This window comes from Flavitalea antarctica, assembly GCF_054461535.1.
On the sequence record NZ_JBTLQG010000023.1, the window covers coordinates 57,672 to 99,757 of the forward strand.

38 protein-coding genes and 2 pseudogenes (1 of these 40 only partly in view) are annotated in these 42,086 nt (G+C 44.1%); 13 read left to right on the forward strand and 27 right to left on the reverse strand.

The window, feature by feature from the left end:
• From ACX0G7_RS18415 to ACX0G7_RS18425, 3 genes are all read right to left on the reverse strand, one after another.
• Nucleotides 1-1,220 carry the 5' portion of a S9 family peptidase gene (locus tag ACX0G7_RS18415; RefSeq protein ID WP_458924988.1) on the reverse strand. It extends 1,030 nt beyond the left edge of the window, so only the first 1,220 of its 2,250 coding nucleotides appear in the window; the start codon lies at nucleotides 1,218-1,220; its stop codon lies off the left edge, out of view.
• Nucleotides 1,221-1,287: 67 nt separating this feature from the next.
• On the reverse strand, nucleotides 1,288-3,087 hold the full coding sequence (locus tag ACX0G7_RS18420; RefSeq protein ID WP_458924989.1) for a DUF885 family protein: 1,800 nt from the start codon (nucleotides 3,085-3,087) through the stop codon (nucleotides 1,288-1,290).
• Nucleotides 3,088-3,188: 101 nt separating this feature from the next.
• Nucleotides 3,189-5,081: a CocE/NonD family hydrolase gene (locus tag ACX0G7_RS18425; RefSeq protein ID WP_458924990.1), complete on the reverse strand. Its 1,893-nt coding sequence runs from the start codon at nucleotides 5,079-5,081 to the stop codon at nucleotides 3,189-3,191.
• 192 nt (nucleotides 5,082-5,273) lie between these two features.
• Here ACX0G7_RS18425 and ACX0G7_RS18430 point away from each other — a divergent pair, with 192 nt between their 5' ends.
• From ACX0G7_RS18430 to ACX0G7_RS18440, 3 genes are all read left to right on the forward strand, one after another.
• Nucleotides 5,274-6,314, forward strand: a complete 1,041-nt coding sequence (locus ACX0G7_RS18430; RefSeq protein WP_458924991.1) for a zinc-dependent alcohol dehydrogenase — start codon at nucleotides 5,274-5,276, stop codon at nucleotides 6,312-6,314.
• The gene (gene yiaK / locus ACX0G7_RS18435) at nucleotides 6,311-7,327 is read left to right on the forward strand and encodes a 3-dehydro-L-gulonate 2-dehydrogenase (RefSeq protein ID WP_458924992.1); all 1,017 of its coding nucleotides are present in this window, start codon (nucleotides 6,311-6,313) and stop codon (nucleotides 7,325-7,327) included. The genes ACX0G7_RS18430 and yiaK overlap by 4 nt, the downstream gene beginning before the upstream one ends.
• Before the next feature lie 68 nt (nucleotides 7,328-7,395).
• Entirely contained in the window at nucleotides 7,396-7,701 is a 306-nt protein-coding gene (locus ACX0G7_RS18440) for a phosphoribosylpyrophosphate synthetase (protein ID WP_458924993.1), read from the forward strand.
• Nucleotides 7,702-7,793: 92 nt separating this feature from the next.
• Here the strand turns inward: ACX0G7_RS18440 and ACX0G7_RS18445 are convergent, their stop codons facing one another.
• The 6 genes from ACX0G7_RS18445 to ACX0G7_RS18470 all read right to left on the reverse strand — a co-directional run bounded on the left by ACX0G7_RS18445 (nucleotide 7,794) and on the right by ACX0G7_RS18470 (nucleotide 12,100).
• Nucleotides 7,794-8,729: a GlxA family transcriptional regulator gene (locus ACX0G7_RS18445; protein ID WP_458924994.1), complete on the reverse strand. Its 936-nt coding sequence runs from the start codon at nucleotides 8,727-8,729 to the stop codon at nucleotides 7,794-7,796.
• 45 nt (nucleotides 8,730-8,774) lie between these two features.
• Complete coding sequence (locus ACX0G7_RS18450) at nucleotides 8,775-9,599, reverse strand: hypothetical protein (protein WP_458924995.1); 825 nt, start codon at nucleotides 9,597-9,599, stop codon at nucleotides 8,775-8,777.
• A gap of 24 nt (nucleotides 9,600-9,623) precedes the next feature.
• Nucleotides 9,624-10,106, reverse strand: a complete 483-nt coding sequence (locus ACX0G7_RS18455) for a heavy-metal-associated domain-containing protein (RefSeq protein ID WP_458924996.1) — start codon at nucleotides 10,104-10,106, stop codon at nucleotides 9,624-9,626.
• Between the two features lie 342 nt (nucleotides 10,107-10,448).
• Entirely contained in the window at nucleotides 10,449-11,024 is a 576-nt protein-coding gene (locus ACX0G7_RS18460) for a helix-turn-helix domain-containing protein (RefSeq protein ID WP_458924997.1), read from the reverse strand.
• The gene (locus ACX0G7_RS18465) at nucleotides 10,999-11,700 is read right to left on the reverse strand and encodes an adenylate/guanylate cyclase domain-containing protein (RefSeq protein WP_458924998.1); all 702 of its coding nucleotides are present in this window, start codon (nucleotides 11,698-11,700) and stop codon (nucleotides 10,999-11,001) included. Before ACX0G7_RS18465 ends, ACX0G7_RS18460 begins: the two co-directional genes overlap by 26 nt.
• Nucleotides 11,701-11,704: 4 nt before the next feature.
• Nucleotides 11,705-12,100: a DUF6010 family protein gene (locus ACX0G7_RS18470; RefSeq protein WP_458924999.1), complete on the reverse strand. Its 396-nt coding sequence runs from the start codon at nucleotides 12,098-12,100 to the stop codon at nucleotides 11,705-11,707.
• Nucleotides 12,101-12,191: 91 nt separating this feature from the next.
• On the opposite strand from ACX0G7_RS18470, the gene ACX0G7_RS18475 reads away from it, so the two are divergent.
• Nucleotides 12,192-12,341 carry a hypothetical protein gene (locus ACX0G7_RS18475; protein WP_458925000.1) on the forward strand — a complete coding sequence of 50 codons (150 nt, stop codon included), beginning with the start codon at nucleotides 12,192-12,194 and terminating at the stop codon, nucleotides 12,339-12,341.
• Between the two features lie 17 nt (nucleotides 12,342-12,358).
• Here the strand turns inward: ACX0G7_RS18475 and ACX0G7_RS18480 are convergent, their stop codons facing one another.
• Nucleotides 12,359-12,916 (reverse strand): nuclear transport factor 2 family protein, encoded by a 558-nt coding sequence (locus ACX0G7_RS18480; RefSeq protein WP_458925001.1) that lies wholly within the window; start codon nucleotides 12,914-12,916, stop codon nucleotides 12,359-12,361.
• A 255-nt stretch (nucleotides 12,917-13,171) separates the two neighbouring features.
• On the opposite strand from ACX0G7_RS18480, the gene ACX0G7_RS18485 reads away from it, so the two are divergent.
• Nucleotides 13,172-13,621 (forward strand): DUF1569 domain-containing protein, encoded by a 450-nt coding sequence (locus ACX0G7_RS18485; protein WP_458925002.1) that lies wholly within the window; start codon nucleotides 13,172-13,174, stop codon nucleotides 13,619-13,621.
• 49 nt (nucleotides 13,622-13,670) lie between these two features.
• Here ACX0G7_RS18485 and ACX0G7_RS18490 read toward each other — a convergent pair whose 3' ends face one another.
• Entirely contained in the window at nucleotides 13,671-14,306 is a 636-nt protein-coding gene (locus tag ACX0G7_RS18490) for a class I SAM-dependent DNA methyltransferase (RefSeq protein WP_458925003.1), read from the reverse strand.
• On the reverse strand, nucleotides 14,307-15,314 hold the full coding sequence (locus ACX0G7_RS18495) for an alcohol dehydrogenase catalytic domain-containing protein (RefSeq protein WP_458925004.1): 1,008 nt from the start codon (nucleotides 15,312-15,314) through the stop codon (nucleotides 14,307-14,309).
• Nucleotides 15,315-15,772: 458 nt separating this feature from the next.
• Here ACX0G7_RS18495 and ACX0G7_RS18500 point away from each other — a divergent pair, with 458 nt between their 5' ends.
• Nucleotides 15,773-16,165 carry a VOC family protein gene (locus tag ACX0G7_RS18500; protein ID WP_458925005.1) on the forward strand — a complete coding sequence of 131 codons (393 nt, stop codon included), beginning with the start codon at nucleotides 15,773-15,775 and terminating at the stop codon, nucleotides 16,163-16,165.
• A 111-nt stretch (nucleotides 16,166-16,276) separates the two neighbouring features.
• On the opposite strand, the gene ACX0G7_RS18505 is transcribed toward ACX0G7_RS18500, so the two are convergent.
• The 6 genes and pseudogenes from ACX0G7_RS18505 to ACX0G7_RS18530 form a co-directional block, all read right to left on the reverse strand.
• Entirely contained in the window at nucleotides 16,277-16,987 is a 711-nt protein-coding gene (locus ACX0G7_RS18505; protein WP_458925006.1) for a hypothetical protein, read from the reverse strand.
• Nucleotides 16,988-17,066: 79 nt separating this feature from the next.
• Nucleotides 17,067-17,342, reverse strand: coding sequence for a hypothetical protein (locus ACX0G7_RS18510; protein ID WP_458925007.1), 276 nt, complete (start codon nucleotides 17,340-17,342; stop codon nucleotides 17,067-17,069).
• Nucleotides 17,343-17,470: 128 nt separating this feature from the next.
• A complete protein-coding gene (locus ACX0G7_RS18515; protein WP_458925008.1) occupies nucleotides 17,471-18,013 on the reverse strand; it encodes a dihydrofolate reductase family protein in 543 nt (180 codons plus the stop codon).
• 65 nt (nucleotides 18,014-18,078) lie between these two features.
• Nucleotides 18,079-18,567 (reverse strand): helix-turn-helix domain-containing protein, encoded by a 489-nt coding sequence (locus ACX0G7_RS18520; protein WP_458925009.1) that lies wholly within the window; start codon nucleotides 18,565-18,567, stop codon nucleotides 18,079-18,081.
• Nucleotides 18,568-18,647: 80 nt separating this feature from the next.
• A pseudogene (locus ACX0G7_RS18525) lies at nucleotides 18,648-18,860 on the reverse strand (AraC family transcriptional regulator); the annotation flags it as partial.
• A gap of 115 nt (nucleotides 18,861-18,975) precedes the next feature.
• Nucleotides 18,976-20,994, reverse strand: coding sequence for a M13 family metallopeptidase (locus ACX0G7_RS18530; protein ID WP_458925010.1), 2,019 nt, complete (start codon nucleotides 20,992-20,994; stop codon nucleotides 18,976-18,978).
• 152 nt (nucleotides 20,995-21,146) lie between these two features.
• Between ACX0G7_RS18530 and ACX0G7_RS18535 the strand changes: the two genes are divergently transcribed.
• Nucleotides 21,147-21,632 (forward strand): MarR family winged helix-turn-helix transcriptional regulator, encoded by a 486-nt coding sequence (locus ACX0G7_RS18535; protein WP_458925011.1) that lies wholly within the window; start codon nucleotides 21,147-21,149, stop codon nucleotides 21,630-21,632.
• A complete protein-coding gene (ppsA, locus tag ACX0G7_RS18540; protein WP_458925012.1) occupies nucleotides 21,610-24,297 on the forward strand; it encodes a phosphoenolpyruvate synthase in 2,688 nt (895 codons plus the stop codon). The genes ACX0G7_RS18535 and ppsA overlap by 23 nt, the downstream gene beginning before the upstream one ends.
• A 27-nt stretch (nucleotides 24,298-24,324) precedes the next feature.
• Here the strand turns inward: ppsA and ACX0G7_RS18545 are convergent, their stop codons facing one another.
• The 3 genes from ACX0G7_RS18545 to ACX0G7_RS18555 form a co-directional block, all read right to left on the reverse strand.
• Nucleotides 24,325-25,245 carry a helix-turn-helix domain-containing protein gene (locus tag ACX0G7_RS18545; protein ID WP_458925013.1) on the reverse strand — a complete coding sequence of 307 codons (921 nt, stop codon included), beginning with the start codon at nucleotides 25,243-25,245 and terminating at the stop codon, nucleotides 24,325-24,327.
• 174 nt (nucleotides 25,246-25,419) lie between these two features.
• Nucleotides 25,420-26,280: an SDR family NAD(P)-dependent oxidoreductase gene (locus ACX0G7_RS18550; RefSeq protein WP_458925014.1), complete on the reverse strand. Its 861-nt coding sequence runs from the start codon at nucleotides 26,278-26,280 to the stop codon at nucleotides 25,420-25,422.
• A 97-nt stretch (nucleotides 26,281-26,377) separates the two neighbouring features.
• Nucleotides 26,378-26,749, reverse strand: coding sequence for a VOC family protein (locus tag ACX0G7_RS18555; RefSeq protein WP_458925015.1), 372 nt, complete (start codon nucleotides 26,747-26,749; stop codon nucleotides 26,378-26,380).
• 289 nt (nucleotides 26,750-27,038) lie between these two features.
• Here ACX0G7_RS18555 and ACX0G7_RS18560 point away from each other — a divergent pair, with 289 nt between their 5' ends.
• From ACX0G7_RS18560 to ACX0G7_RS18580, 5 genes are all read left to right on the forward strand, one after another.
• Nucleotides 27,039-28,961 carry a cellulase family glycosylhydrolase gene (locus ACX0G7_RS18560; protein WP_458925016.1) on the forward strand — a complete coding sequence of 641 codons (1,923 nt, stop codon included), beginning with the start codon at nucleotides 27,039-27,041 and terminating at the stop codon, nucleotides 28,959-28,961.
• Nucleotides 28,962-29,321: 360 nt separating this feature from the next.
• Nucleotides 29,322-30,542 (forward strand): phosphatase PAP2 family protein, encoded by a 1,221-nt coding sequence (locus ACX0G7_RS18565; RefSeq protein ID WP_458925017.1) that lies wholly within the window; start codon nucleotides 29,322-29,324, stop codon nucleotides 30,540-30,542.
• A 168-nt stretch (nucleotides 30,543-30,710) separates the two neighbouring features.
• A complete protein-coding gene (locus ACX0G7_RS18570; RefSeq protein WP_458925018.1) occupies nucleotides 30,711-31,031 on the forward strand; it encodes an ArsR/SmtB family transcription factor in 321 nt (106 codons plus the stop codon).
• Complete coding sequence (locus tag ACX0G7_RS18575; protein WP_458925019.1) at nucleotides 31,028-31,540, forward strand: SRPBCC family protein; 513 nt, start codon at nucleotides 31,028-31,030, stop codon at nucleotides 31,538-31,540. Before ACX0G7_RS18570 ends, ACX0G7_RS18575 begins: the two co-directional genes overlap by 4 nt.
• 137 nt (nucleotides 31,541-31,677) lie before the next feature.
• Nucleotides 31,678-32,781: a glycoside hydrolase family 43 protein gene (locus tag ACX0G7_RS18580; RefSeq protein WP_458925020.1), complete on the forward strand. Its 1,104-nt coding sequence runs from the start codon at nucleotides 31,678-31,680 to the stop codon at nucleotides 32,779-32,781.
• Nucleotides 32,782-32,872: 91 nt separating this feature from the next.
• On the opposite strand, the gene ACX0G7_RS18585 is transcribed toward ACX0G7_RS18580, so the two are convergent.
• From ACX0G7_RS18585 to ACX0G7_RS18610, 6 genes and pseudogenes are all read right to left on the reverse strand, one after another.
• On the reverse strand, nucleotides 32,873-33,715 hold the full coding sequence (locus tag ACX0G7_RS18585; protein ID WP_458925021.1) for a rhamnogalacturonan acetylesterase: 843 nt from the start codon (nucleotides 33,713-33,715) through the stop codon (nucleotides 32,873-32,875).
• A gap of 105 nt (nucleotides 33,716-33,820) precedes the next feature.
• Nucleotides 33,821-35,680, reverse strand: a complete 1,860-nt coding sequence (locus tag ACX0G7_RS18590) for a rhamnogalacturonan lyase (protein WP_458925022.1) — start codon at nucleotides 35,678-35,680, stop codon at nucleotides 33,821-33,823.
• 63 nt (nucleotides 35,681-35,743) lie between these two features.
• Nucleotides 35,744-37,258, reverse strand: coding sequence for a glycoside hydrolase family 28 protein (locus tag ACX0G7_RS18595; protein WP_458925023.1), 1,515 nt, complete (start codon nucleotides 37,256-37,258; stop codon nucleotides 35,744-35,746).
• A gap of 75 nt (nucleotides 37,259-37,333) precedes the next feature.
• On the reverse strand, nucleotides 37,334-40,141 hold the full coding sequence (locus ACX0G7_RS18600) for a glycosyl hydrolase (protein WP_458925024.1): 2,808 nt from the start codon (nucleotides 40,139-40,141) through the stop codon (nucleotides 37,334-37,336).
• Nucleotides 40,142-40,189: 48 nt separating this feature from the next.
• Complete coding sequence (locus ACX0G7_RS18605; protein ID WP_458925025.1) at nucleotides 40,190-41,788, reverse strand: rhamnogalacturonidase; 1,599 nt, start codon at nucleotides 41,786-41,788, stop codon at nucleotides 40,190-40,192.
• A gap of 15 nt (nucleotides 41,789-41,803) precedes the next feature.
• A pseudogene (locus ACX0G7_RS18610) lies at nucleotides 41,804-42,086 on the reverse strand (rhamnogalacturonan acetylesterase); the annotation flags it as partial.

Sequence of the window (42,086 nt, forward strand, 5' to 3'; positions counted from 1 at the left end):
CGTCCCGATTCCTTTCCGGAAGCCGTAAAAAGAATGGGCTGATTGTTTTTACCTGGATGCAGGATATCGTTCACATAAAACGCACCGTTGGTCAGCGGCCTGAGTGTTTTATCTTTAACGCGAAGGGTATACAATTGTTTCCAGCCATCTTTTTCTGATGTGATAATAAGTTCGCCACGATCCTCTACCATCAGCGAATTATAGTTGTCAATGTTGGTCGGGCTTTTTTCCGTATAGATCTTCTCGTGTTTTTTTGCGTTAAGATCATAACGATAAAGGTCGGTTTGCTGGTAACCACGGACCCTGTTTTCCATATACAATATTCCAGGTTCCCTGGCCCATTCAAAACTCGCGGCATTTACGTTCCTTAACTCATCGAGACGGATTTCTTCGCCAGTCTCCACATTAAAGATCACCGGTATCATGTATACCATATCAGTGTCGCCCGGTGAACCACGATAATATGATAAGAGCCTGGCACGGTACAAACTATCAACACTCCAGTCGAGCAAATACATTTTCCGGCCTTTGCTCAGATCACAGATATAAGTCTGGATCCATTTGGAGTCAGGTGACCAGTAAACACCGAAATGCGGCGGGCGCTCACCATTTTCGCCTTCGATCAATTCCCCCCATTCATAATAGCTGGCATATTCATAGTTCTTTTTACCGTCTTTGCTGAGTTGTTTCTCCTGGTTGGTTGATTGCGATCTGACATAAAGATTGTGGTCTTTGGTGAATGCGGTCCATTTGTTATCCGGGGATCCCGCCTCCATCGCGTTGTTGGTCCGCGGCTTTTTGATTTCAAGTTTCCATGACTTTAGGTCCAGCCGGTATCCTTTACCCCCGATATTGAAATCAACGGTCGACTTATTTACATAATTGACAGCATTAAAGGGAAGGGAATCACCTTTAAAACTGGTCTTTAATGAGTCGTTAAGTAAGCGTGCAAGCCGATCTTGATCAAACAGCCTTGTAGTTTTCATTTCCTTAAAATCGAACTTGTTGAAGACCTTTTCTTTACTGGTGTAGGTGACATAAGACAACCCGGTACTATCGGGAAACCAGTTAACCTGTATGGAAAGATTGAATACTTTATTGTTCGTCAGATTCGGCCACAGGAACGACACAGCGCGGGCATAGTCTTTCTTTGAAAGTTCCTGCCCAAATGTCGGAAAGAGAAAAAGCAATAACAAAACGCTGGTTAAATATCTCTTCATTGTGTTAGTTTGGTCAATTAAATTAACCAAACATTGTCAATCAACGGTGGAATTTTCTTATGCTGATCTATTTGTTATAAAAGCGCCAACTGGTCTTATAACTCCGGGTTAAAGGCTGATCGGTAAGAATTGCCCTCAACATCTCTATGGGTAAACTGTTTTCGTGGAGGATGGCATCATGAAACTGCTTATAGGTCATCTTGCGCGTGTCCACCAATTCCTTCTTCAATGCCATGAACTGCAGACCACCGATCATATAAGCAATCTGGTACAGTGGCCCGTAGCCACCCGTGAATGAGCGTCTGACTTCGCCTTCTGCATTCGCCCTTTCGTGCCCAACCCGGTCCACCAGGAAATCTATACATTGTTGTGGCGTCCACTTTCCGAGGTGATAGTTAAGTGAGAAGATAATTCTCGCGCAACGGTGCATCCGCCAGAATAACATACCGATCTTATCCTCCGGCTTGCGGGGAAATCCCAAATCCCATAACAAAAGTTCCCAGTACAACGCATTTCCTTCCACCCAAAAAGGCGTATCGAATTCCCTGTAGGTTTTATGTCTTGCATTCATGTATCCCTGCAGATGGTGTCCTGCAATCAATTCATGATGAACAGTTGCACGGGAAAAATAAGGGTTGTTTCCCCTCATACTCATCATCTTTTCTTCGTAAGTCATTGTATTGGTCGGATAGGATATGATCAGCGATTCGCCGCCAAGGAAAAAGGGATTTACCCGTTGCCTGTCCGGAGACATCATGTACATGCCCCACGCCTCTTCAGCCAGTGGAGGTATGGTAAGCAGATCATTTTTTTTAAGAAAGTCGAGGGATTGTTTGTACAGATCGTACATCGCTTCCGGTTGTTTACCGGGTTGCACATACATGTTCTTCACCTTTTCCTGTGCCGCCTTCCAATCATCTCCAAAACCCATTTCGCGTGAAGCTTTCAGCAGTTCGGCATCACACCAGGCAAATTCCTTGTTTGCAATATCTACCAGTTCCTCGGCCGTGTAAGGGATGAATTCTAGTTTGAGGGTTCTGATCAATTCGTCCCTCCCGATCGGGTTGCCAATGATGCCACTACCATCGTCCTTTTGGGACGTATTGATTTTTCCTTTCTTTTTTAATGATGATGCATACAGGTTGAGCAGGCTATCAAGACCGGTATATGTTTTAGGCACCCACCAGGTGAACTGGGGATCATATCCATTGTAAAAATTATAATAATTTTTTAACGCTCCCTGTAGCCCTTTAACAGCGTCCGCGGCCAGGGTCGCATGCTTCATGTCGATGCTATCCGCTTTTTTCAGCTTTGCGATGGCTTCACTTACTTCTTTGCTGATATTATTAAGCTCTTTAGCGGCCGCCTCTCCGTTTACTCCTATTCCCCTTCTACGAGGTTTTTCAATAGCGTAGATCTTTTCAGAAAATGGCAGGAAGCTGCTCACTTGTTCATAATTCTTTTGTTGCTGCGTTAACATATTAATGCCGTCTTCCAGGTTTCGCCTGAAAAGCAGGTAATCGACCTTACCATTTATACTCATCCGGTCAAAATTCACTGCTTCAGTCTGCCTGAGGTATTCAGAGATCAACTGCATCAAACGTTGACGGCGTTCGGGCGAATTATAATCATTTCGTTGTTGCCGGAGCCACCATTCATCGCCGGTACCACTTGTTGAATAGAATCGCATGATACTTGCGCGGTCCGCATCAAACTGTATCATCATATCAGCCATCTCGCTTGTTTGCAGGTACAAATTCTTTCCACTGCTATTTTGTGCACTGGCATCAACGGTGAACCCCCAAATAAGTGACATGATCCAAAAAACAGTCATGAACCTGGTAGAACTGAAACTTTTGATCTGCATTTTAATTAAATTAATGGTAACGGTTAAGTATAGTCGAAAAAGGGATGCATTGAACTTTGGGCGCTGATGGCATGCGACCATCATCTTCAAGGTTAAGCATTCTATTTGACAGGTTTGCCCGGGATTACCGGGAGCCTGATCACGGAAGGATATTTTGAAGAATGATGAATCTTGTTTTCGACAACCACTCCTTTAGCTTCATCATAATTATTTCCGCCGGTGTTCAGGTTTCGCTCGAAACGGGGAAAGTTACTGCTTGAAACTTCGATCCTGATCCGGTGACCGGCTCCAAAATAATTACTCGTCACCATCGGGGTGAGATCAACTTTATACACTTTGCCTTTTTCCATCATCACTTCCTTGTCGTATCCTTCCCGGTAACGCAGGCGCTGGATCGTTTCATCGAGGTTATATGCCTTCCCGGACGAGTCCACATCAATAAGTTTTATAGTAATATCGGTATCCCTGCCGGTTGATGACACATACAAGGTCGATTCTATAAACCCGGTGATCTCCACTCCTTCCTTCAGTGGCTCCGAAGTATAGACCAGGATATCATCACGTAATTCCATTTCAGATTGGTCAAAAGCTCCCCCCTGGACCGCCGTGCCGGTGCAGCAAACATTTCCGCCGTAAGAGGGCACAGGATTCATCGGGTCATAAGTAAAGCCATCGGGCTGGTCCTTCGCACCGGGCTTTTTCAGTACGAGGGTTCCGTCACCGTTCCGGGTATTTGCCTTACCTCCACTGTTGAGATAATAAGACCTGGTTTCGGTATTGGGGAGGGGGAAACTTTCGGCCTGTTGCCATTTGTTGATTCCCATCGTGAAATACCTGACCGGTGGATTGTTCTCTTTGAATTTATTGTTATCACCTTTGAGCAACATATCAAACCAGCTCCAGGTGAGCTCATCATAGTTCAACCTTGCATCACCCATACTACGCTGACCGACGATGGTATTTTCCGTAGCACGTTTATAGGAACAATGAAGGGTTGGAGCGATCACGAGATATTGGTTATCTGCCACGGCTTTATTTTTGGCACTGTTTCTTACATGATTAAACAATGCAATATTAGGCGCGGAAGAAACATCATACCATGATACGAACCAATAGGCCGGAACCTCAAGTGGCATATCGTCATGATAAAGGCCACCGCTGAACCAGGCAGTATCATTGGGCTTGCGGGCAATCATCTTATCATAGATCCCCACCGGTCCCTGTACATTTTTTATAATGTCCTTTACCGGGAGATGCCTGAGACCTGCGGCCCAGTCAACCCTTGGCATCTCCGGTCCCATATCATAAAATCGTTGGAGGCGGCGCACATCATCCTGTGTAACTGTGTTCGGGAGCCGGGGTTTGAAGATATCGTCCTGCGTTCCGTATAACCAGGCTGTGAACAACATTTGCTGTGCACCGCCACGATACCAGTTGCCCTGTTCCATATATTTTCCCACGCGCCCGATACCTGCACCGAAGCTTTGGGCGACCATTGCTGCCAAAGCAGGATGATTCTGAGAAGCAACGGCCATCTGCCATTCAGCGGTGGAGGAACAGCCTATCAAACCGATCTTGCCATTGCTCCAGGGTTGTTTAGCCATCCACTCGAAAGCATCATAGCCATCAGTAAGTGGGGTGCCAAGGATATCCCATTCTCCTTCTGAGAAAAAACGACCGCGTTCATTCTGTACCACCAATGCGTATCCACGACTCACGGCATTGTATGCTTCTTCGAGGGTCCTGGTGGTCATTTTACCGTCGATCCAGGTATTAAAATTATAAGGTGTGCGGGAAAAAATGATCGGAGCTTTTGAGTCGCCTTTCGGGCGGTAAATATCTGTGGCAAGCCGGACGCCATCCCGCATTGGCATCATTACTTTCTGGTCAATAATCGCTATCGAATCAAGTCTTCGATATGCTGCAGTCGTGTCCTGTGCAGTGCTTACTCCTGTTACGAATGCAAACAGGAGAGACAACATAATTTTTCTCATGTTGCTAAGATATGGAATGCGGCTGCTCATAAATCCAGCTGCCCGATTTTCTTCATTCCGTTTTCTGTTATCGCATTACAGTAATGAAATTAAAACTAAAACATCTGCCGCCGGATGAGATTTCGCAATTTCTTCCCTTAGCATTTTTGCATCATCGGATTATAGTATATTCAATCATAAATACTCAGACCAATGAGAGCGGCTGTTTTGTATGGTGCAAAGGATATCCGGCTGGAAGATTATGAGACACCTGACCCTTTACCCGGGATGGTTCTTATCCGCATCAAAAGAGCAGGCATCTGCGGTTCAGACCTGCATTATTTCGAAGATGGTTATTGCGGAGCTTTTGTTCCTTCAAGACCATTTATTCTGGGCCACGAATTAACAGGCGAAATTTTCGCAATGAACCAGGATGTTACCGGCCCTTTGAGCATTGGCTCAAGAGTAACCGTAAATCCGGCACGCCCGTGCGGAACATGTGACGACTGCCAAAGTGGGCGTAGCAATCTTTGCCCGGATACTGTTATGCTAGGCAGCGGCAGTACCAATCCGCCAACAAACGGTGCTATGGCAGAGTTTGTAATGGCGGCCGCAAGTCAATGCCATTTGTTGCCTGATCAATTGGATGACGGTTCTGGTGCAATGATTGAACCTTTGGCTGTCGGACTCCATGCCGTAAAAAGAGCCGGAGCTATTTCGGGCAAAAAGGTGCTAATCACGGGTGGCGGAACTATAGGTTTGCTAACTGCCCTCACAGCAAAAGCCTATGGCGCCGGACTGGTAGCAGTGAGTGATATGGTGCCTGAAAGACGGAAATCCGCACTTGAATCCGGCGTTGATTGTTCGATCGATCCTGCTGAACAGGGTATAGCGCAAAAGGTGCATGAACTGACTGGCAGGGGTTTCGACCTGATTTTTGAAGCATCCGGATCTGCGTCAGCATTGCGTCAGGCATTTGATATTGTGAGACCAGGGGGAACCATCATTCAGATAGGAACTCTTGGAACTGAAAACATCCCACTTCCGGCAAACAAATTAATGGTTAAAGAAATACAATTGATTGGCTCATTCAGGTACGGGAACATTTTTGATGAAGCTATTGCGTTGGTATTATCCGGCAGAATTAACCTTCGACCATTTATTACAAGTGTATTACCATTTACTGATATAAAAAAAGCTATGCAGCTGGCAGCAGATAAAATACATTCATTAAAAGTGCAGGTTGAAATATGAACAGTAACAAAACAATTTTGATCAGTTCGCATGAGATGCATGACCGCTTCAAAAAAATATTAGCCGGGCTTAATTTTTATGATGAACGAGCTGATGCCATTGCCGCAATTTTTACTGGTAATAGTGTGGATGGCATCTATACTCACGGAGTAAATCGATTCCCGGTATTTGTTGAGCATGTAAAAATGGGACTTGTCAAGACAACCGCCACACCATCCTTAAAACATAAATTCGGTGGCATCGAACAATGGGACGGCAACCAGGGACCGGGCACTTTAAATGCTGTGCACGCCACGGAAACAGCAATGAAATTATCGGGCGAATATGGCATTGGCTGTGTAGCATTGGCGAACACCAATCACTGGATGAGGGGTGGAACCTATGGTTGGCGCGCGGCTAAAGCAGGATATGTTTTTATTGGAATAACAAATACCATCGGGGTAATGCCCGCATGGGGAGCACTGGATTCCAGACTTGGGAACAACCCATTCGTATTGGCACTTCCTTATAAGGATGAAGCCATCGTATTGGATATGGCCATGTCTCAATACTCCTTTGGAGCCATGGAGCTCACTGAGCTTCGTGGCGAAAAACTGGCAGTAACCGGCGGCTATAATAAACAAGGTGAATTATCAAGTGACCCCGCCGAGATACTGGCGTCGCGTCGCGCATTGCCGATTGGCTATTGGAAAGGCGCCGGCATGTCTTTGTTACTTGATATACTTACAACCATTTTATCAGGAGGTTTGGCAGGTCATGAAATAACAAAAGGCGGAACGGAAACAAAGATATCCCAATTGTTTATTGCCATTGACATCACGAAACTCAGTAATCATTCACTAATCGCGAAAACAGTAGATGGTATCATCGCCGATTATCATCTTTCGGTACCAGCAGATAACTCAAAGAAAATAACGTATCCCGGCGAACGCGTTTTGAATAGCCGGAAAACAAATCTTGAAAAGGGCATTCCGGTTTTATCAACGGTCTGGGAAAAAATAATGGCGCTTTAAATGCATTCGATATAGACGTAATTATTTGGGTAATTTAAGATCATTTGAATATTTATAAAAGTTGAACTATGAGTACATACGTAACACTTTCAGAAACCATGAACGACCTGCGTTCCCAGGGATATACAGAAGATTTTAACCTAAGGCAAAACTGCCTCGAATGCCGCAATGGTGAATACAAAGTTTTTGCGGATGAATTCAAGGTCGACAGCTTTTACCGTTTTGAAGGAGAAAGTAATCCGTCCGATGAAGCGATCTTATATGCGATCTCTTCTGAGAAATACGACCTGAAAGGCGTATTGGTGAATGCATACGGTATTTACAGCGAGCCCGTTGCAGATGAGATGATGGAAAAGCTGGAGATCACAAGATAAAATCACTCATCTTCCTGACTCCTTATTACCCTGCCGCCCTTTTGAATAAATATGCCGAGCCAAAAAACACGATAGCGAAACATGCGTGAAGACTAATTTGTTCTGTCTGTTTTATTGGCTTTGAGGATACGTTGTAATTGTCTGGGTGATTTGAACCCGCATTTGCTTGCAATATAACCACTCGTATACTCGGGATTATTGAGCATCGTTTTGGCAAGCTCAAGGCGCAGCATCGTGAGATATTCCAGGATTGTTGTACCTGTTTTTTCTTTGAAGATCCTACTCAGGTTTCTCGGGCTCATGGCGACAAGTGATGCCAGGTCCTCTATATTGTTTTCGTCCGCCAGGTGATCAATCAAATGATCCTGCACAGTGTGGATCTTTGGATTGATGTGATTGCGGTAATCGAGATATACACTTTGCTGCGTATGATCATGATTACGCCTGTGATACACTACCAGCCCCCGCGCTACCTTGTGTGTGAATAATGCACCTTTTAGTTCCTCGAGAATGGCTAAAGAAAGATCAATACCTGCACTGATCCCGGCACTGGTATACACATTGTTGGATTTCTTAAAAAGTATATCGGTAATTACTTTTGCATCGGGAAACTCCAGCTGTAGTGCCTCAATTCGTCGCCAGTGGGTTGTACATTCCGTATCCTTCAGTAAACCTGCCCTGCCAAGCACGAAGGCACCATTACAGACTGAGCAGACAATGGCCTTTCTTCCTGAACACGCTCTCACCCATTTATAGAAATCATGCTCAGCCTTAAACTCAAAACTATTTACATAACTGAAGTCCATGCCGGGAATGAAAAGATAGTCGCCTTCGCGGAGATCCGCATCCTTATGATGCTTCACTTTACCAAATGCCAGTCCTGAAGAACTGACTATATCGTCCTGGAAAGAATAAAATTCCAGCGACACTTCAAACCCATAAAATCTGGCCTCCGTAAATACCTGGACTGGTCCCGCGAGGTCGAGTATTTCAACACAGGGAGGAATAATAAAAGCGAATTTCTTCATACAGCTTATTGAATATTAAATGCCACGGCGAAAAGATAGTACCGTTTAAAGTGCATTAAACATGTTGTATTCCAGGCGGATAAAAAAGCCGTTTGGCGCAGTTCTGAGCAAGGTACTGGTTATTTGTTTTCTGTACCCTATGTCCACGCGGCTCTGACTATTAAATATCAGCTGGACAGATGGTGCCAGATCCATATAGTATTTACCGGAGCCCACATTGAGCTGGCTTAGCAATTCCAACATAAGATTAATATTTGTTTGCGAATAATTACTGTATTCTTTTGGCAACATTAATTTTCCGAAAGAAAAGGTATAGTTAACTGCCTTTGAACCTTTGTTACCGTAGATGAATTTATTACCGTTGCCGTTATCTGTCGCATCGACAAAAGAGAAGCTTGATGATATGGCAACCTTTTGTATCAGTTTTGTAGCAACTAACCCAATCTCAACGCCGGTATTATGGCCATACATGTTGATCTCTTCCTGGTGAATGTCACTGTTATTATAACTTATTCTGCCAAAGACTGCCATCCGGAAGTGTCGCTGCATGGCATCGTAGCTAAGAAATCGGTATTTCGAATATATGCTGGCCCCTTCAGTCCTGAAGGCATCACCACGGTTGCTGAAGAAAGCGTCGCCGCTTATCATGAGCTTTTTTGACACGCCGATCATTACACCAGGAATCATGTGGTAGTTGATCCTGGAATTATTAGTTTCATCCATGATCGAATTATCGAGTCGAAAGGTTATACTTCCCGACGGCCGGTTACTGGCGGGTTCGGTAAGGGAAAACAGTTCCTGCGTACGGGCAACAGAAGAAATAAACATGAAGGCAACAAATATGCACTGCCTTATTGTAAAGAAGCTCATTGCAAAAAGATTATCAGATTTGTATTATATCGATGCGTGATATGTGCCGGGTGCTAAAACAGGGAGGTTCGTTTGTCTATATTCTTTCGCAGAAACAAACCCTTTATCTAAGAGTTTAACCCTCTTGGTGCCATTTAACGGCTGTTCAGGCGGATTTACCAGGAATAGTATTGTATTTCCAACTGTCAGGGGTTGATGCTTTTCAATAGTAACCTTTCCAAAATTGATCGTAGCGATAAAACTGCTGACCGAAAAGCCTGCGCCTTCTACCCTTTTTTTTATCGCATTGAAATCTGCGATACCATCTTCTTTAATAGTAATCTCGAATGTGTAGGTTTTTATATCCGCTTCAATGTTTTGGATAAAGTCAAGTGTCTTCAAAGCTTTATCGATGGACTTACTGCACATACTGCAGGTTAATCCACTTGCCTGCAAAGAAATCTTGCTAACCTGCGCTTCGGAGGTTAAAGTAAAAGCTATGGCAATGACCAGTAAGATATTTTTCATATTATCATTTTTTTGTAACCGGCTTTTCAAGGAGCCTTTTTTCATTTATAGTAGTTAACCAATGGTGAGATTTTAAATAAGCCATCCGCGTTTGGATGGCTTATGGGGCGAAGGTGACAACTGCCCTAGTTACAGAATTTGCAGGTACAATTGCTTCCGCAGTTGCAATTTTCGCATGTACAATTTGGGTTATCACATGTTTGATTGTCTTTGGAGGTAATCATACCCGCTTTAATTTCTGATTTCATAATTTTTGTTTTTTATAATTTGATAAAACAAAGATAGAACCAGAGCGGGCCGTTGTTGTTACACAACTTTGTGTAAGGTTTATAGAATTTTGGGTTAGATCTGATCCAGTAATTTGCGTTTGGATGAGCCGGCTTTTATAAAGTGCGAAGGGTTGAGACCGGTGACTTTCTTAAATTGGTTTGACAGATGTGCCACACTGCTGTAGTCCATTTCAAATGATATTGCTGAGAGGGTCATTTCCTTATATATCAGCAGCTCTTTCACCTTTTCGATGCGCTGTTCGATAAAATAATTCTCTATCGTACGACCTTCTGTTGAGGAAAACAAACTGCTCAGGTAGGTATATTCATGGTGAAGGTTACTGGTGAGAAAAGCGGAAAGTTTCATTTGATTTTCTTTCTCACCCAGGTCCTTTCGTGCCTTTCGGATCACCAGTTGTTTTATTTTTTCGATAGTCCCCGAGACCCTGTTGTCAATCAATTCCAGCCCTATTCCGGCCAGGTGCCCGGATAACAGATGCATTTTTTCATCGCTTATCTTTCTTTCCAGGTGAATTTCGCCGACAGTGACCTGCTGAAAGGATATCCCCGATTTTAGAAGAATATCTTCTACAGCCAGGATGCAGCGATGGCAAACCATGTTCTTAACTAATAGTATATCGATGGGCATTCAAATAACTTTTTTGTTTGCTGGTAAGTATTATATCGGACCCCGGATTATTTGAATGATAAATATGCCTGCAGCCATCTGAACAAAAATAAACAGGGTCTGGGCCGGGATACCGGACAGCCATTTCTTTATTTAATATGAGCATCCTGCAAACCGGATCAATATAAAACGTTTCCTGGCGCATATGTGCCAGTTCAACAATTTCCACTTCATCATTTATATTCTTAAAACTGTGTTTACCCTTTGACTGGAAGTTAAGCACAGCTGTGTTGGTGATCGCACGGAAAAAATCTTCAGAACACCATAAGGTCCCGGGATTTGCTTTTGCAGTTATCCTGGCTGTAAGGTTTATCGCTGAACCGAAATAGCTATTGTTCCGGTGCAATACTCTTCCATAATGCAGTCCGCAATGAACCTGCAGAAAGTTTTCTTCTTTCGCTGTTTTATTCAGGATCAACATGGCTGTAGCAAGTAAAGAATCCGCAGAACTGGAAACGATCATTATTTCGTCGCCGGTCCGCTCTTTCAAGCTGCTGTCGCCAACAAGACAGGTTGCCACTATCTCAAGATATTTATCAATCAGGTCAGCTGCTGAACTTGCACCATGGGTTTCAGTAAGCGCTGTATATCCTGTGAGGTCAGCCATCAGGATGGCAATATTTTCTTCTGCAGTCATAATATCAGGTTTGCTTATTAAAAATATAAAGAAAGTATAGACCGTCTATGATATCAACTATCACGCAGAATGTTGGATAGTAGGTAGGGATGCTGGCGCCAAAGGCGATCCCGGTGTGATGTAATATGTCCCAGACACCATGAAGGAGAATACCATATGCCAGGATCGAGCTGTTTCGTGTGAACCCGATAATTGCCATAAAATAAAAGACCAGTGCCACACACACTTCTAAAACTATAAGGCCCGCTGGATTGTCTTTCAACGAAAACCCTACATAAATAAAGGCGATAGCAATTAGAATAGTAGCGGCGATGAGTTTGGTGGTGAAGAACCTGGATAGCATTCGTGAAACGACGATGACTACTATACCAACGACGATTCCTGCAACAGCTTCTATCATTTTATTTCTTTTTGCTTTGGGGAGCAGAAGATGCCCTGGCTGGATGATGAACAACACAAAGATGGGACAATAATGAAAGGCTGAAAAGACAATGAGGCGTCAAAAACGGACAGAATCATTCAAATCTGCGAACGCTGAAAAAACAAAACCGGAGCCTGGTATAGCTCCGGATCTTCTCGATGCAGCCGCCAGGAACAATTTTCAACTGGTGTATGAATCCCTGGTAGTGCGTCTGCTATGATAGATGTGACTTGTCAGCTACTTGACCATCCCTTTTGTTGCTTCCATAATCGGATGGCGATCTATAAACTGGACTGCCTGCACAACTTTCCCGGCCTCATTATAGTAATAAGCGGTATGTGCCCAAAAACTTAAGGCTTTTCCATTTTTATACTTCACCTGTGATAGCGTCCAGGCAAAAACCCATTTGCCGTTGGGGACATACCTTGGTGACTGGGTCTCATTTACTTTTACAGGCAGAACAATGACTTCGGGAAAAGATAGCGATTCAATAAGCTTCCACCTGCCGTTCCAGTAATCTTTTATAGCCTGTTTGCCGACAGCACTATCCCCTCCGGCCCAGAAGAATTTGGCATTATCATCAAAATTGGCTGTCATACCATCAACATCGCCTTTGGAAAGGGCTGCGAATGAAGCTTTGATGCCTTCAGCCTCGCTTAGGTCCAGGACATCTGTATGAGCGCTTTTGACCGAGCCGCTGTCAGGAGTAACATCACTTGCAATTTCGGCTTGTTTATCGTCGTTGCATGCCCATAGGCTTGCACAGAGAATAATTCCAGGAATAATCTTCTTCATGTTTTTTTGTTTGAGGGTTATATGATGAGGAATCGAAACCTTGGGAATTGTATCTGAAAAACTGGGCGGGTAAGCGAAGATTATAGCGGGGTACTGATAGCTAAGCTAGGTTTTAATCCAGATAAAGAAAAATAATTTTAAGATATATTGGTGACCACAGGGCCGGTGAATGGGCATCAATCCTAAGTATGAATTAAGGCTATACATGAGCTCCCACGTAATAACCTGGCAATCTTTTATGTAAATTTAGAGTGTATGAAAAATATTCGTAACGAAGAAGATTATGCTGAGATAAAGCTCAGAATTGCAGGTCTTAATGAGAGGAATATCCGGCGTTGGGGAAAAATGGACTTACTGCAAATGCTTGCTCATTGCACCATGCAGTTAAAACTCGCCCTGGGTGAAGTTCCTTCTGAAACCCAGGGCCCTTCGTTTATGAGGTCTCGCCTGGGTAAATGGATGTTGCTGTCAGCCATTCCATGGCCAAAAGGGGCACAAACACCAGCCGAAATGAACACAGATCTATCCAGCTTTTCATTTAGCGGTATTGAAACAGGAAAAAGTGATCTATTGGATCATCTGGAAAAAGCAAGATCACATGCAGCTTTGAAGCCGCATCCTTTTTTCGGAAAATTAAGTCAAACCGAATGGGGAAGATTGATCTATAAACACATGGACCATCACTTAAAACAATTTAGCAGCTAAAAATAAATTGGAGGACGAGCTTGTTGTTTGTGGCTTGAATACCGATTTTTTATCTTTTTTCCGCCCAGATATAACCCCGCCTGCTTTGATATTCCTCTTCGTAGGGACGCCTCTCTATAGCATCAAGCAGTTTAAAGCCTGTTGCATGAAGCAACGCTATGATTTCATCTGACTTGAAGAAGATAAGGTCAACATCAATTTCTTTATCGTGGGCTTTATCAAAATGAATTATTTCGTCTCCGACATGAAAGGAGAACAAAAAGTTTCCCGCGGATTTCAGGACCCGGTTTATACCCTGGAAACAAATGCGTATCTCGTCAACAGAGAAATGAACGATGGAATAAAAAGAAACAGCACTTGCAAAGTGTTCAGTTGGGTAACCGATATTCAACAGATCACCGGTTTCAAACCTGATGGAAGGGAAAAGCTTCTGCGCAGCGTTAATCATCCCCGGGGCCAGGTCAATCCCTATAATGTTGGTGAGCCCATTATCGTAAAGAAATTTCGTAGTCTGTCCCGGACCGCAACCAAAGTCCGCACATAATCCCCTGGCTTTATTGACGGTTGCAAACTCCTTCAATATCATCATGTCAAAATGTTTCTTGTATAGTTCATCCCAACGCTCAGCTGCATAGTCGTCAGCAACCTTATTATAGCAGCTTTGTATTTTCTCATTTGTATTCATCTATTCCTGGTTTTTTAGCACTACCCTTGCGCTGGCTTTTCCTTCTCTTATCAATGCTATTGCTTCATTCACTTTGGTAAATGGCATGATGTTTACGTCGTCCGGGATATCATTTTTTGCAGAGAAATCAAGCATGTCGGTCAAATTTCTGCGACTCCCTATATAGTTTCCATAAATAGTACGTTGTCCATAATCATATAGTAAACCGAGGCTTATTGATTGCTTTTCTAATGGCGAAGCGACAACGCAAAACTTTCCCTGCGGTCTAAGCATCTTCAAAAATGCATCCACATCATAGGGCGCATTCACTGTTGAAATAATAAAATCAAACTGACTATTCAAAGCAGTAAGTGCATTACCCTGTGAGCTCAATATCAACGTTGCTCCTGACTGAATGATCATTGCTTCTTTGTCCGGGGAATGAGAAAATGCAGAAACCTGGTGTCCCATTTTATTTAAATACCGGATCGCCAGCTGCCCCAGGCCCCCGGCTCCCAGTACACCGACCCTGGAGTTGGCGGACAACTGCGCCTTGATAATGCCTGTATATACAGTAAGACCGGAAGACAGCAACGGAATTGACTTCGCGGACTCAAGTAAGGCTGGCATTTCAAAAGCAAACCGGTGATCAACAATTATATGATCAGCCAAACCGCCATAACAATGAACACCAATCACTTTTTGCTCCGCACAAAATTGTTCGTTGCCTGATTTACAGTACTCACAATCAAAACAGGCTCCCTGCTGATAACCGATGCCGACGCGGGTTCCAACGTCCAGGCTTGATACATTCAAACCGGCTTCTTCGACTGTTCCAATTATTTCGTGGCCCGGAACAAATGGATATTTGGTATCACCCCAATCATTGCTCATAAATTGAATATCACCTCTTGCAAGACCACAATAATTGATCCTGACGCTGACCTCATTGTCACCAACCGATCTTTCATAGCTGAATGGAGTTGCTATTCCATTCTTTTGTTTGATGGCGTATGCTTTTATTTTCATTTCGAACGAGGTTATTTGGAAGATACTGACGTAGTGCAAGTCGGTTTCAGCTTAACAGCAGATGGAGGTACAATCAAAAGATATTCCACCGTAGCGACAGAGCCTGCGAAAAATGCCCCGATAAAATTTCACCCTAAATGCAAAGTTCAGGCGGCATTTTTTTGGCTACAACAATAAGCCTTTTAGCTACATGAAGCTATTATTTATTGATGACTTTTGTGCTGTCATAAGGCTGATAAAAATCAGCCGATGAAGTACTACCAATCTTTCGCCAAGCATTTCTTGAGTCGTTCAATTAGCGTTTTCTGTACCTGACCCGGAAAAGCGCTTTGTCGTAAATCCCCCCATGATCTGTCGCTTCCGGCATCGGTAGATTGAATCAGGTGGCTTTACTTTGACAAACAAATTCAGAATCAACAACCAACATCCATATTTTATCAAAATAAAATGCTGTCATAATGAATGAAAATATTATCTGCTGGTTTGAAATCTATGTCAGGGATATAGAACGCGCAAAAAAATTCTATAAATCGGTATTAGGAACAAATTTCATCGACACAAATGCGCCGGGGGACTCACCAGGAGGCATGAAAATGTCTTTCTTCTCCCCTATGGAAAACCAAGGTGTCTCAGGAGCCCTGGTTGAGATGCCAGGCACCAAAGATGGCGGCGGCAATGATGTAAATACCATGGTTTATTTCCCCTGCAAGGACTGTAGTGTAGAGGAAGGCCGCGTAGCTGCCGCAGGCGGGGTTGTCAAAAAACCGAAATTTTCGATTGGTGAGTTCGGATTTTGCTCCATCTGTGTGGATAGTGAAGGAAATCCTTTTGGACTTTTTTCTATGGAGTAAATAATTCTGTTTATCAAATTAGAATTTGCCTGTGGTTTAGCCATAGGGTTCCATTCACATGCAATTGACTGAACTTCGAGTAACTGCCGGGCCGGATTAACTAACCATTTATCATTCTATTACAAACCAGGCATATGATTCAGCATCTATTGTGAAAGTAAGCTCAGCCTGGTAATCTCTGTCCAGCTTTTTTGTCTGCTTTATAGATGCTGTATCAACAATCTTTACCTCGTTTGTCAAGCCTGTGTAATACAGTGGCAGTTTGATCGTCCTGGTGATTTTTTCTTTCATTGGATTATATAACATTACCAACCCTTTTGTTTTGAGTTGCGGATTTACGTGAAGTATACCATCCCAATCCCTTCCATCTGCGCGACGCAGGTGGATAATATCAGAATTGAGAATATCCCGGTATTTTTTATACCAGTTAATGACCCTTATCACCGTTTGTTTTGTTGATTCTGTGTCGTACAATCTGGGACCCCGGTAACAAGCCTGTACACCTGAGCCGTAGTATTGCATCATCAGTTGCTCATAGTCTTTTATATGCTCGCTCAATGGCTCAAGGACAGCTTCCGGTCCACCACCCTGGTAACGTGTGAGTGGCACAAAACCCCAACCCATTGAGGGTGTTTTTTCCCAGGTACCGTCAAATATGTTTTGCCTGTTTAAGATCTTTTGATTTTCTCTTGGCAATGAAAAGTTTACCTCACGGTAGCCAATAGCGATTTTATTGGTGCCATCTAAAAAATACCAGTCCGGTGCATTTACATAAATACTTTTGTCATTCAGCCAATGATATAATTCTTTTTGTATCTCCATCTGGCGCCATTGCGAATCTTCCAGGCCGTTATGACCGGGATGTGTGAGTGAAGCACATACATCTCCCGGATAGGGACCGTCATTTTAACTGCTGGCCGTTTATCATGTTTTTATATTCCATGCAAGCCAGATTGGGTGCAAGACGAAAACTTCTTTTTACCAGGCCATTATACAAAATGATATCTTTTCCATCTGGGCTTTTGTAAATATTTGCTTTTATAGACACTGGCTTTACCAGCCAATCGGTTAGCATCAATTTCTCTGTGGCTGCATGGTGTACCGGCAGGGCACTGGTCTGCGATGTCGCTGTAGTTATGATAATACAACTAAATAAGAACAGGCTGACTCGTTTCATCCGCGGAAGAATTTAGATGTTTGTCCTGCTAACCTGGTGAGGCAGGCCATAGCAAATTTGTATACCGCGGTAAATTACCGATAAAAAACGCTTTTACCGGATAGGCTTTATGATCGTTTTGATCGTTTCTATTTTCCGGGATCACCAATAGCGTATCGAAGTGATACAAGGCCGGTTTCATAGGTCTTGCTATGGATCAGGGTAAGATTTGTCCGGTTTTCCTGTTGCCGGAAAAGCGGTTTGCCGGTACCCAGCAGGATGGGATGCACTGACAACCATAACTCGTCAACAAGGCCCTCTTTCATCAGGGAATCGGTAAGCGATGCGCCACCGAACAGCCAGATGTCCTTGCCGGCAAGTTGTTTGACTTTGCGTGCCTGTTCAAGGCTATCTCCGGAAACCAGGATGGCGCCCTCTTTTACGTTTTTCAACGTGTCAGAAAATACGTATTCCGTCATTCTGGGCATTCCGGGAACCATTTCACCGTTATTGTCATTTGTGTATTGCAATGCCATTTCGTAGCTTTTCCTCCCGATAAAAATGGTATCAACACGGGTGAAAAACTCATTCAGTCCATAATCCTGGTCCGTAAAACACCAATCGTACTCGCCATTAGGTCCTTCAATATAACCATCAAGGGAAACGGCTACTCCTAAAATTACTTTTCGCATATAGCTCCGTTTTTAGCAAACAAAGTTGATCATATTCTTCTGGCCGAAATTGTACGAAACGGACATCAGTATAAAATATGCTTCGACAGCGCGAGCTGTTTGGGAGTATGGCCAGCATAGACTTTATAATCACGGATAAAATGAGCCTGGTCATAATAACCACTTTCATAAGCAATGTCTGTAAGAGAATGAGCAGGGTATCTTTTAAGATGCTGCAGTGATCTTATAAACCTGCTGACACCCAGGTATTCTTTGGGCGACAAACCAATCGATTCCTGAAACCTGCGGGACAGGTGGCGCTGGCTGAGTCCAGTTTTATCTGTGAGCTGCTTTACTGAGGGAATTAGTCCTGAAGCTTTAGCATACTTCAGGCACCAGGCTACCTGGCTGTCATCCCTGCTTTGGGCCAATTGCCGGACCAGGTACTGTTGAATGACAGCCACTCGTGTGTCGTTTGTTGACGCATTGGCCAACTTATCTTCAATCTCTGAAGCCACCCCTTTCCATATATCATCGAGGGCCGTAGTGGTATCAGAAAATAAATGCATCGGCATGTGTAAGAATTTATACGCATACCCGGATGGAAGCAAATCGCAAGGCAACCCGAACCTTTTCTCATTTGTACATCCATGGGGCGGCTCATCCGAAAGGTAACAATACTTCGCTTGTGGAGCTCGTTGCCAATGATGGCTACAGGGGTGCTTGTGTAGCTTATAAATAGTTCTACGCACGCATCGGGTAACACAAGTATGTGACGGGTATCGTTATCTTCATCGCAATCCATGGAACAAATCACCTTTACATAAGGCTGAAGTGGCGGGACAATATCGTATAGTTGCATACGCATGGCGCAAAGTTATGCAATTGCTCAGGTTTAGCTGCGCTTCATCCCCTTAACAAACCTCAACAGGAATCTCAATAAAATCTCTTTTCAGACCATCACCAAACCCCTATCAGGATCATTACCAAACCGTTATTCGCTGGTTTTCGGGTTTATACATTTTGTCGCCCGGTTGTACATTAAATGCATTGTAAAATGGCGTAAAGTTCATGAGCGGTCCATTTACTCTCCACCTTGCAGGAGAATGTGAATTGGTATTGACATACATGCGCATAAATTCGTCTTTCGTCTTCACCCGCCAGATCCTTGCTATCGAGATAAAGAAACGTTGATCAGGTGTAAATCCATCCAGCCGGGTAGTGTCTTTGCCTTGTTCAGTAAGTTTGAAGGCATCGTATGCGATGGCGATACCTGCAATGTCAGCAGTATTTTCCCCAACCGTCAAAGCGCCTTTTATATGCACCGAATCCAAAATGGTATATGCATTGTACTGATCAATCACCTGCTGTGTTTTTGACTTGAATTTTTCATAGTCAGTTTTGGTCCACCAGTCTGTTACGTTGCCCACCTTGTCATATTGTGCTCCCTGGTCATCAAACGAATGCGTTATCTCGTGACCAATTACCATACCGATGCCTCCATAATTAAGGGCGTCATCGGCGTTTACATCAAAATACGGAGGTTGTAGTATTCCGGCGGGAAAAACAATCTCATTTAACGGCGGATTATTGTATGCGGTTACCGTTGGTGGCGTTGTGAGCCATTCTGTTCTGTCTACCGGCTTACCGATTTTCGCAAGATTATAGGCATAATCGTTTCTATTAGCTGACAAACGATTTTCAAAATAAGTATCTCTTTTCACTGTTACGTCCGAGTAATCTCTCCACTTATCAGGATAACCTATTTTCTCTGAAAAAGCATATAATTTCTCTTTTGCTTTTGCCTTGGTGGAATCACTCATCCAATCTAGTCTATCAATGCGGGCTTCAAATGCTTTCTTCAGGTTGCCGACAAGTGTGCCCATCCTTTTCTTCGCCTCATCCGGAAAATATTTTTTTACATACAATTGAGCCAATGCATGTCCGAGCGAGCGGTCAACTGCCTGGGTCATTTCTTCGGCACGCGTTTTCTTAACTGCCTGTCCGGTCAACACTTTTGTATATTGAAATAAAACATCAGCAAATGGCTGACTCAGGTAATTAGCGTAATTACTAAGCGCGGCAGCCTTCACATACAGCTTCCAGTGATCGATGGGAACTGAAGTTAACATGGTATTCAGCTTGTCATAATATCCAGGCTGCGCGAGGTTGACAGAATCAACTTTTGCACCCAGGTCAGTTAATAATGTCGTCCAATCCAGGTTCCGATGTTTTTTAGAAAGATCTGCCACAGCAACTTTGTTATAATTTGCTTTTACATCCCTCAGTTCGATATTTGTTTTGTGAGCTGCAGCTAATTGCTTTTGAATCTCATATACTATTGCCGCATTTTTCTCTGCAACCGCAGCATCAGTTCCGGTCAGTTCAACTAAACTGCTGAGAAATTTTTTGTATGCCTGTTGAATAACAACTGTAGAAGAATCGGCCTTAAAATAATAATCTCTTTCAGGTAAACCAATCCCGGCCTGGGAGAGCTGGACGATATTAACCGTACTCTGTTTATCATCGGGACCGATATAAAAACCTATCATCGAACCATTGCCCTGTTTATGCTCGTCCGCAACCAGTTTCATTAAAGATGGCAGACCCGTAACTGCATCGATTGCTGTGAGCAAAGGCCTGATGGGATCATAGCCTCTCTTATTGATGGCCGACGTATCCATTCCTGAAGCGTAAAAATCACCTACTTTCTGTTCCAGGCTTCCTGCCGCACTGGCACTGCCGGAAAGGCTGTCCAGTATGCCCTGCATCCGGATGCGTTGAGGATAGTTCAGGAAAGAATAGGAACCCACACCAGACTGACCGGCTGGTATCTGCGCGGTATCATACCAGATCCTGTTAACATACATAAAAAAATCGTCACCTGGTTTGATGGAAGAGTCTATCCCGGTAATCACTACACGTTCCGGGACCGTATCGGTATTTTGCTTACAGCCTGCTGCCAATATTAATGTTACTAAGAAGTATAATAGTCTTTGCATGTCTCTGAATTAAAAAAAGCGTCTTAAATGTACACCGACAAAATCATTTCAGGAGTAAAAAATAAATTATTGGATTGAGGTTAAAAAATAATCAACTTCTTACCAAAAAATAATATCTTAGCAACTAAGATAATTACAGAATAAGATATACAATGAATGATGAGATAATTACCCGGATCAGGAAACTGACCCAGAAGTATGCCTATACCTCAATCCAGATGCACGAAGCGATCGGGCGCAAGGCCGGGCTTACAGGTACTGATCACAAATACCTCGGGTTCCTGATAGAAAAAGGACAAATGACAGCTGGCGAGCTTTCAGTATTAACTGGTCTGACCACCGGTGCGGTGACCGGTTTAATCGACCGGTTTGAAAAGAAAAAACTGGTGAGGAGACAATTTGCTGAAGACGACCGGCGTAAGATCATCATAGTACCCAATACTGAAACTATCATGTCGATTTTCGCCCCGCTTTATAAAGAGTTCAGGAAGAAATCAGAAAAACTTACTGCTTCCTATTCCGACAAAGAAATCAGGATCATCGAATCTTATTTTACAAGGGCAATAGACATTATGAATGAGACGACAAACAAGCTGACTAATCCAATTGCAGATCATGACAAAAACAACGCTCGCTAATACAATCAATATCCGGCAGGTTGGGAGGTCTGACACTGACCTGGTCGGGGGCAAAGGTGCGAACCTGGGTGAAATCAGCCGGATCAATGGTATACGCGTTCCCGGGGGGTTTTGTATAACCACGGAAGTATACAAAAATGTCGTTGAGCAAAACGATGCATTTAATGTATTGCTTGACGAACTTTCTGTGCTGAAAGCGGGTGACAAGAAACAAATTGCGGAAATAAGCAAAGAAACGAGAGGATTGATCGAAAAAGTTGTTATCCCGGTCGATATCCGCAATGAGATTGCAGGGCAGGTCGATCAGCTGGGCGAAAAAAATCCGCTGGCCATAAGGTCCTCTGCCACAACTGAGGATCTCCCGTCCGCATCCTTTGCAGGACAGCATGATACTTACCTGAATATTATCGGGCACGAGGCTGTATTAAAGCATACCAGCAGTTGCTGGGCATCATTGTTTACTGAGCGGGCAATCACGTATCGGATTCAAAATGGCTTTGACCATCGTAAGGTCCGCCCCGGAGTAGTTGTCCAACAAATGGTTTTCCCACAGGTTTCAGGCATATTGTTTACCGCTGATCCTGTAACGGGTAACCGGAAAGTGTCGTGTATTGATGCAGGCTTTGGCCTGGGCGAAGCATTGGTTTCGGGTTTGGTCAGTGCCGATAATTATAAAATTCGCGAAGGCAGCATCGTAGAAAAGAAGATAGCAACTAAAAAGCTTGCTGTTTACGCATCGGAAAACGGAGGAACCACAGAGCAGCGGGTTGAACCAGGATCCCGGCAACAACAAGCGCTTAAAGATGAACACATAATTGAGCTTGAAAGAATCGGCCGAAGGATCGAAGCACATTTCGGCGGGCCGCAGGATATTGAATGGTGCCTGGTTGATGGCATTTTTTATATTGTCCAGAGCCGGCCCATCACCACATTGTTTCCTGTCCCTGAATTACCAGGAAACAATTCGAAGTCAACTGAACCAGGGAACAATGAAAATCGCATATACATATCCGTGGGTCATCAGCAGATGATGACGGATGCGATGAAGCCGTTAGGTCTTTCGTTCTGGTTGTTGATGACCCCTCCCAAAACATGTAAGGCCGGTGGAAGGTTATTTGTTGATGCTACCCCTATGCTCGCAGCACCCGGTAGCAGGAATATCATAATCAACACGCTCGGGAAATTTGATCCGCTGGTAAGAGAAGCCCTGACAAACATTATCAACCGGGGAGATTTTTTAAAGTTGTTGCCGGAGAAAGAGAAAGAAAACCGTCAGGACGTTGAAACCGGGGCCACTCCCCTTCCTGACTATCAAGCGCTAAATGAATTTGATCCGACCATTGTTGCTGATTTGATCCGGACCAGCCAGGCATCGTTAAAAGCGCTGAAAAAAGACATTCAGCAGCAATCCGGACCTGCCCTGTTCGATTTTATCCTGGAAGATATTGGTCGGTTGAAGAAAGAGACAACTGATCCAAAGAGTTTCGGCGTGATCATGACCGGCATGAATGCTGCATCCTGGATCAATGAGAAGATGAACGAATGGTTGGGCGATAAAAATGCAGCGGATACCATTGCCCAATCTGTTCTAAATAATATCACTTCCGAAATGGGCCTGGAGTTATTGGATGTAGCGGATGTTATCCGGGCACATCCGGAAGTGATCGCATATCTCCACGAGGCAAAAGATGATAACTTTCTGCGGGAACTGGTTAAGCTTAAAGGCGGACAAGAATCACTTAAAGCAATCAATGATTATCTCAACAAACACGGAATGAGATGCGTGGGTGAGATCGATATTACGAAAAGCCGCTGGAGCGAAAACCCTCTTAAGCTGGTTCCCCTGATCCTGAGTAATATCAGGAACTTTGAAACCGGTGCCGGTAGCAGGAAATTTGAACTTGGACTGCAGGAAGCCGCGAAAAAGGAACAAGAATTATTGGAAAGATTGACGCAATTGCCAGGAGGCCAGGAAAAAGCAAAAGAAACAAAACGCATGATCGACCTGGTCCGCAATTATGCGGGATACCGGGAATATCCTAAATATGCCATCGTAAGCAGGTTTTTTGTTTATAAACAAGCCATATTAAACGAAGCTGACAAACTAGCCAGGGCCGGTGTGCTAAACGCAAAGGAAGATATTTACTACCTGGATATTGAGGAACTCAGGCAGGTGGTAAGCAGCCGGAAGATAGATAATGACGTTATCACTCAACGAAAAGAAGCTTATACATTATATAAAAAACTTAATCCGCCCCGGGTCATAACTTCAGACGGGGAAATACTAACGGGTAGCCATAACAGGGGGAGTCTGCCGCCTGGAACTATAGCCGGCCTGGCTGTCTCCTCTGGCGTAATTGAAGGGAAGGCAAGAGTGATCCTGGACCTCGAACACGCAGATCTGGAAGAGGGTGATATCCTGGTTACAACATTCACTGATCCGAGTTGGACACCATCTTTTGTTTCCATCAAAGGATTGGTAACAGAAGTTGGCGGACTCATGACGCATGGTGCAGTAATAGCAAGAGAATATGGGATACCGGCCGTAGTTGGCGTCGACAATGCAACCAGGGTGATCAGGGACGGTGATAAGATCCGGGTTAATGGAACAGACGGTTATATCGAAATCATAAGGTCCATTAATATGCCGCCAGATCAGGATTAGTTCTGCCAGGACGCAGACTTGTTGAGACTAATTAAATGATCGCCGGAATTCAAGTGGGGATAGCCTGGTTTTTGTTTTGAATAATTTACTAAATGACTGCGAATGTTCAAATCCCAGTTCGTAGGCAACCTCACTTACCGACAATTTGGTAGTAGAAAGCTTCTCCTTTGCTTTTTCGATCAGTTTATCATGGATATGCTGTTGTGCACTCTGACCGGTGAGGGTTCGGAGCATGTCGCTTAAGTAACTGGGTGAGAGATTCAGTTTTTCTGCAAGAAAATGAACAGTCGGTATTCCGTTGTTTAAAGAACTTTCATTGTTGAAATATTCAGTCAAAAGTCCTTCAAGTCTTTCCAGGAGATCGTGACTGATGACCTTTCGGGTAATGAACTGGCGCTTGTAAAAACGATTGGCGTAATTCAGCAATAACTCGACCTGAGATATCATAAGCTGATGAGAGAAATCATCTATCCTTCCGTCCAGCTCCTCCTCCATAAATTTGAAAATAGAAATGATGGTCGCTTTCTCATTTTCCGAAAGGTGGAGTGTTTCGTTTGTAGCGTAGGAAAAAAATCCATACTGACTGATTTTCTTTGCAAGCGGAAATCCTAAGAAAAAATCGGGGTGGATCAACAAGGTATAGGCAGAACAGGCATTCACTTCTGTTTCGCCCCCACCAATAACCTGGCCCGGAGAGGCAAAAAGCAAACCACCTTCATCAAAATCATAATAGCCTTGTCCATATTTCAATCTGCCTCCAAGTTCCGGCTTGTAGGAAATTTTATAAAATCCTAAGACATGTGGTTGATCCGGATATTGAAATGTCGTCCAGGAGGGGGCTCCATTGATCATACTGATCAAGGGATGCCTGGGTTGCGGCAGACCGAAGGCCCGGTGGGCATCGGAAAGTGTTTCAAGCTTTAGTGGGCTTTTCGCGTCTTTGTTCATCAGGTCAATATTTTAAGCATCAAAAATAGTCATAACCGGGCGGCATTGCCACCCGGTTATGATGTGGGTATAATCACATTAAACAATCGCTAGTTTGCATTTATCCCAGCCTAATCAGCATTGTTATGTTCATGCCAGCGTGGTCTGTATTTTAAGGTCATGCCAGTGTCTCATCTAGTGAGTAACCAGTTCTTGAGTGGTTTCACCCTGCGCCGAACTGGAAACATCATCCCATTTTTCCCAAAGAGCCAGGCGTTCTTCATAAGCGGCGCGGACCCACGGAAGATTGTTGCTGCCCAGGTGGAACCGTAAAGGCGGATTCTCAGTGTCGACTACCTGAAACAGCGCTGGTGGAGTCGCATGTGGATCCCCGCGTTCAAAATCTTTTAATGTTTCGAAAAATTTGGTTTTATAATCGGAATAGATCTCCATACCTGCCGCAAATTTCAAAGATTCCTGGCTTCCGAATTCAGTTGCGTAGGCGCCGGGTTCAATAATGGTTACCTTAATTCCGAAGTCTTTTACTTCTAAGGCAAGACTTTCATGGATAGCTTCAAATGCCCATTTCGATGATGCGTAATAACCGATAACCGGCAGTGTTACATGCCCGAGATTGCTTGACGTGCCAAGAATATGCCCTCCTCCCTGTTCCCGCAATAATGGTAATGCAGCTTTAATAACAGCTAAGGTTCCGAAAATGTTTGTTTCATACATTGCCTTGATATCTTCTGCACTGGATTCTTCGATGGTGCCGACTAAAGAATATCCCGCGTTGTTGAGGACGATATCCAGCCTGCCGAAATAAGCATGCGCCTCTTCCACGGCAGCCTTTGCCTGGTCAGGCTTTGTTACATCGAGTTCAAGGGTTAGCACGCTTTCGCCATATTTTTGTTTCAAGTGGACAAGGCTGTTAACATTGCGGGCAGTTGCGGCCACCTTATCGCCACGTTCCAGAGCTGCCTCTGCCCAGATACGTCCAAAACCACGCGAAGCACCGGTAATAAACCAGACTTTACTTTTAAGTTGTGTTTTCATGTTTTGATCTTTAATTTTTATGAATCAAAGATCAAATGGCGCAGTGCTGAGTTTGTAGCCTAATCGGGGACTGTTGTAGCCTAAATGAGGATTAACATTATTTTGAGTCCATTTGCTGAATATCATGGTGAACATAAAAGATATGGCCATTTAAATCCCTGACTGTGAATTGCCGCTGGTTCCAGGGCTTGTCTTCAATATGGTCAGTGATGTCAGCGCCCCTGGACTTAAGCTCAGCATAGGTCAGATCAACATCTTCAGCAAACATCCAATGCACGTTTGGTATGATCATTCCTCCGGTTTTTGAAAAAAATATGGCGATGTCGTCACGTTGCACACTTCCGATCGACTTGTCAGATTCCGTCCATGCGATTTCGAACCCTAAAAATGCTTTATAATAAGCCTGGGCTTTCTCTACATCTTCAACCGGAAGTTGCGGAATGGGTTGTGCCATTTTTGTTTTTTCCATCAGTATAAAGTTGGTATGTGGAAGGCGATACAACACCTGGATTGCCTGGTCAAAGATAATATCTTATGCAAATGGAATTGCTAGCCAGCTGTTGTCGACTTCCCGCCTTTGCGGCACCCCGGCTACCGCGAACAGAATGTTCAGCGCAGGGTATAAAATCAAGGTTGCGGAATAATAGCGGGCGTTTATGCGCCATCCAACTTTATAAACAGAAAATGCTAATGGTTAATAATAATTCACTATCTTTTCACACCTTATAAAATTGGATTTTATATTATAAAATATAACAATGTCGAAGTTCAAACAAAAAGCGCTGTTTATTACGATCCTGACAATGATGCTGACAGGCACTATTACTCAAGCAACACCGTTCAGGGATTTTATTACGAGAAAAGGCGACCGGTTGTACGATGGGCAGAAAATTTTCCGGTTTGTCGGTGTCAATGCGCCGAATATCAACGGCCATTACGACGGATATAAAAACACCAATCCTGAAAGCGGTTATGTCTATGATCCGATAGAACTGAGCTTCGAGATGGAAAGTTATTTCAAAGATATGGCCCAGATGGGTGTCACGGTATTTCGTAACTGGGGCATTACAGTCTCGGACGGTTCCAATGAATATGAATCGCTGGTTACAGGGCCAAATACATATAATGAAACTGCCTTCCGGCGAATCGACAAAATGCTGGAACTCTGTAACAAATATAATATCCGGGTAATCCTTTGTCTCGTAAAAGAGAACCGCTTCTGGGGTGGCACCGATGCCTTCAGTAAGCTGCACGGAGGTGGAAACTACTACACCGATCCGGCACCCAAGCAGGGTTTCAAACAATTGCTGGATACCATGGTGAGACGTATCAATTATTACACAGGTAAAGCCTACAAAGATGATAAATCTATTCTTGCGTGGGAGTTTGGAAACGAGGTGCCAAACAGCCAGGTTGAATGGATCAACGAAATGGCAAACTATCTTAAAAAGATAGACCCCCATCACCTGATCGCTGACCCAAGACGTGCTAACGGTGTTGAACAACTGACGAAGCTTGTTGATGATGTTCTCAACCGATGTAAAAATATTGACTTCGTCAAAACCCGCCAGTATCCGAATTATAAAGGAACGGTAGATGAACTCTGGGCAGTGTGTGCAGGAAGGATTCCAATGATTATTGATGAATTCCAGGAAATGGACCGGTTCACGGGTATTCTTGAGCGTGTGCAACAAACAGGTACATCCGGTGCATTGTTGTGGAGCTTAATGAAATACCAGTACAAAGGCGGAATAGGCGGTCATGCCCTTTTTCATTCTTACAGCTGGGGCGGCAGCAGATGGCCCGGGTTTAATAGCGGGGCCTATTTCAATGAAGAAAAAAACCTGCACCAGATCAGGAACTTCGCTTACAAAATCAGGGACGAAAAAGTGCCGCCATTACCCGCACCGGAAGGCACGCCTTTCTTATTCAACAGTTCTGAAAAAAATGCGGCAGCATTAAAATGGCGAGGCACCCCCGGTGCAAGGTATTACGTGGTTGAACGTGCCAGTTCCAGGAAAGGGCCATGGAAGGATGTTAGTGGAGACATAGACATTAGTTTCGATCTTTACTTCTATCCGATGTTTACAGACTCGAGCGCAACGACAGGCTCCGGTTATTACTACCGGGTGCGTGGAAAAAATGCTTCCGGCATAACCAACCCTTCAAATGTTATAGGGCCTGTAAAAGTGAATAAGCGGATAGTCATGGACAACCTGTTAGATTTTTCAAGGGTGTATCGTAAAAGCTCCAATCTAACAATTGGTGCCGAAACATATCCCCGCTTAAGGCAGACCGAAGAGGATTTTGCGCAGGTAGAGCGCTTGCCGGGAACAGGCTCAGGGGAGTTGATTTACGCTGCTGATGAACTACAATCGATAGCAGTGGTAGTATTCAATGATAAACCGGATTCATTAAAGATCCAATGGTCAGCCGACGGAGCTTCGTGGACCAATTCACCTCCATTGGTTACCTGTAATGTACGGGAAGGATACCTGAGTATGATATCGGGCGAGAAGGACCATACCATTGGAAAGTTCACCTATGAGGTTCCAGCCTTCCCGGCCGGAACCAGGTTTGTAAAACTTACAACCGGTAACGACGGAGCAGCGGATACTTATCCCTGGATCGGGAGAGTTCATATTGGTTTTAAAGGTAAACTTACTCCACCTGGAAAGTAAAACCAAAAGGGTGCATAGCTGACTGAAACTGATCCTTCAAGGCCATACAAGGAATCGAATGAACGCTGGACTCAAAATGGACATTCATTCATCATCAGCCATGTATGGCTTTTTCCTACCTTCGTATTCAATTCTTACATCGTCTGTATTACCCCGCTTGTTAAGATCGCCGTCCGTTATCCTTATTTCTCCTCACATATAAACCTTACGGACATGTTTACAAGATTTTGTCGAACAGCAAGTGCAATAAGATTCTGCCTGGCCTGTTTTCTAGGCTGTTCAGGTCTGTTTGTTTCAGCACAAAACAGATTTGTCTCAGAACCCGGTAACAAGGCCCCGGGCGAATGGAAAACTTTTTTAGTGAAAGACTTAAAAGGATTGAAGATTCCGCCACCACCCACCAAAGAAGAGACTAAAAAAGAGTTGACGGAGCTGAAAGAAAAAATGGCGCAGGGAAACTCCGAAAAGACGCGGTCAATACTGTATTGGGATGCAGGTTCGCCGGCATATCGCTGGAACCAGCTTGGATATGCTTTGATTACTTTTGACAATTTCGACCGGTTTTTGAGAACTCCGAGTGCCTGGATGAACATCGCTATTTACGATGCCACAGTTGCAGCATGGAAGTCAAAGGAACTTTACCAGCGGCAACGACCTGCACAGCAGGATCCTTCTGTGAGGGTAGTGATCAAGGCACCTTCAACATCATCTTATCCATGTGAGCATACGGTCACTGCTGCAGCAGCTGCTACAGTGCTCGCCTACTTTTACCCGGAGAAAGCAGATTCAATCATGAAGCTCGCAAAAGAGGCGGCAGAGTCCAGAATATATGCCGGGGTACAATTTCCCAGCGATGTTGCAGCGGGATGGAAATTGGGTGAAGGCGTGGCCTCACTGGTTCTGGCCGAGGCAAAAAACGATGGTTCCGATAAAAAATGGACAGGTACCATGAGAACTGATCCAAAAAGCTGGAGAGGCGAATATCCTGTTGGAATAATGACTGCTTCATGGAAGCCTATACTTTTAAAATCCGCTGATCAATTCAGACCACCTGCACCTCCTGATTTTGAAGAGGAAATGCAGGACATGAAAAACTTTAAACATGATCTGCGATCTTCCCAGCTTGCTTATTATTGGGCAGCCAGTCCCGGGTTTGATATATGGACCGAACTGGCTAACCAGAAAATATTCGAATATCATCTGGACAATAATACTCCAGCCTGTGCCCGTATATATGCCTTACTGAATGTTGCCATGCATGATGTTTCAATTGCCATTATGGATGCTAAATACGCTTATTGGGGAACGCGTCCGATTCTCTATGATACTACATTTCGTCCGCTGGTTTCCACTCCCCCCTTCCCGGGTTATCCTTCAGGTCATGCCACAGCTTCCAGTACAGCCAGCACCGTGCTACAGTACTTTTTCCCTGGTGATGCGGCACAGTTTAAAAAGACAGCGCAGGAATGTGCAGACTCAAGATTTTATGCCGGCATTCATTTTAAGACGGATAACGAAGTGGGACTAGTGTTGGGAAAAAAAGTGGGTGATTATATCGTAGAGACCTGGGATAAAAGATGAGACTTTCCCAAATGTTTCTTTATGCCCGTGCCTTTCTGAATACAATCTCCATCCCATGCGCGGGTCTGTAATTTCAACTAACGAAGCTCGACGGGAAAATAATTTTGCGAAGCCAATCGGTTTCGCATATATTTGCAGCCAATCGGTTTCGCATTAATATCAGACAGTATGAGAAGAGATATTTTCCAGGCAATAGCCGACCCCACACGACGGGCAATCATCAGCCTGATTGCTTTACAGGCGATGACACCAAACGCGATCGCCAACAACTTCCAGATAACCCGTCAATCAGTTTCAAAGCACCTTCGCATACTGACAGAGTGTGAGCTGGTGAAACCCAGGCAAGAGGGAAGAGAAATTTATTACTCACTCGAAATTGCAAAGATGAAAGAGATTGACAAATGGTTGAACCAGTTTAGAAAAATCTGGGAGACTCAGTTCAATCAGCTCGATAAAGTATTATCAACAATGAAAAAACAAAAAAAATGAATCACACACTACTATTTGATTTTGCCGTTGACAAAGCAACGCACACTATCTACCTCACCCGGGAATTTGCGGCTGAGCTTGATCTCGTCTGGGACGCTTATACGAAAGCGGAATTACTTGATCAGTGGTTTGCCCCCGCTCCATTCAGGGCCGAAACCAAAGAAATGGACTTCCGTGAAGGGGGCCGTTGGTTATATGCTATGGTCTCACCTGAGAACGTACGTCATTGGGCATTGGTCGAGTTTATAAAAATTGAGCCTATGAGCAGTTTCACTACCCGGAATTCTTTCTGCGATGAAAATGGAGTCAATAACAATCCTGCCTTTACCTCATCGCAAACGATTACCAACTTCACCGCGGGACCGGAGACCACGACTGTCCAGATCATTAAAAAAATGGCTGACCTGGCCCAACTTGAACAATTCATCGCAATGGGTTTCAAAGAAGGAATGTCAGTAACATTGAAAAACCTGGACGAACTCCTGGCCAGTTTATCACAACCGTCCTGATCGGGCTAATGTTCACTCTAGACATATCTCTTATCTTTGATTTCAGGATGCTTTGCGGGGAGCTGTTTTGGGATGCGACTTAAATATTCAATATATTAGCGTGCGTCACAAAAAATATTTCATCAATCAGTTTCCATATGAATCTTTCTAAACCCTTCTTTTTATTAAAAAGTACACTATTTGCGGTCATCGTTTTCACAGGCTGCCAGGAAGGCCAGGAAACGAAAAGGGACGATTCGCCCTCAGAAAATAAAGATAGCATCCCCAAAAAAGAATATCTCTCACAGCCTCTCGTGAAGCACATTTATACAGCAGATCCGTCAGCCCATGTGTTTAATGATCGCGTATATATATATCCATCACACGATACTTCCACGGGCACAAAGGAAGACGATATCGGCAGTCATTTCGATATGCGGGATTATCATATCCTTTCCATGGATTCAGTTGGTGCACCGGTCACTGATCATGGCGTGGCTTTGCATATAAAAGATGTACCCTGGGCAGGGCGGCAGCTATGGGCGCCTGATGCAGCATTTGCCAACAACACTTATTACCTCTACTTTCCTGCAAAAAACAAAAAGGATGTATTCCAGATCGGCGTTGCAACCAGCAAGAAACCCGAAGGACCGTTCGTTGCAGAAAAAGATCCGATCACGGGCAGTTACAGTATAGATCCGGCGGTTTTTAAAGATGAAGATGGATCATTTTACATGTATTTTGGTGGCATCTGGGGCGGGCAACTTCAGCGATGGAACAACAATAAGTATGACTCTGCGAGTGGCAACCGTAACGCGGATGAAATGGCCGTTCTTCCACGTGTAGCAAAACTTGGAGCAGACATGAAATCATTCTCCGGCCAGGTGAAAGAAGTTCAGATACTCGATGCAAACGGCAAGCCATTCACAGAAAAAGCGAACGATAAACGCTTCTTTGAAGGCTCGTGGGTATTTAAGAAAGACGGCAAATATTATTTTACCTACTCCACCGGTGACACGCACAACCTGGTTTACGCAACCGGCACTTCGCCGTATGGCCCGTTTACCTACCAGGGAATTATTCTAAACCCGGTTGAGGGCTGGACATCCCATCATTCAATCATCCCGGCCCGTGGCAGATGGTGGCTGTTTTATCACGACACACAATTAAGTGGAAAGACCCATCTCAGAAATGTTAAAGTGACGGAATTGAAATTCAATCCTGATGGCAGTATTCAAACGGTGACGCCGCACAAAGGGTAAGATGAGTGTGCAGGAATGGGAACCAAAACCCGGAAGAAATTTTTTTTATTTCTCATAACGTATTTCAGAATCATCCTTGTACTGATCCGGTCTACTTTATGTATGTTGTTAGTTTACCCGGCTCCAGCTTTTTCAATTCAGCCATTACTATTTCCGCATTTAGCTTTGCGCCGTCAATGTTTGTGTGTGTATGATCAACGGGAAAGAAGAGTTTAACAGCATCAGCTCCCATGGCTTCATACTTTTGGGCAATAATGTTGTTGAGGTCGATAAAATATGCACCCGCTCCCCTGGCCGTTTCCGCTGCCCAGGTACCATAGCTCCCTTCTGTTCGATTCACTTTTCCGTCTTTCCAATTGTCTCGCGGTACAGGGGAGCAGACAATCGGGATGGCGCCTTTTGCTTTTGTATCGTTTATATACTTTCGCATGTAATGGCCATATGTAAATACCACTTCCTGCTTTTTAGTTATCGGGTTGTAAATCTCTTTTGACTCATCACCAGTTCCTTTTATAGTGCCGCGTGCGCGGGCCGTATCGTCGAGGGCGCCACCATCGTTATGACCAAATTGCATAATGACGTAATCTCCTTTCTTAAGTTTCGACATTATCTTTTCCCATCTTCCCTCGGTGATAAAAGTGCGACTGCTCCTCCCACCAATCGCATGGTTCCGGACCGATATTTTTGAAGTATCAAAATAGTCAGCCATAAAACTTCCCCAGCCCCATTGTTGATTCGAACCCTTTCCATCTCCATTACGAACAGTTGAATCACCAATAATATAAAACACCGGTTTATCTTTTTCTGTCTGCAACCTGGAAGCCGTACACGATGCGAATACAAGCAGTAATGCATACTTCAAAACGCGCCTGTTATTCTTCTTCAAAATCTCACCGTTATTATTCTTCAACATCTCACCGTTATTCTTCATCATAATATCCACCATTTAAGCAATCAATTTGTTGGTTCACGACTTAACAACTGTTATACCTTTTCCCTTTTTATCTTTTTTCATTTAGAACTTACCGTTAATTCCCGATTATTGTTTTCCGTCGGTCTTGGCACCTGCCAGTGCTATTTTGGGTACCGGAGCTGGTTTCATATCATCTCCAATGTAAAAACCCGTATGAGGGGGTTGATTATAACCGACGTTCTGCCAGGCAATGCTTAATCGGTATTGTGGATCATGCATCAATGTATACATACGATGAGTTGTCGGAACATCAGTGGTAAAGATTCTTAACTCATTGTTGTCCGTTGTTCTGAAAATGACTTCTTCGCGCCAGTCACCAAAAAGATCTGCACTCAAAGCCGGGGTCGCCTTGGTACCATTGTTAGCCGCACAACCTTCGGCCGTAAATAATCTACCACCTTTGTATTTATCTATATGGTTTCCATCAAGCAATTCCCGCGTAAGGTCAGCATCCCACCAGATTAAAAAATTTGTTGAGGAAGGACTTTCGCCGATTTGTTCACCCTTTACATTATATAGTCCCCTGGAGCCAGACCACCACATCTCTGCACCCGGATTACGGGCATCAATATTCCCTGCCACACCCCTTCCTGCATCCTGTTCGGGCGAGCCGCTGAAAAATATCTTCCCGGTTCTCGCATCATATAGGGCAGCACCAGGACCTTTTGTGTGTTCCTCTATTTCATGTACACCAAACACTTCGAGCCCGGGCCTTGAGAGATCAAGATCTGTTACATGTAAAGCATCACCATGTCTTAAACCGGTTGTAAACAATCCTTTTCCATCATCATCAACGACCATTGATCCATATACAATTTCATCTTTCCCATCTTCGTCAACATCGGCTACCGTAAGATTATGATTACCCTGACCAGAATAGGTATTCTTACCATCTTTAGTATCAAAAACAAAACGTGATGTAAGTTTTCCATTTCTCCAGTCCCATGCGGCTAAAACGGTTCGTCCATAATACCCACGACACATCACAACACTTGGTAACTTTCCATCGAGATAAGCAACACAGGCTAAAAAGCGATCAACGCGATTACCGTTATTATCCGTGCCTCCATTGCCACCCGGACCACCCCAACCATCTGTTGGATACCTTGAAGGCAGATATTCCGTCGTTGCCAAAGCCTCACCGGTTTCACCATTGAATATGGTAAAGTATTCAGGGCCATCCAATATCTTTCCATCTTTATTCCGGTAGTCTTTTGACGGGTCCCCGATTACTTTACCTGTACCGTCAATCGTTCCATCGGCTGTTTTCATGGCCAGTTCTGCCTTGCCATCTCCATCAAGATCATAAACCATGAACTGTGTATAATGTGCGCCTTCGCGAATGTTTTTGCCCAGGTTTATTGACCAAAGCATGGTTCCATCAAGTTTATAAGCCTGGAAAACGGGAGGATCTGTAAAACCGGCCGAGCCATTATCTTTTGATATACCGGTCTGGTGCAACACAATTTCATATTGACCATCACCGTCAAGGTCACCTGCAGATGCGTCGTTTGGTGTATATCCCAACGGTGTTTGCAGCGGGATAGACAGGTAGGGCCTGGTTCCGGGCTTTAGCAAAAATGATCTGCTTGCCTGGCTTTCTTTGCCGTTTAAGACCGCCTTCACAAAATAGGAGCGTTCTTTTGTGGTATCTGCAACAGTATGGATAAAATTAGTGCCTTTTGAAAGTGGTTGTTTATTAATTCGTTTAGTCTTATTGTCTGATGTTGTACAATAAAGATTGAAGGAAATTGATGCAGGTTCTGTAGCAAGTAACCTCCAGCTGACAAATACTTTGCCCTCAGCATTGCGGGTGGCAACCACTCCACGATCAAGGTTTTCCATCACCCGTTGTGCATTTGTAACATGCATCAGCAGGGTGAAAGAAAATACAAAAAAGAATCGGGTGGTTAATCTGAACTGCATCTGAATAATATATTTAAATCTGTCCGCCGTTGCTTTACATTTCCGGATTTCTGTTTACCCGTATCATTGTTCAGGCAAATTCACAGCTTCAGAATTACTAACCTTTATAGTAGTCTTATCAATTGCCTTAATGGAAACATTATCCATGCGCCACTGTTTTCCATAAGTTATCTCTCCTGCATTAAGTGCATTCACAATCACATTTGTAAAATTGAAATTATCTAAAGTTGACTGCTCTAACCCCGATGCATTTATTGCCTTTTTTGCGGCTTTCACCTTCACATTATTCACAAAAATGTCTTTGAATTTTGGTATACCCTTTTCAGCAGGTTCAACCTTTTGAAGCATCGTTTTCCAGTGTGCCGGAAGGCTGTCGTAATTATATCCGGCAGGCAATGAAGAATAACTATAGGCGGGATTCCAGTTCATGGTGTACATAAAAGCATTGCCAACGCTGTCCATTACCACATTTTGAAAATGAATGTCTTCAACCGTGCCACCACGGGTTGTGGCCGACTTTATATGAAACCCATTCCCCGTCCCCATTGCTGTAAGATCAGTAGCAAGAACATGCCTGATTCCGCCGGAGGTTTCACTACCGAGCGTAAGTAACCCCCCACCCCTGCGGGCTATACAATTCCGGATAACTACATACTCTGTGGGACGATTGACACGCAAGCCATCCCAGTCGCGCCCGGATTTCAGGCAGAAATCATCATCGTTACAATCAATATCGCAGTTTTCTATCAACACCCACGAAGAAGAGTCCACATCAATTCCGTCAGTGCTTGGTCCATGCCCGTCTTCATTGTTCCTTACGATCACTCCATCAACAGTAATGTACTTCGAATACAACAGCTGAACAGTCCAGAACCCGGCGTTGGAAAAAGTGATACCTTTTAAAGTAATGTCTTCCGAGGATTGAACAAGAAATGTACGAACGCGTTTAGCATCGTAATCGACTATCCATCGTAATCCTTTTGATTCGTAGTCCTTTCGCATCGCCCAATATTTATCCCAGCAGAATTTACCCTGTGCATCGACTTTTCCGCTCCCTGTAACGGATACATTTTTCTGTCCCAGGATATTGATCAGGGCAGCGGGCCATTTCATTTCAATACCTGCGATCCGGGTATCTATCTCGGGATAATCATCAAAACTTTGACTTCCTTTGATCAACACACCGCTATCAATTTTAAGATGCACGTTGCTTTTCAGAAAGATTGAGCCCATCAGGTAAACACCGGGTTTAAAAGAGACGATACCTCCCCCCTTTTGTGCGCAGGCATCAATTGCATTTTGTATAGCCTTTGTCGCGGACGTTTTACCTCCTGTAACTGCACCGTAATTGTTGACCAGGTAAACAGTTTTTGTACCAGGTACTTTTCTTGCTCCTACATTTTTTACCCATGACAAGGTGGAGGAAGATTGAGAAAAAGTTGCAAGATTAAACACCAGGAGAAGCAGGCATGAGCAGACAAGTAATTTCCTGGCAAAGCCGCTGATTGGATACTGCGAAAGATCATGATCTTCAGTAATACAAGCATGCAACAAACCATTCACGGGATAAATCATCATCAGCAAGCAAGGTTTAATAGTGAAGATATGGTTTGGAAACCAGCGGAGCATCCTGTAGCATCCTGTTTGTGCGAGCTACTTGAAGTTAACTGGTACCAGGGATACGGTTCCTGACAATCCAGAACGAAAAACCGGCCATCTTGAAGCATCGAAGTTTTTATAATCGATGTTTACAAAATTTATTTCGTGATACTTTCTCCATTCCAGCCCGGATCTGTCCATATAACGTATTCGGTTCGCCATCAGGTTAGCCACTTCGATGCTGATCGTATTATTTCCGGCTTTAAGATATTTACCTACTCTTGCCTCGAAGGGTATACTCCAAAGTATACCAACTTCCTGGCCGTTGATAGTGACCTTGGCCGATTCATTTACTTTATCCAATTGCAAAATATAGTCGGATGCCTGTTTGTCCGCCAGCGTAAATGTTGTTGTGTATACGCCTGTCCCGGAAAAGTTTTGTGTTATGCTATCGTCAGCAAAATCAGTCCAGCTCTGCACATCATTCAAAGTCCGGGCAGCAGGTAGTGCAGGACCTCCATCTTTGAAATTTAGGGTCCAGTTACCTTTTATCTCAATCGGTTTTTCTGATGATTCGATGTATTGCCATTTTGCAAGGCCAGAACTTTTACGGGTTATCGCTTTTAAAATCACGGCTTCTCCCGGCTTTAATTGCAATCTCACCTCAGTGGCATTTCCTGTTTTTTTGATCTCCCCTGCACCTACCGCTCCTGACTGAGGATCCATTATCAACACCTCGCTTGCTGCAACCTGGATGGCAAAACCTGCGTTAACAGCCTTCGCAGAATGATTAACTATATAATAATATTTGCCTTCAGGAATCGCACGACGAATAAATTTCAAACCGGCATCAACCAAAGTTTCCCTGTTAATTTTCACATATTGCAATGCAGCCGTTACGTCGTTTGCAACAATAATCTTCCCTTTGCCAATTGCTGCCTCTTTTATACCGCCTGTCTTGCTTTGCAGATCGATGCTGGCCAATAACGCTTTAAATTCTTTTTTCCTTTCTTCTATATTGTTCATGCCAGGAACATCTGAAGGCAGACCCTGCATGATCACAACGGCACCGGCCTTTGCCAACCTCAAAATATTTTGAAGCGTTGAAACGGGCATCATGCTACATTGAGGCACCAGCAGCACTTTATAAGCAGCACCTTTTTTTGCGACTTTCAGAAAGCCATTGTCTGCCATCGCCGCACCCAACATTTTATCAGAAACAAAATCTATGGAATATCCTCTTGCCTGCAGCTGTGTCAGGTTTTTATAAAACGGTGTAGGATGTAGCCACACATCGATGTCATGCACTTTGAGCGGCATGTCCATCCCTTTCGGCTTGTTCCAGGCATCGTAAACCGGCCAGTAAGCCATTATCTCATTATCCGGTGCGCCACTCTGTAAAACACCCTGGCAGCGGGCTATGTAGTCGTTCAAACCTTTTAAGTGGGGCCACATACTATTAGCCGGTACAAAATTCACTGACGCATAAAACAACCAGCCAGGCCATTTCACATTTTCAGGAGAATAAGTAGTGCCGTGATAAAAAATATGATTTACTCCTGCAAGAAAAGCTTGCTCTACCTCAGGCTTGCATTGTGACCACGATGTTTTGAAGTGTTCGGTTAACCAGGTAAACGTTTCTGAAGAAGTAAGCTTATTTCCCATGGTGTGTGCCGCAGAGGAGGCGAACTTCATCATATTGGGATCAGGGTCTACATTACGAACATCTGCACTGTCTCTTCTCAGACCCGGGATGGGAAAATAGCTGGAGCCGAAAGTTTCGGTCTCCGGAATGTCGAAAGCCGCATACAGATCAAGCAGGTTGCCCGGCGACCCGTGTGCCTGGTTTAAAGACAAAGTTTTTTTTCTATGCGCATACCGGGTAAACGTTTCTGAAAAGTTTTCCAGCATAAGGTCTCCCATCGTTTCGCGGTAATCGCTTTTAATTCTTGCGATCTTGTCAGTTGCCTCACTCGATGACAATTCTCTCAGGTACATCCTCAGATCATACCCTCTTCTCTTTATAAATTCTTCAAAAAAATCCGGTGTCCAATCGGCACCATATACTTCATAGCTATCGTTATAAAACGCTTTGACGCCATGAGCATTATCGCCAAATGCAGAATCCCATTTCTTAAAATAATTGGTTAAGGAACTTTTGGAGAAATGATCCAGTGTATACCCTTCGCCGCCGGGTGCGGCACGTTTTACAGCCTGCCTTGTTTTGGAAATAAAAGCTGCATAAAGAGTCCAGTCACCTGCAGCCGGTTTCCATGGTAGTGTTCCGTTATGTTGAAGCTTATCCGTGACATCTGTTATTGAGCCATCCCGGGCATATGCAACCAGGGTCGATAATTTTGCAAATTCTCTTTGTTTCAGATCTTTGATAACAAGCGAATCTGTTAATGACTCGCCTGCTTTCATATTATATTGCTGAATAACCAGCCTGGTAGCTGCATCGTATTTTGAAACCTGTGGTCCGCCGATTGGCCAACCCGTGCCAACAGACATATATACTCCCATGTTCAATCCTGATGATTGCTTCAATGTGTGGTCTAGCATTTTCATCCATTGAGGCGACAAGTATGGGATGTATTCCTTTTCATACCCTATTGCGCCATAAATGGGCACAATTTCAACCCCGCCAAAACCGGCCTTGTTATAGGCCGATAACTGGGAACTTATATTTTTTTCGTCAACTGCACTGCCCATCCACCACCAGCGGGTCCACGGTTTCGCTTCCTGGCGTACAACGGGCCACCCCGTTTGTCCATTAGCGGCAGTTGTCAGCCATACCGAAGCCATTATCAGCAACAAACGGCCCCAAACTTTGCCTGTCTTATTCATGTTATACTTACTCAATACGACTGTTTTTGTTTATGAAATTAATCACCCCGACAGAGTTCCGGATCACCAGCTTTCGTTTTCCACATGCTTGCTTATCTTATCCGCTACGCCCCTGCTATCCTTAAGCAATATATTGTGCACATTTGTTAACTTAAACAACGGCACACCGGGAACCGGTTTTGATTTTACGTTTCTTAATTCAATGCCCCGGACATCATCGATAATAAAAGGCGGACGTGTTTCCTTACCGAGATAAGTTATTTCCACATTATTCATCGCTATATTTTTCACATGGCGGATAAAAAAACCATAGGAAGGCATCACCCCCATCTTTTGCGGTTCAGGGTATGTTTTCTCATGTTCAGGTACCACGCCCTGGATCACCGCAAGCGGCGAATCAATCTGACGGTAATAGATCCTGATGTTATTTAACTGCACATCTTCAATTTCGTTATTGGCAAGCCCCGAAATTATTGTTGAAAAATGAGCATCTGCATTGTATGCAATCACATCACTGATCATTACTCTTCTGAGCTCACCGATGGCGACGCCCTGGGGCCCACGCATTCTGCCACCGAGGCGCAGGAAGAAAGGCGAGTTCGTGAGATCCCGCATAACAATATTCGTGATGGTCACATCTTCCAGTAAGCCGCCATCGACAGTCTCAAGAGCCAGGCCGCGACAATATTCAAAGACGCAGTTTGAGATGGTAATACCTTTGAAACCCCCGTTTGATTCAGTACCAAATTTTATGCGGCCGGTTGGTCCTTCCTGGTCGGGCACCTGGTTCCATTGTTTTCGCTGGTAGGTGCCGTCATAGAAGGTACCGAGATCGTATCCGGACACCTGGCAGTTTGTGATAGTGACATTTTCGGTTGCCCTTGCATAACCCAGGGCAAAAGAACTTTTCAAACATATCGCGTCGTCATAAGGAGAGTTGATTGTACAATTTGAAACACGCACATTATTGCAACAATCTATGTCAATCCCATCGCGATTGGTATCCATCTTAAGATTGTCAATGGTAAGGTTAGATACACCTGTTGCCAGAATACCAAAATGACCACCATTGAGAATAGTAAAATCTTTCATGATCACATTACGACACAACTTTAATGCAATGGCTTTATTGGCAGAACCTTCCACCATCAGGTGCCCCGGGTCCACACCTATTCTTTCCCAATGATCTTCCTTATAAAAACCGCGACTGAGGCCTTTGCCATAGATTAGTCCGGGTCCCAGAACCGATATGTTGTCCAGGTTTTCGCCCCAGATCAGGCTATTATGCCAATGGCTGTGGCCAAAGTCCTGGAACTTATTATTCGCACCGGTTTCCACCGAATCATACCTTCCCGCCGCTCCCGGTTCAGCAGCCAGCAAAACTGATCCCTGGTCAAGGTACAAGGAAATGTTGCTTTTAAGACGAATAGAAAAACTTAAGTAAGTTCCTGCAGGGAAATATACGGTACCACCTCCAGCCAACGAAGCCGCGTTTATCGTTTCATTGATGGCTTTTGAATCAACAGATTTACCGTCTCCTCTCGCACCGTAATCCCTGATATTAAACCAGTGTTTTTGTGAAGAAGGCTGTGAGAATCCGGCATGAGCAGATACCAGCCAAAGTATAAAAAAAACAACTGTTCTGAAATTCCGATTTGACATTTTGATGTTCTTTAATTAATTGCCATCTGGCTTTGCAAAAGCTGTACAAGGACTATGGGGCCTATCGAATGTATCGAATGTGCCAGGCTTAGCCGGGTCAAATGTCGGTATCCCCCGCTTGATAAATGCAGCAAGCCACAATTTAATATTGCGTATTCCCTCGATGATGATCCGCGATATTTCGTGAGCTCCAAACGGTGTAAAATGGGTGTTATCATTTAAGGCTTTATCCTGTCCCGGATAAGTGTTGGCCGGGAAGTGAACAAAGGCTTTGATTTGACTCCTCCGGCCCCCAGGC

Excerpts from the sequence above, each read along its gene's own strand:
- ACX0G7_RS18480 (WP_458925001.1), bottom strand. The coding sequence starts at position 12,916 with ATGAAGAAGATTATTCCTGGAATTATTCTCTGTGCAAGCCTATGGGCA.
- ACX0G7_RS18430 (WP_458924991.1), top strand. The coding sequence starts at position 5,274 with ATGAGAGCGGCTGTTTTGTATGGTGCAAAGGATATCCGGCTGGAAGAT.
- ACX0G7_RS18555 (WP_458925015.1), bottom strand. The coding sequence starts at position 26,749 with ATGGAAAAAACAAAAATGGCACAACCCATTCCGCAACTTCCGGTTGAA.
- ACX0G7_RS18505 (WP_458925006.1), bottom strand. The coding sequence starts at position 16,987 with ATGGAGATACAAAAAGAATTATATCATTGGCTGAATGACAAAAGTATT.
- ACX0G7_RS18490 (WP_458925003.1), bottom strand. The coding sequence starts at position 14,306 with ATGAATACAAATGAGAAAATACAAAGCTGCTATAATAAGGTTGCTGAC.
- ACX0G7_RS18445 (WP_458924994.1), bottom strand. The coding sequence starts at position 8,729 with ATGAAGAAATTCGCTTTTATTATTCCTCCCTGTGTTGAAATACTCGAC.
- ACX0G7_RS18580 (WP_458925020.1), top strand. The coding sequence starts at position 31,678 with ATGAATCTTTCTAAACCCTTCTTTTTATTAAAAAGTACACTATTTGCG.
- ACX0G7_RS18550 (WP_458925014.1), bottom strand. The coding sequence starts at position 26,280 with ATGAAAACACAACTTAAAAGTAAAGTCTGGTTTATTACCGGTGCTTCG.
- ACX0G7_RS18575 (WP_458925019.1), top strand. The coding sequence starts at position 31,028 with ATGAATCACACACTACTATTTGATTTTGCCGTTGACAAAGCAACGCAC.
- ACX0G7_RS18530 (WP_458925010.1), bottom strand. The coding sequence starts at position 20,994 with ATGCAAAGACTATTATACTTCTTAGTAACATTAATATTGGCAGCAGGC.
- ACX0G7_RS18475 (WP_458925000.1), top strand. The coding sequence starts at position 12,192 with ATGAGGCGTCAAAAACGGACAGAATCATTCAAATCTGCGAACGCTGAA.
- ACX0G7_RS18595 (WP_458925023.1), bottom strand. The coding sequence starts at position 37,258 with ATGATGATTTATCCCGTGAATGGTTTGTTGCATGCTTGTATTACTGAA.
- ACX0G7_RS18455 (WP_458924996.1), bottom strand. The coding sequence starts at position 10,106 with ATGAAAAATATCTTACTGGTCATTGCCATAGCTTTTACTTTAACCTCC.
- yiaK (WP_458924992.1), top strand. The coding sequence starts at position 6,311 with ATGAACAGTAACAAAACAATTTTGATCAGTTCGCATGAGATGCATGAC.
- ACX0G7_RS18560 (WP_458925016.1), top strand. The coding sequence starts at position 27,039 with ATGTCGAAGTTCAAACAAAAAGCGCTGTTTATTACGATCCTGACAATG.
- ACX0G7_RS18510 (WP_458925007.1), bottom strand. The coding sequence starts at position 17,342 with ATGAAACGAGTCAGCCTGTTCTTATTTAGTTGTATTATCATAACTACA.
- ACX0G7_RS18460 (WP_458924997.1), bottom strand. The coding sequence starts at position 11,024 with ATGCCCATCGATATACTATTAGTTAAGAACATGGTTTGCCATCGCTGC.
- ACX0G7_RS18605 (WP_458925025.1), bottom strand. The coding sequence starts at position 41,788 with ATGTCAAATCGGAATTTCAGAACAGTTGTTTTTTTTATACTTTGGCTG.
- ACX0G7_RS18485 (WP_458925002.1), top strand. The coding sequence starts at position 13,172 with ATGAAAAATATTCGTAACGAAGAAGATTATGCTGAGATAAAGCTCAGA.
- ACX0G7_RS18470 (WP_458924999.1), bottom strand. The coding sequence starts at position 12,100 with ATGATAGAAGCTGTTGCAGGAATCGTCGTTGGTATAGTAGTCATCGTC.
- ACX0G7_RS18425 (WP_458924990.1), bottom strand. The coding sequence starts at position 5,081 with ATGAGAAAAATTATGTTGTCTCTCCTGTTTGCATTCGTAACAGGAGTA.
- ACX0G7_RS18500 (WP_458925005.1), top strand. The coding sequence starts at position 15,773 with ATGAATGAAAATATTATCTGCTGGTTTGAAATCTATGTCAGGGATATA.
- ACX0G7_RS18495 (WP_458925004.1), bottom strand. The coding sequence starts at position 15,314 with ATGAAAATAAAAGCATACGCCATCAAACAAAAGAATGGAATAGCAACT.
- ACX0G7_RS18535 (WP_458925011.1), top strand. The coding sequence starts at position 21,147 with ATGAATGATGAGATAATTACCCGGATCAGGAAACTGACCCAGAAGTAT.
- ACX0G7_RS18515 (WP_458925008.1), bottom strand. The coding sequence starts at position 18,013 with ATGCGAAAAGTAATTTTAGGAGTAGCCGTTTCCCTTGATGGTTATATT.
- ACX0G7_RS18450 (WP_458924995.1), bottom strand. The coding sequence starts at position 9,599 with ATGAGCTTCTTTACAATAAGGCAGTGCATATTTGTTGCCTTCATGTTT.
- ACX0G7_RS18585 (WP_458925021.1), bottom strand. The coding sequence starts at position 33,715 with ATGATGAAGAATAACGGTGAGATGTTGAAGAATAATAACGGTGAGATT.
- ACX0G7_RS18545 (WP_458925013.1), bottom strand. The coding sequence starts at position 25,245 with ATGAACAAAGACGCGAAAAGCCCACTAAAGCTTGAAACACTTTCCGAT.
- ppsA (WP_458925012.1), top strand. The coding sequence starts at position 21,610 with ATGACAAAAACAACGCTCGCTAATACAATCAATATCCGGCAGGTTGGG.
- ACX0G7_RS18570 (WP_458925018.1), top strand. The coding sequence starts at position 30,711 with ATGAGAAGAGATATTTTCCAGGCAATAGCCGACCCCACACGACGGGCA.
- ACX0G7_RS18440 (WP_458924993.1), top strand. The coding sequence starts at position 7,396 with ATGAGTACATACGTAACACTTTCAGAAACCATGAACGACCTGCGTTCC.
- ACX0G7_RS18420 (WP_458924989.1), bottom strand. The coding sequence starts at position 3,087 with ATGCAGATCAAAAGTTTCAGTTCTACCAGGTTCATGACTGTTTTTTGG.
- ACX0G7_RS18465 (WP_458924998.1), bottom strand. The coding sequence starts at position 11,700 with ATGACTGCAGAAGAAAATATTGCCATCCTGATGGCTGACCTCACAGGA.
- ACX0G7_RS18590 (WP_458925022.1), bottom strand. The coding sequence starts at position 35,680 with ATGCAGTTCAGATTAACCACCCGATTCTTTTTTGTATTTTCTTTCACC.
- ACX0G7_RS18520 (WP_458925009.1), bottom strand. The coding sequence starts at position 18,567 with ATGCCGATGCATTTATTTTCTGATACCACTACGGCCCTCGATGATATA.